Source organism: Amycolatopsis sp. NPDC005003 (assembly GCF_053600695.1).
Map to the genome: position 1 here is coordinate 55697 of NZ_JBSGAI010000038.1, position 52457 is coordinate 108153.

Below are 52457 nucleotides of genomic sequence, written 5' to 3' on the forward strand. Positions count from 1 at the left end.
GCACAGTGTCGCTCAAATCGTTGCAGCGTGTTCACAACTGTCGATCAAAGCCAAGAGCAATGGTATGTGAGATAGGTCACAAAACCGGTTCAATCTGTCAGGGTCCTTATAACCGGAACTAGCATGATTTCGCCACCGGGGGACGGCATTCACGGTGAAGGACTCTCGACGCCTGTATCTGTCCGCACCCCGGTCCGTCCCGGTGCGAAAATATTCGGAGGTGTTGGGTGGATTTCACATTGCTCGGCGGCATGGAGATTCGATCCGACGAACGCGGGGGAATCCCATCGGCGCCGAAACAACGGCAAGTACTGGCCATGCTCCTGCTCAACGCCAACAAGGTGACCTACGTCGACGAGCTGTCCGACGAACTGTGGGGCGACCGGCCGCCCGTCAGCAGGCACACGACGCTGCAGACCTACGTCTACCAGCTGCGCCGCCGGCTCGAGAGCCCGTCGCGGCGGACCACGATCGTGACCCGGCCGCTCGGGTACATGCTGCAGGTGCCCGACGGCTCCATCGACGTGCTGGAGTTCCAGGCGAAGATCGAACAGGCCGCCCGGGTCCTCGAACCGGAGCCGGACGTGGCGGCGGAGCTGCTCGAAGGGGCGCTGAGCCTGTGGCGCGGCCCGGCGCTCGCCGACGTCGTCTGCGGGTCCGTGCTCACCGGGTACGTCACCCAGCTCGACGAGCTCCGGATATGTGCGACCGAGCTGCTGATCGAGGCCCGGATGAACACCGGGCACTACCGAGAGCTGGTCGCCGAGCTGAAGCGGCTGGTGCACACCTACCCGTTCCACGAGAACTTCCACGCCCAGCTCGTCCGCGCACTGTCGATGAGCGGGCGGCGGCAGGAGGCGATCGCGGCCTACCGCGCGGTCCGCTCGATGCTGCGTGCCGAACTCGGGATCGATCCCTCGCCGTGCCTGGACGACGCCCTGCAGCTCGCGCTCAACGGGCCGCGGCCGGTCGGCACCCCGGCGCTGCGCCAGGAGCGCTGCGGGTGACCCGCCGATGCTTCCGGAGCCCGTTCGTGGGTATACGGCTCCTGACACCGACGACACGGAGGCCGCCCCTTGGCGCACACGACGGAGCACAAACCCGCTGAGCGGCAGCGGGCCACGTCGTCCTGGCGGACCATCGCCTGGACCCTGCTGCTGGACGTGGCGTTGCCGTTCGCCTCCTACCTCGTCCTCCTGCTGTGGTTCGGTGTGCCGGAAGCGGCCGCGCTGGCCGCCGCCGGGGGTGTGGCGTTCCTGCGGGCGGTGGTGATCTGGGTGCGCGAGCGGCAGATCGGCGCGCTGTCGATCCTGCTCGTGGTCCGGTTCTTCCTCGGCGTGCTGGCCGCGCTGCTCACCGGGGACGCCCGGTTCGTGCTGGCGAAGGACTCCCTGGTGACGGCGGTGGTCGGGCTGAGCGTGCTGGCCAGCCTGGCGCTCGCCCGCCCCGCCATCTTCTACATCCGGCGCGGCCTGTCGCCGCGCAAGAACGCCTTCGACCGGCAGTGGCGGCAGGCGGCCGAGTTCCGGCGGCTGAACCGGCGGATGACCTGGGTGTGGGGCCTCGGCCTGCTCGGGGAGTCCACCCTGCGGATCGCCGTCATCTACCTGCTGCCCATCGGCGTCGCGGCCTTCCTGTCGCAGGCGATGGCGGCGCTGGCCATCGTGGTCCTCGTCGCCTGGACGCAGTGGCGGGGCCGGCGCAGCCCGGCCGACCCCGAGCAGTGAGCCTCGAGCCTGGCTCGAGCCGGGTAACAGGAACCTGACACTTGCGCCCGATTTTGCCATAGTGGGGCCATGACTACGGCGATCGAGGTCGACGGTCTCGGCAAGCGGTTCGGCGACACCCGGGCACTCGACGGGACGACGTTCGCCGCGCGCCGGGGGACGGTGCTCGGCGTGCTCGGCCCCAACGGCGCGGGCAAGACGACGGTGGTCCGGATCCTGAGCACGCTCATCCGGCCCGACACGGGCCGGGCCCGGGTGGAGGGGTGCGACGTCGTCGCCGACGCCCACCGCGTCCGCCGGATGATCGGCGTGACGGGCCAGTACGCCGGGGTCGACGAGAAGCTGACCGGGCTCGAGAACCTGGTGCTGATCGGCAAGCTCCTGGGCCTGTCCCGCGCGGCCGCGCGGGAGCGGGGCGGGGTGCTGCTCGACCGGTTCGGGCTGAGCGCGGCCGGCGGCCGGGTCGCGGGCGGCTACTCCGGGGGCATGCGGCGGCGGCTGGACCTCGCGGCCAGCCTGGTCGGCCGGCCCCGGGTGCTGTTCCTCGACGAACCGACCACCGGGCTGGACCCCGCCGCCCGCGGCGATCTCTGGCAGGTGGTCCGCGACCTCGTCGCCGACGGCACCACCGTGCTCCTGACGACCCAGTACATCGAGGAAGCCGACCGGCTCGCCGACGACGTCGTGGTCATCGACCGCGGGGTGGTCGTCGCCGGCGGCACCCCCGCCGAGCTGAAGGGCAGGCTGGGAACGTCGACGCTGGTGGTGCGGCCCAGGGATCCCGGCCACACGGGACGATTGCGGGAGGTGCTCACCGCGTTCGGGCACCCGGTCACCGAGGAGGACGGTGCGCTGGCCACGACGGCGGGCGACGACGACCTGCTGCCCGCGGTGGTCCGGCGGCTCGACGAGCGGGGCATCCCGGTCAGCGAACTCGCGTTGCGGCGCTCGACGCTGGACGAGGTCTTCCTCGCCATCACCCGCGCCGGGCGCGAGGCCGCTGTGGACGTCGTCCGATGACCGCCCTCGCCGAGCCGGCCGAGGTGGCCGGGCCCCGGCGCGTCCCGCCGCTCGCGGCCCTGCGCCAGTCGGGCACCTTCGCCTGGCGCAGCATCCTGCAGATCAAGCACAAACCGGCCGAACTGCTCGATCTTTCGGTGCAGCCGATCATGTTCACGCTGTTGTTCACCTACGTCTTCGGTGGCGCGATCGGCGGAACGCCACGAAATTATCTGCAATTCGCCCTCGGTGGGCTGATCGTGCAGAACGCCCTTTTCTTGTCCATTTACGCCGCCATCGGGCTGTCCACGGATCTCCAAAAAGGACTTTTCGACCGGTTCCGCAGCCTGCCCATCGCCCGCGGCGCCCCGCTCGCCGGCCGCGTGCTGGCCGACGTCGTCCGCCAGCTGTGGTCCCTGGTCGTCCTGCTGCTCGTCGGGGTCGTCCTCGGGTTCCGCCTGACCACCGGGCTGCCGGCGCTGCTCGCCGCCTTCGCGGTGCTCACCATGTTCACCGTCGCCTTCGCCTGGCTGCCGGTGTGGCTCGGCGTCCTGGCGCGCGACCCGGAGAAGGTGCAGGTGTTCGGGTTCGTCGTCGTCCTGCCGCTCACGTTCACCAGCAACGCCCTGGTGCCGACGGCCACGATGCCGGCCTGGCTGCGGTCCTGGGTGGACGTCAACCCGGTCACCCAGGTCAACGACACGCTGCGGGCGCTGCTGTCCGGCGGCCCCGTGGGTGGCCCGCTGGGCGGGGCGGTGCTGTGGTCGGCGCTGCTGGCGGCGGTGTTCGGCACGCTCAGCGTCGTCGCGCTGCGGACCCGCGGCTGAGCAAGCGCTTCCCTCCAGCGAGCCGTCCGAGAAACCTTCAGCCGTCGTCGAGGCGCTCCCGGCAGGCTGGGCCGGGAAAGCGTTGCCTAGCAAAGGAGTTCGCATGACGGACGGGTCCGGGCCGGACGGCCGGGTGTCCACATGAGCGAGCTTGCGACTGAATCATTCAACACTGCGCTTCCTGCTCGGGGCGCACCGAGCGTCGGCGAGGGGTGCGCATGAGCGAGCTTGCGAGTGAATCATTCAACACTGCGCTTCCCGCTCAGGGCGCACCGAGCGTCGGCGAGGTGTGCGCATGAGCGAGCTTGCGAGTGAATCATTCAACACTGCGCTTCCCGCTCAGGGCGCACCGAGCGTCGGCGAGGGGTGCGCATGAGCGAGCTTGCGAGTGAATCATTCAACACTGCGCTTCCCGCTCAGGGCGCACCGAGCGTCAGCGAGGGGTGCGCATGAGCGGACCGTTCACGCTCGCCCGCCCGCCGGAAACCCTGGTCTCCGGCGACCGCGGCATGCCCGCCGCGGTGGCCGGTTCGGCACTGGCGGCCGCGCCCGGCGGGGCCGGGCCGGTGCGCCGCTGGCTCGCCGAACGCGACCGGCTCTCGGCGATGACGGTGACCCGGGCGGACCTCGCCGGCCTGCGCGGCTGGCACGACGATCGCGTGCTCCGGCACCACACCGGCCGGTTCTTCACCGTGGAGGGCCTCGACGTGCGGGTGGAGGGCGCCGCGGTCACCCACTGGCGGCAGCCGATCATCTGTCAGTTCGAGGTCGGGGTGCTCGGCATCCTCGTCGCCCGGATCGACGGCGTGCTGCGGTTCCTCATGCAGGCCAAGATCGAGCCGGGCAACGCGCGCGGCCACCAGCTCTCGCCCACCGTGCAGGCGACGCGCAGCAACTACACCCGCGCCCACGGCGGCCGGTCCGTGCCCTACCTGCGTCACTTCGCCGACGCCCCGCCCGCCCGGGTCGTCGTCGACGTGCTGCAGTCGGAACAGGGCTCGTGGTTCCTGCGCAAGCGCAACCGCAACATGGTCGTCGAGGTCGACCCGGACATCGAGGTGCTGGACGGCTTCCGCTGGTGCACCCTCGCCGAGATCCACGCCGCGCTGGCGGTCGAGGACCTGGTCAACATGGACGCCCGGACCGTGCTGTCCTGCCTGCCGCTGCACGGCCCGGGGTGCGCGGACCGGCTGGACGTCACGGCGGCCGGGTTCACCGGTGCCCTGGTCCGGTCGATGGCCGGGACGCACGGCGGCGTCCACCACCTGGAGGAGGTCCTCGGCGCGGTCACCGCCGCCCGCGCCGAAACCGCGGTGACCGCCCGGCGGGTGCCGCTGGCCGAGGTGTCCGGCTGGCACCGCCGCGACGGCGCGATCGTGCACGAGAGCGGCGCCTTCTTCGAGGTGCTGGGCGTCGACGTCAAGGCCGAGGGCCGGGAGGTCGCCGAGTGGTCGCAGCCGATGTTCGCCGCGCGCGGCACCGGGCTGGTGTGCTTCCTGGCGAAGGACTTCGACGGCGTGCTGCACGTCCTGGTGCAACTGCGCCGCGAACCGGGCTTCCTCGACTCCGTGGAGCTCGCCCCGACCGTGCAGTGCACGCCGCGGACGTACACCCGGAACCCGCCGTCGGCCCGGCCGCCGTTCCTCGACGTCGTGCTGGCCGCCGAGCCGGCCGCGTTCCGCTTCGACACGGTGATGTCCGAAGAGGGCGGCCGGTTCCACCACACCCGGACCCGCTACGCGGTGCTCGAGGCCCCGGACGCCACCGAACGCCCCGGCTTCCGCTGGATGACCGTCGACCAGCTCGCCGGCCTGCTGCGGCACAGCCACTACGTCGACGTCCAGGCCCGCAGCCTGGTGCCCTGCCTGCAGGCGCTGGCCTGCGGCCCCGCCGCGCGAGGAGCGTCATGACCGACGAGAGGGAGGAATCCGTGCACCGACGCGTCGCCATCACCGGACTGGGCGTGGTCGCACCCGGGGGGACCGGCGCCGCGGCGTTCTGGGACCTGATCACCGCGGGCCGCACCGCCACCCGGACCATCAGCTTCTTCGACCCCGCGCCGTTCCGGTCGCGGGTGGCCGCCGAATGCGACTTCGACCCGCTTGCGCACGGGTTCACCCCCGAGGAGGCGGACCGGCTCGACCGGAGCACCCAGCTCGCCCTGGTTGCGGCGCGCGAAGCCCTCGCCGACTCGGGCACCGCGCCGGGGGAGGACGCGCACCGCTGGGGCGTCACCGTCGGCAGCGCCGTCGGCTGCACCATGGGCCTCGACCGCGAGTACGCCGTCGTCAGCGACCGGGGCCGGCACTGGGAGGTCGACGGCGCCCGCGCGGTCGGCCACCTCTTCGACTACTTCGTCCCGAGTTCGATCTCGGCGGAGGTCGCGCGCCGGTTCGGCGTGGGCGGCCCGGTCGCGATGGTTTCGGCCGGGTGCACGTCCGGGCTGGACTCGGTCGGGTACGCGGCGGCGCTGGTCGCCGAAGGCTCGGCCGAGGTGATGCTCGCCGGCGCCACCGACGCCCCGATCTCGCCGATCACCGTGGCCTGCTTCGACGCGATCAAGGCCACCACCGCCCGCAACGACGACCCGGCGACCGCGTCCCGCCCGTTCGACCGCACCCGCGACGGGTTCGTGCTCGGCGAAGGCGCCGCGATGTTCGTGCTCGAGGAACTGGACGCGGCGCGGCGGCGGGGCGCCCGGATCTACGCCGAGATCGGCGGCTATGCCGCGCGCTGCAACGCCTTCCACATGACCGGCCTGCGCCCGGACGGCCGCGAGATGGCGGCGGCGATCGACGCCGCGCTCGGCGAGGCGAAGCTCGCGCCCGAAGACGTCGGCTACGTCAACGCGCACGGCTCGGGCACCCGGCAGAACGACGTGCACGAAACGGCGGCGGTCAAGAGGAGCCTCGGCGAGCACGCCCGCCGGACGCCGATGAGCTCGATCAAGTCGATGATCGGGCACTCGCTCGGCGCCATCGGCGCGATCGAGCTGGCCGCCTCCGCGCTCGCCATCGACCGCGGGGTCGTCCCGCCGACGGCGAACCTGCGTGAAGCCGATCCCGCGTGCGACCTCGACTACGTGCCGGTCACCGCGCGGGAGGCCCGGGTCGACGTCGTCCTCAGCGTCGGCAGCGGGTTCGGGGGCTTCCAGAGCGCGGTCGTGCTCGCCAGGCCGGAACGGCTGGGCCGGTGAGCGCGGCGATCGTCACCGGCCTGGGCGTGCTCGCCCCGAACGGCGCCGGCACCGAGGAGTACTGGAAGGCGACGCTGGCCGGCTGCACCGGGATCGGGCCGGTGACCCGGTTCGACGCCTCGGGCTACGCCGGCGGGCTGGCCGGCGAGATCGGGTTCGACCCCGGCGAACTGCTGCCGCGCCGGCTGCTGCCGCAGACCGACCGGATGACGCGCCTGGCGCTGGTCGCCGCGGACCGGGCGCTGGCCGACGCCGGGATCGCCCCGGCCGACCGGCCGGAGTACGCGATGAGCGTCGCCACGGCCAGCTCGTCCGGCGGCTTCGAGTTCGGCCAGCGGGAACTGCAGCGGCTGTGGGCCGACGGGCCCGAGCACGTCAGCGCCTACCAGTCGTTCGCGTGGTTCTACGCGGTCAACACCGGGCAGATCTCGATCCGCCACGGCATGCGCGGCGCGAGCGGCGTGGTGGTCACCGAGCAGGCGGGCGGCCTCGACGTGCTCGGCCAGTCGCGGCGGCTGCTGCGCCGGGGGAGCGAGCTCGTCGTGACGGGTGCGGTCGACGCGTCGCTCTGCCCGTGGGGCTGGGTCGCGCAGCTGGCCAGTGGCCGGATCAGCACCGAAACCCGGCCGGAGCACGCGTACCTGCCGTTTTCCGCGAACGCGAGCGGCTTCGTGCCCGGCGAGGGCGGGGCGCTGCTGGTCGTCGAGGACGAAGCCGTCGCCCGGGACCGCGGTGCGCCGGGTTACGGCCGGATCGCCGGCTACTGCGCCACCTTCGACCTCCCCGGGCGGCCCGGCCTGGACCGGGCGATCCGCGGCGCCCTCGCCGACGCCGGTGTCACCCCCGCGGAGATCGGGGTGGTCTACGCCGACGCGGCCGGCGTGCCCGAGCTCGACGCGCAGGAAGCCGCGGCCCTGGGCGCGGTGTTCGGGCGGCACGCCGTCCCGGTCACCGCGCCCAAGACGATGACCGGGCGGCTCTCCTCCGGCGGCGGGGCGCTCGACGTCGCGACCGCGCTGCTGGGGCTGCGCGACGACGTGATCCCGCCGACGGTGAACGTCTCCGCGCCCGATCCCGCCTACGGCCTCGACCTCGTCGTGGGCGAGCCGCGCCCGGCCGTCGTCCCCGCCGCGCTCGTCCTCGCCCGCGGGCAGGGCGGGTACAACTCGGCGGTCGTCGTCACCCCCGTCCGATCGTCCGAAGAGGAGCCACCATGCTGACCGGAAGCGAACTGCGGGACCTGATCGTCGAAGCGGGCGGCGACGCCGACGGCGCGGCGGACCCCGACGAGTTCCTGGAAACGGGGTTCGACGACCTCGGCTACGACTCGCTGGCGCTGCTGCAGGCCGAAGCCCTGCTGCGCGCGCGGTACGGCGTCGTGCTGCCCGAGGGGACGACCGCCGGGCTCGGCTGTCCCCGCGATCTGCTGGCGGAGGTCAACGCCCGGCTCGTGCTCGGCTGAACTTTTTCCCGCGTTCTCAGGATCCTGCCAGCCGGAGGTGGCTAGCTTGGCGTGGCCGGGAACGGAACCGCCGTTCTCCCCGAGCGGGGTGAGGTTCGCGCCATCGACGTCCAGGAACGGGAAGCCGTCCGCCGCGGATCGCGGGCCGCCGCCGCGGGGGAGGCGCTGACCGGGTGGCTGACCCGGCCGCTCGCGTCGTTCCACCTCGTGCTGGCGCTGACCGGGATCCTCGCGCTCGTCGGCGTGGTGATGGTGCTGAGCGCGTCGTCGGTCTCGTCCTACGACCCGCGCACCGGCGGCGGCCAGTACGACCTGTTCGCCAAGCACGTCACCTACCTGGGCCTCGGGGCCGGGGTGTTCTGGCTCGGCCTTCGCCTGCCGCTCGAGCGGATCCGGGCGATGGCGGGCAAGGCGATGGCCGCGGCGCTCGGCATGCTGGTCCTCGTGCTCACCCCGCTGGGCTCGGCCGGCGGCGGGGCCCAGCGCTGGTTCGTCGTGGCCGGCCAGTCGGTCCAGCCGATCGAGTTCGCGAAGCTCGCCCTGGTGCTCTGGGGCGCGCACGTCCTGGTGGCCAAGGAACGCCTCCTGCACCGCCGGCGGCACCTGCTGGTGCCGGTGGTCCCGGTGACGCTGCTGATGTTCGCGCTGGTGATGGCCCAGCCGAACCTCAGCGGCACGATCACCCTCGGCGTGGTCATGCTGGGCCTGCTGTGGTTCGCGGGCATCCCCGGGCGGCTGTTCGCGGCCCTGGTGTCCGGGGCGGCCGCCGGTTTCGCGGTGCTGGCGCTGAGCGCGGACTACCGGCTGACCCGGGTCCTGTCGTTCCTGTCGGACGCGGACGGCTCGTACCAGACGACCCAGGCGCTCTACGCCCTCGCCGACGGCGGGGTGTTCGGCCGGGGGCTCGGCCGGGGCAGCGCGAACTGGGGGTACCTGCCCGGCGTGGAGAACGACTTCATCTTCGCGCTCGTCGGGGAGGAGCTGGGCTTCGTGGGCTGCATCGCGGTGATCGCGCTGTACGCGGGCGTCGCGATCGTGGGGACGCGGATCGCGCGGCGGGTCCGTGATCCGTGGGCGCGGCTGGTGGCGGGCACGCTCACGCTGCTGGTGGTCGCGCAGGCCGCGATCAACATCGGGTACGTGGTCGGCCTGCTGCCGGTGACGGGGGTGACGCTGCCGCTGATCTCCTACGGCGGGTCGTCGCTGCTGGTCACCTTGGGCATGTTCGGGATACTCGCCAACTGTGCCCGCACCGAACCGGCGGCGGTGACGGCGCTCAGTCCTTGACCGCCCCCGCCGCCAGCCCGGTGCGCCAGAACCGCTGCAGCGCCAGGAAAGCCAGGATCAACGGGATGATCGACAGCAGCGACCCGGTGACCACGATCGCCTTCAGGTCCGGGTCCCGGGTGATCTGGGTGTTCAACGTGTACAGCCCGAGCGTCACCGGGTACAGCCGGTCGCTGGTCAGCATTACCAGGGGGAGCAGGAAGTTGTTCCAGATCGCGACGAACTGGAACAGGAAGATGGTGATCAGCGCCGGGGCCATCAGGCGCAGGCTGACGGTGTAGAACATGCGCACGTCGCCCGCGCCGTCGATGCGCCCGGCCTCCAGGAGCTCGTCCGGGACCGACGCCGCCGCGTAGACGCGGGCGAGGTAGACGCCGAACGGGCTGATCGTGCTCGGCAGCAGCACCGACCACACCGTGTTCGTCATCCCGGCTCCCGCCAGCATCAGGAACAGCGGCACCGCGAGCGCGGTCGGCGGGACCAGCACCCCGGCGAGGATCGTGGAGAACGTCAGCGAACGCCCGCGGAAGGTGAACTTGGCGAGCGCGTAGCCCGCCATCGCCGACAGCAGCGTGGCTGCCGCCGCGCCCACCACCGAGTACACCGCGCTGTTGGCCAGCCACCGCAGGTAGAGGCCGTCGCCGAAGGTCACCGTGTCGTGCAGGTTGGTGCCGAGGTGGTTGCCGGAGAACCAGAGGCCGAACGTCGTCGACAGGTCGGACGCGGACTTCGTGGCGGAGATCGCCAGCCAGGCCACCGGCAGCAGGAAGTACACCGCGGCGACGAACATCGCCGTGGTCACGACGGCGGAAGAACGGCTGGTCACAGGGCGGCCCTCGCACGGGTGATCCGGAAGAACAGCCACGACAGGACCGCGATGAGCAGCGTGACGAGCACGCTCATCGCGGCGCCGAGGCCGTAGTTCTGGGCGGAAATCTGGGCGTAGGCGGCCATCGACGGCGTGTAGGACGACGAGACCGCGCTCGACACGCCCGCCATCACCTGCGGTTCGGTGAACAGCTGGAACGTGCCGATGATGGAGAACACCCCGGTCAGCACCAGCGACGGCGCGATGACCGGCACCTTGATCCGCCACGCGATCGTCCAGCCGGACGCGCCGTCGAGCCGGGCCGCTTCGTAGAGCTGAGGCGGGATCGCCTGCAGCGACGAGTAGAGGATCAGCATGTTGTACCCGGTGAAGGTCCAGGTGACGATGTTCGCGATCGAGTACAGGATCACGTTGCCCGACAACAGGTCCGGGTGGATCCCCAGCGGGTCGAGCAGCTGGTTGACCGGTGAGAGGTTGGGGGCGTAGAAGAAGCCCCACATCACCGCCGCGATCACGCCGGGCACCGCGTACGGCAGGAAGAACGCGAGCCGGAAGAACCGCCGCAGCCGCACCACCGCCGAGTCCAGGGCCAGCGCCAGCAGCAGCGCGAGGCCGAGCATCACCGGGATCTGGATCACCCCGAACAGCAGCACCCGCCCGACCGAGCCGGTGAACCCGGCGTCGCCGAGGGCCGCGGTGTAGTTGCCCAGGCCGGCGAACACCTCGACGGGGCGGCCGTAGGTGGAGGCCCGGGTGACGGCGGTGAAGCTCTTCACCACGGCCACGACGATCGGGGCCACGTAGAACACCGCGAACCCGAGCAGGAACGGGGCGAGCAGCAGCCACGCGGCGCGGGCGTTGCCGTTCGCCCGCCGCCGGCGCGCCACCCGGGGGCGGGCGGGCGCGCCGGCGACGGTCTGGGACGCTGCGACAACCATCGTCGTCCTTACTTCGCCACGGGAATGGACTGGCGTTGCAGGTCGGTGATCGTCGCGGCGCCGGCCTCGGTGAGGGCCTTGCCGAGCGTGCCGTTGCCGGCGAGCGCGGCGCCGAACCCGTCGCGGACGTGGGCGTAGGTCTGCTCCATCGACGGCCCCCAGGTGAAGTCCTGGCTGACGCCCTTGCCCGCCTCGCGGAACACCGCGTCGACGTCCTGGCCGCCGAAGAACTGCGTGTTCTCCGGCGACGCCTTCGCTGACTCCTGGGCGGAGACGGTCGCCGGGTAGATGCCGCCCTGGGCGGTCAGGATGGCCAGCGCCTGCGGGTCGCTGTTGAGCCACAGGGCGAACTGCGCCGCTTCGGCGGGGTGCTTCGTCCCGGCGAACACCGCGGTGGTCGAGCCACCCCAGTTGCCGGAGCGCTGCTCGCCCTTGGTCCACTGCGGCAGCGGCGCCACGGCCCACTTCCCGGCGGTCGAGGGCGCGGCCTTCGCGATCGTGCCGACGCCCCAGACGGCCCCGGTCCAGGTGGCGATCTGCCCGGAGTCGAGCGCCTTGTTCCACGATTCGGAGAAGCCCTGGTAGTTCGAGACCAGGCCCTGCGAAAGCAGGTTCTGCCAGTAGTCGGCGACCTTGGTGGACGCGGGATCGGTCAGGTTCACCTTCCACTGCTGCCCGTCCTGGGTGAACCAGTGCCCGCCCGCCTGCCAGACCAGGCCGGCGAACCAGTTGACGTCCTTCTGCGGGAAGTGCGTGATCGTGAGGTTCGGGTCGGCGGCGTGCAGCGTCTTGGCAGCCTGGGCGTACTCGTCCCAGGTGGTCGGCACCGGCACCTGGTACTTCTCGAACAGGTCCTTGCGGTAGAACAGGCCCATCGGCCCGGTGTCCTGCGGGATGGCGAAGACGCCGTCGCCGCCGACGGAGGCCTGCGCCCACGTCCAGTCCACGAACTTCGGCTTGGCGTCCGCGACGCCGGGGCAGGCCGAGATGTCCCGCAGGCCCTGCTGGACGCGGAAACCGGGGAGGGAGTCGAACTCGACCTGCCCGAGGTCCGGCGCCTGGTTCGCCTTGAGCGCGGTGAACATCTTGTTGTAGGTGCCCTGGTTGCCCTGGGGCGTCTGCTCGACGGTGACGTGGATGTCGGGGTGCCCCTGGTTCCACAGGGCGACGGCCTGGTCGATGCCGGGCAGCCAGGACCAGAACGAAAGCTCGACCTTGCCCCCGGCGGGTGCGCAGCCGGCCGCGGCGGCGGGCGCGGCGGAGTCGGCGCTGCCGCAGCCCGCCAGCACGAGCGAGGCGGCGGCCAGTGCGGCACCCAGCCGGCGGAGCCGTTTCGTCGGGGCAGAGGTACGCGTCATTGCGTTCGGTCCTTTCGCGGGGCGGCGTCGGCTCGGGGCCGAGGAGTGCTCGGGAACGTTCCCGGGAATGTTCCCGGCCGCTGTTCCCGGGGAGTATGCGCACCTCGGTGCGACCCCGTCAAGGGCGGCTTTCGCCGGATTCGATTCAGGCCGTCGCGCGGGTGATCAGCGAAACCGGCAGCGAGATCCGGTCGGCGGTGTCCGCCAGCAGGGCGCGGACCAGGGTCCGGCCGTGGTCGTACTTGTCGATCCGGACGGTGCTGAGCGGCGGGTTCAGGTACGCCGACATCTCCAGGTCGTCGAAGCCGACGACCGCGCAGTCCCGCGGCACGACGCCGCCGCCCGCGAGCACCGCCTGGACCGCCCCGATGCCCATCAGGTCGTTGAACGCGAAGATCCCGTTCACCTCGGGCCACGCCGAAAGCAGCTGCCGGGCCGCTTCCGTGCCGCCCGGGATGGTCGGCGGGCCTTGGACGATCCGTGCCGAGACGTCGCCGAAGCCCAGCTCCGCGCACGCCGTGACGAAGGCCAGCCGCCGCTCGTCGACCGCGACGCCGACCGAGCTGTCCAGCATGCCGAGGCACGCGTCCGGCCGGTGGGCGAGCAGCTCCACGGCCGCCGCGGTGCCGGTGGCGAAGTCGTTGCTCACCGATGCCGCCACCTCCGTCGGCAGCTCCCGGTCGGCGACCACCAGCGGGACCGAGCGGGCGTAGTCGGCGAGGACGTCGTCGGGCATGCCGTAGAAGAAGCCGACGACTCCGCGCGCGGAGCGGGCCAGCGCGTCCTCCATCGCGTCGCGTTCCCGGCCCGGGTCGGCGTCGGTGTTGTACAGCACGACGCTGCACCCGGCCGCCTCCGCCGCGTCGTACACCCCGCGCGCCACCGCCGGGTAGAACGGGTTCGCGATGTCGGAGACGATCAGCGCGATGACGTCCGACCGCTGGGTGCGCATGCCCTTCGCCAGCGCGCTCGGCCGGTAGCCGAGGCGGGACGCGGCCGCCAGCACGCGCTCGCGGGTGTCCGGGGCGATCTCCGGCAGGTCGCGCAGGGCGCGCGACACCGTCTGCCGCCCGACGCCGGCCTCCCGGGCCACGTCCTCGATGGTCACGCGCTTGACGCGCGGCAGCCGCCCGTGTTCCGTCACGCCGTCACCTCCCTCCGCGTAAGACGCCGAGCCTAAGGGGTCAGGGCGCGGCGCCACTGGCCGGTGACGCTCCGGCGCAGCGCCCCGGTGTCGACGCTGTCCGGATCGAGCAGCCGCTGCAGCGCGATCCCGCGCAGCTGCCCGACCACGGCGGTCGCGACTTCGCCCGCGCCGGCGTCCGCCGCGATGCTGCCGTCCGCGATGCCGGCCTCGACGTCTTCCCGCAGGTCGGCGCGGAAGGCGGCGTCCCGCTCGCGGAAGATCGGGGCCAGCTCCGGCTGGGTGGCGGCTTCGGCCCACAGCAGCAGGAAGGCCTGGTTGAACACGCCGATCCGGCCGAGCTCGCCGAGGTAGCCGTCGACCAGCCGCAGCAGGCGGTCGAGGCCGGGCGGGAGGTCCTCGAGACCCGGGACGAAGCCGGCCTGGGTGGCCCGCGCCAGCCGTTCGACCAGCGCCTGCTTGCCGCCGAAGTGGTGGGTGACGATGCCGCGGCTGTACCCGGCGCGTTCGCCGACGCGGGCGAGCGTCAGCGAACGCACGCCCTGCTCGACGACGAGTTCGGCGGCGGCGGTCAGCAACGCGGCTTCGGCCTGGTCGCGGCGTTCCTGCTGGGTTCGGCGCATGCCCGGAGTCTAGCAAAGCAACTTGCGTGTCGACCAACAAGTATGTGTAGGGTGGCGGCGACGACCCCAGGAGGTCCTGATGATCGAAATCGAAGACCACGCCCTCGACGCCCTGCTCGCCGACGACCCGGGCGGCCCGGTGGTGATGCTCAACCTGTTGCGGTTCCGCCCGGACGGCGGCCGGGAGAGCTACCAGCGCTACGCCGAAGCTCTCCGTGCCGAACTCAACCCGCGCTACGGCCTGCAGGTGGTGTACCTCGGCGAGGGCGGCCCGGCGCTCGTCGCCGAGGACGGCCAGGCATGGGACATGGTCGCGCTGGTCCGCTATCCGGACCGGCAGGCGTTCGCGGCCATGGTCCGCGACCCCGAGTACCAGGCGATCACCCACCTGCGCACCGAGGCGCTGCTGGAATCGGTGCTGCAGCCGACCACGCCGGCGGTGGCCTGATGCCCGCGGTGTTCGTCCACGGCAACCCCGAGACGGCGGCGGTCTGGGACCTGCTGCTGGCGGAGCTCGAGCGCCCGGACGTGGTTCGCCTGTCCCCGCCCGGTTTCGGCGCGCCCCTGCCGGCCGGGTTCGAGGCCACCCCGGCCGGCTACCGGGACTGGCTGGCCGGCGAACTGGCGGCCTTCGGCGAGCCGGTGGACCTGGTGGGCCACGACTTCGGGGGCACTCACGTCGTCAACGTCGTGCTGAGCCACCCGCACCTGGTCCGCAGCTGGGTCAGTGACACCCTCGGGAGCTTCGACCCGGACTACGAGTGGCACGAACTCGCCCGTCGCTGGCAGACCCCGGGCGTCGGCGAGGCCGACGTCGCGGCGCGGTTCGGTGCCGCGCCCGAAGAACGCGCCGCGGTGCTGGTGGAACGCGGGATGGCCCGCGCGGTCGCGGCCCGGGTCGCGTTGGGGCAGAACGAGGCGATGGGCCGCGCGGTGCTCACTCTGTACCGGGCCGCCGCGGACGGTGCGCCCGGCCTCGGCTGGCCGCTGGAACGCGCGGCGGCCCGGCCGGGGCTCGCCATCCTGGCGACGGCCGACCACGTCGTCGGCACCGAGGAGCAGCGCCGCCGGGCCGCCGCCCGCGCCGGGGCCCGGGTCGCCGTCCTCGACGGCCTGGGTCACTGGTGGATGACCCACGAACCGGCCCGCGGCGCCGCGGCGCTGACCGGCTTCTGGGCGAGCGTCGGCTGAGGTTCAGCGGGCGGTGCAGGCCAGCCCGCCCAGCGGCTGGGACGTGCCGGTCACGACGGCGCCCCAGGTCGTCGACGCGCCGGCGGCCAGTGTCCCGTTGTAGTTCTGGTTGGCCGCCCGCACCTGCTGGCCGGACTGGGTGGCCGCGGCGTTCCACGAGTTGGTCAGCTGCTGGCCGCCCGAGAAGGAGAACGCCGTGGTCCAGCCGGTGAGGGCGGCCGTGCCGGTGTTCTTCACGGTGAACTCCAGCTGGTACCCGCCGTTCCACGACGACGTGACCGCCGAGGTCACCGCGCACGACGCCCCGGCCGGGGTGGTGGTCGTCGTGGTCGTGGTGGTGGGGCTGGTCGGAGTCGTCGTCGGGGTGCTGGTCCCGGTCGTGTAGCTGATGCCGGTGTAGGCCGCCGCGCACCCGGAAAGGCACTGGTCCGGCAGGGAGAAGCGATAGACGCGGCCGTCGTTGACGAGTGCGTCGCTCGCGTCGCGCACCCGGATCGCGTAGGAGGTGCCCGCCGTGGCGGTCGGGCCGATGAGGAAGGCCTGCCCGAGATCGCTGTCCGGTTGCGCCTGCTGCCAGCTGCCGTCCGCGCCCTGGAACTCCACGCCGTGGACGCCGTTGGGCAGGTGCGACACGGCGACGGCCGTCCAATACCGCTGCGAGCCCTGGAGGAAGCCGAGTTTCAGGTCGCCGGTGTAGTTGGGCGCGGGCACGTAGGACCAGGAGACCCGCCGGTTGTTCCAGTGCCCGGGGTTCATGTCGCCGACCGGGACGCCGTTCTTCACGAACCGGTTCAGCGAGGCGGTCGAGAGGTCGAGGTGGCCGGGATCGTCGCGGCACCAGGCGTTCGAGTCGCCGCAGCTGTCGGCCACGACCATGGTCAGCTGGGCACCGGCGTAGCCGTCGGTCACCCAGGACCCGTTGCGGCAGAACGGTTGTCCCGGCGCGCCGTCGTTGACGCCGGTGCAGTACTCGCCGATGGTGACCTGCACGAACCGCCCGCAGTTGCGGCCGTTGTCCCACAGGCCGATCTTCGCGGCCTGCGAAGGCGGGATCGGCCGCGGGTAGAAGCTGTAGTCACCGGGGGTGTTGTACACGTTGAGAGCGACGAAGTCCGGCGCGTCGAGCACGTCCTGCGGCAGGCCGCAGCCGCCGTAGGGCGCACCCAACGCGTCGAAGTGGGTCGCGTTGCCGGTGATGGGTGCGGCCGGTGCGGCTCCCGACTTCCAGGGCCACAGCACGGAAACACCCACGACGAGCACGGCGATCACGGCGAGCACACCCGGGCGCGCGGCCATCCGGCGGGAGGCGGATCCCATCGGCTCTCCTTCCGCGGTTGAAGTACCGCGGCAGGCGGGAAGCGGCCCCGGCGGCGTCGTCTGGAAGCGCTCCCAGAGTCCACCGTGCACCGGTCGTTTGTCAATCGCCTCCTCACGCCGGGTCGCGGGCCACGACGGTCAGCCGCTCGAGGGCCAGCTGTCCCGAGGTCAGCCGGAGGCCGATCGCGGGGGACCAGCCCGGGGCGATCGCCGCACCGCCCGGGATCGTCCGCAGCAGCTGCCACCGGCCCTGGTGGCCGAGCCAGCTGGTGAGCCCGCCGCGGTGGTCGGCCACGACCGCGAACCGGTCGCCCGGCGACCACTTGACGGCGGCGCAGCACCCGCCGGTCACGTCGTCGCCGTAGTCGCGCCCACCGGCCCGCACGTCCGCGCCGGACGTGCCGAAGTGGTGGTTGTACCAGGCCAGGGCCAGCTCGTCCGGCCCGGCGGCGCGGCCGAGGAGCACGCTGTCCTCCGGTGCGCTCCCGGCGAAGGCGCGGGGTTCGAGGACCACCGCGAAGTCGCCGGCCGGGGCGGCCACCGGTGCCACGAGCACGGCGGCCGACTGCCGGGTCGCGGACGCGACCAGGGCGCCGCCCGCCTGGCTCAGCGCGGGCACCGGCTCCCCGAACCGCGCGCCGACCCGGTAGTCGTTCAGCCGGTCGCCGGTGAAGTCGTCGTCCCACACCGGCGTGGCGAAATCGGCCGGGTCGAACACGACCTCCGCCCGCAGGAGGTCGGCGGTGCCGCGCACCGGGACGCCGTGGTCGAGCGTGGTGACCAGCAGCCGCACCGGCGCCCGGGTGCCGACCGGCGTGTCCGCGGGTGCCGTCACCCGCCACCGCAGCGGGACGGCCCGGCCGGGCGTGAGCCGGAGGTCGCCGGCCGGGCCGACCGGCTGCGCCGTCCAGCCGCGGGGCAGGGTGAGCGCGGGCCGGACGGTCAGCGCCTGTGCGCTGCGGACCGAGCCGGCGATTTCGGCGGTCTGCCCGGGGCGCAGCCGCACCGGATCGTCCTGGAGCCGGACACTCAGCCGGTCGTCTTCGGCGCGCCACGCCTGCACCGCGGTGATGCCGGTCGCGCCACCGTCCACTCTGGACGGCCGGACGCGGAGGCCGTCGGTGCGGACCGCCGGCTGGACGACGACCCGGTTCGGCCTGCCGCGCACCGGCGTGGCCGGATCCCGTTGCTGGCTCGGGAGATCGGCCCACGCCCCGTCGGCGGTGCGGTACTGGAGCGCGAAGGCGTCCGGCGTGCGGACGCCGCCACCGTCGTCGTAGAAGGAGATCCGGACGTCGGAGACGTCGGTGGCCGCGCCGAGGTCGACGGCCAGCCAGTCGTCGCGGTTCGGGCTGCCGTAGCTCGTCCAGCGCGTCGACGGGACGTCGAGGTCGAAGTCCTGGCCGTCGATCGCGTTGGCCGGGCTGTCCGCGGGCCAGGTGTAGGACGCCGACGCCGCCGGGTAGCCGGTGCGGTCGATGTTCGCCAGGTCGTCGACGACCTGTCCGGCCGCGGTCGCCCGGCCCGGGCGCACCGGCACGTCGACCGCCGTCAGCCCGGCCTGCCGGTGCACGAGCTTGCCGTCCAGCCAGACGCTCAGCCCGGCGCCCTGCCGGTAGACGTGGCCGTCGCGGTCCCAGGCCACGGTCAGGTTGCGCCCGTGGTAGGGCACGTTCTCCACGGCGAAGTGGTCCCAAGTGGACGGAACGAGCGGCGCGAGCCGCACGCGGTCACCCTGCTGGGGCCGGATGCCGAGCAGCCCGGACAGCACCAGGTCGTCGAACGTCGAGTGGTTGTAGTCCTCGCTGTGCCCGCGGGAGTCGTAGAGCCAGCGGTCTTCGTCGGGCTGGTGCGCTTCGGCGACGTACGGCACGCCGTTCTTGCGCTGGGTGAGGGCGTACCCGCGCAGCAGGGCGTAATAGTCCTGAGTGGACACATACGGCTGCGGGGGATAGTCGGTGAGCAGGTTCGCCAGCGCGGTGAGGGTCTGGCTGGTGGCGTAGGGCCAGCTCGGCCCGGACCAGCGGCAGCACCCGACGGTGGCGTCGTGCATGAACCACGGGCTCCGCCGCTCGACCGTGGTGGGCCCGAACGGGGCCGCGAACCCCGCCGGATCGGTCAGCTGCGCCCACGCGGCGGCGGCGCCGGCCGGGGCCATGTGAAAGTACCAGGGCACGAAGCCCATCTCCTCCCGATCGGCGATCTTGGCGCGCCCCGGGTTGCCGTCTCGCATGACGTGCTTGTAGAAGGCGTCGCCGCTGTCCCACAGGACGCGGTCCTGGTTCGCCTGCAGGGCACGGGCGTCGCGGTCGTAGCGGTCGGCGAGCTGCCGGTCGCCGGGTGCGCCGCGGCGGCGCAGCAGGTTCGCGATGGCCTGCGCGTCGCCGAACTGGTAGGCGTTGAGCGTCGGGCGGAACCCGGCGCCGCCGTGGTAGGGGTCCGGGCTCTGGTAGGAGCTCGCGGTGTACTCCATGGCGTCCCAGACCGGGACCTGCCAGTAGAGGCCGAGCTGCGGATCGAACTGCGGCGCCCAGGCGGCCCACTGCCGCTGCAGCTCGGGGAGCCGGTCGACGGCGAAGTCCCACCGGCCGTCGACGGAGGCCCGCGCGAGCACGGCGTCGGCGGCCCAGAAGGAGTATTCGTGGGCCCAGTCGGTGGTGTTCTCGTTGAGGCCGTCGGTCGCCGGCTTCGGCCCCGCGCCGCTGCCGCGCAGCCAGTAGTCGACGTAGTCGTCGAGGTAGCGGGGGTCGCGCAGCCACCGGCCTTCGTAGAGGTGGTGCCCGGCGGCGGCGTCGATCCCGCCGCCGGGGGCGGAGTAGCCGACCGGGCCGAGGAACTCGGAGACGATCCAGCCGTCCTCGGGCCCGGTGTACTTGAGGGCCTCCTTGAAGGTGCGCCACCGGTAGTAGTAGGTGTCCTCGATCGCCTTGTCGGGCAGGTCGACGAACGGGATGTTGGCCTCGTACCAGCCGGGGTCGCCCAGGCCGGCGAGCTTCGCCGGGTGGTCGAGCAGGTGCGTCCCGGAGCCGACGGCGGGGTACACCGGCGGCGGACCGGCCTGCGCGGCCACCGCGGGGACCACGGCGGCAGACAGGGTGACGAGCGTGGTGGTCAGGACCGTGCACAGACGACGAAGCGAGCGCATACCGACGCTCCTCGTGCTCCTCGGGGACCGGGCAGCAAGACGGTAGCCGGTGGGATACAACGTTGTAAATACGCATTTACAACGTTGTATCCCACCGGTCGCCCCGGTGGGCGGCCGACAGGCGGCCGCCCACTCGCTCACCCGCTCGGCGTGCTCAGGGCCGCCAGGCCGGGTCGCGGCCCAGGAATCCCATCAGCCGGTCCTGTGCCGAAGCGTCCTCGGCGACCGGCACCGCCGGGCCGAACTGGCCGCTGTCGCGCAGCACCCGTTCCATCGGCCGCATCGCCGTCAACGCCTCCGCGCAGCGCTCCTCGCCGAGGTCGGGTTCGCGGCCGAGGGCCTTGGCGAGATCCCAGGAGTGCAGCCAGATGTCGCCCGTGTAGAACTGGTCGATCGCCTCGTCCACCGGCCGGTCGCCGGTGTGCGGGTTGCTGAGCACCCGCCCGCCCGCGTCGTCGACGATGGCCTGGATGTCGGCGACGTGCTGCTTCCAGGCACCGGCCGGGTCGGCGTCGACGGCCAGCGCCGGGAGCTCGATCCCGGCGCCGCGGAGGAAGCCGCGCGGCCACTCGACCAGGTGCCGCACGACGTCGAGCGCCGTCCACCCCGCCACCGGCGCGGGCCGCGCCCAGTCGCCGGGGGCGGCCGACTCGACCAGTTCGGTGAAGCGGGCGGCTTCGGCCGCGTGCTGCCGCGCGGGGCCGGTGGGGTTCGAGGTCATCTCAGGCTTCCTTCGCGAGCAGTGCGTCGAGCTTGGCGTAGCCCTCGTTGACCCCGACGTCCATGCCGCTGGCCAGCATGCCGTCGCGGGTGGCGAAGTCGGGCACCACGCTCAGCACCCGCAGCCGGGTGCGGCCGCCCTCGATTTCCTCCAGGGTCAGCGTTTCCAGGGCGACGCTGTCGGGTTCGGCGTCGTAGGTGAACGTCCACACGATCCGCGCGTTCGGCCGGACCTCGTGGAAACTGCCGTGGAACGCCGCGATCTCCTCGCCTCCGCGGTCGTTGGCGAACGCCCACTCGCCGCCCGTGCGCGCGTCCCACCGCGTGATCCGGGTGGTGACCGAGTGCGGCCCGATCCACTGCGCGTACAGCTCGGGGTCGACGTGGGCGCGGAACACCTGCTCGGGCGCGGCGTCGAAGTCCCGGACGAGCCGGATCGTCGGGACCTTCTCGTCGGCCAGGATCTCGGTCTCGTGTTTCGCCGTCGTCATGACGCGTCCTTTCGGGGCCGGGTTTCCCCGCCCGCCATGCGGCCCAGCAGCGTGTCGAGGCGCCGGTAGCGCTCCTCGGCCTGCCGCCGGTACCGCTCGATCCACTTGGTCATCAGGTCGAACACCTCGGCGTCCAGGTGGACCGGACGGCGCTGGGCGTCCTTGCTGCGCGTCACCAGCCCGGCCTCCTCCAGCACCTTCACGTGCTTGGAGACCGCCTGGAGGCTCATGTCGTAGGGCTCGGCCAGCTCGCCGACGGTCGCGTCCGCGCCGGCCAGCCGCGCCACCAGGTCGCGCCGCGTCGGGTCGGCCAGTGCCGCGAACACCCGGTTGAGCCGCTCGCTGTCTTCGTCCACCGGTTCTTCCTCAACTCTTCGGTTGAATAAGACCGTAGGGCGTGCCCGGGGTGTTGTCAACCTGGCGGTTGAGATCGGCGCCGACACGCGGCCGGACGCCGGGCCGCAACCGTCCACTGTGGACGAAGTCAGCCTTCGGATTCCCCTTGGAGGGCCCGGTTGAGCCGGCGGGCTTCCCGCAGCTCGTCTTCCAGGAGCACGATCCGGCAGGCGGCGTCGATGGCCGTTCCCTGGTCCACCAGCTCGCGGGCGCGCGCGGCCAGGCGCAGCTGGTGCCGGGAGTACCGCCGGTGGCCGCCGGCCGAGCGCTGGGGGGTGATCAGCCCGGCTTCGCCGAGGCTGCGCAGGAAACCCTGGGTCGTGCCCAGCATGTCGGCCGCGCGGCCCATCGTGTAGCCGGGGTAGTGCTCGTCGTCGAACTTCCCCGGTGTTGCCGGTCTTTCCCCGTCGGGGACCATTCCACCTCCGCATCAGAAGGACCCCGGGTGCCATCCACGGCACCCGGGGTCCTCGAAAGGTTGGGTTTCACCATTGCCGGCCGGCGTGACCGCCGGCTTCCCGCGCCCGGCACGAAGCCGGCCGGCGCGGGGATCGCTCATCCGTGACCGAGCACCACCTCCGAACTCGATGGGCCTACGGCACCCGCGCGGCGCTACCGGGCCGCTGCGGGCGATCCCATGATGGTCCCGTTCCCTTCCTCTCTGGTCTCTCTCCGTACACGAAGAACTTTACCCGCGCCCGCAGGCGAATGTCTACTCCCGTCACCACAGATTTTCTCCGGTCCGGTGATCCTCCGGCGGAGCGGGCCGCATGGGGGAGGACCTTGCCGTGGCCGCAGCCGTGCCCGCCGTCCGCGCGTCGATCCCGCCCGCGCCGCCGGTGGTGGACCGGCCCGAGACGCGCTGCCACTGGGTCAGGCGGTCCCGGCTGGCGGTCGCCAACGCACCGGGAAGAGCCTGGTCGCCGTCGAGCGGTTCACCGGCCGGGGGCTGCACCCCGAAGACCTGGAGGACATCGACCGGCTAGGCGTGGCGGACCGGCTCAGCGACCGCGGTTGACCGCGCTGATGTCGTCCTGCAGCCGTTCCCGGACGTTCGAGCGGGCGTCGCGCGGCGCGGGGGACGTCGCTCGGCTCGGCTCGCCCGCCGGGCCCGGCACCGGGTACACCTCGTGCTCGCCGGGCAGTGGGACGCCGGGGCAGATGGTGGCCGGCGGCCGCGTGGTGCCGAGGTAGAAGCCGTTCACCAGATCGTCCACACAGGAGTTCCCGCTGACGGCGTACTGGCCGTGGAAGGGCGAATCCGCCACCGAGATCATCGGGATCCCGGCGGCCCGTGCCGCGGCCTCCGCCTGTTCGTAGCCGGTTTGCGGGTCGAACTCGCCTTGGACGACGAGGATGTTCTTCGCGGCGCGCGGCGAGAGCGTCGGCAGCTCGTGGCGGGGCGCGTCGGACCAGAAGCCGCACGCCTCGCTGAGGCCGTACGCCCAGCCGAACAGCGGGTACGCCGGGCCCTGCAGGTCGCTGAGCAGCTTGTACCAGCTCGCCGTTCGCGTCGGCTGGTCGCCGCACGCCACGGCCAGCCGCGTGCCCGGGACGTCGGCGTAGTCGGGCTCCGGCGGGTCCGCCGCCACGTCGGCCGCGGTCAGCCGGTCCGCCGGACGGCCGAAGACGGCCCGCGAGGCGCGGTCGAGGTCGCTCCGCAGTGCGGCAGGCGGCGGAGCGGCGGTTTCGCCGTCGAGCGCCGCCGCGCCCTTGGTGAGGACGAGGGCACCGGTCATCCACTGCCGGGTGCTGCCGTTGCCGACGAAGACCGAGTCGAAGACGTCGGGCGGCACGCCCTTGGTCTTGAAGTAGGCCCGCAGCCGCTCCCACTTCGCCCGGACCTCGCCGGCGGTCTTGCCGAGCTGCTCCGGGAACCGGCGGGCCAGCCACGGCGCGTAGACGCGGTCGAACTGGCGCTGGTCGATCTTCGGGAACGCTTCGAACGCGGCCTGGAGCCGCCCTTCGAAGTTGACGCTGGAGTCGAGGACCATCTTCCCGGCGCGGTTCGGGAACAGCGACGCGTACTTCGCGCCGAGCCAGGTGCCGTAGGAGAAGCCGAGGTAGTTCAGCTTCTCGTCGCCCAGCAGGGCGCGGATCAGGTCCATGTCGTGCGCGGTCTGCCAGGTGGTGATGAACGGCGCGAGGGCGTCGCTCTGGCACGCCTCGGCCAGCACCCGCGGCGTGCGCTGGTGCAGCGCGATGCTGGCCGCCGAGCGGTCGCGGGCGTCGAGGTCGTCGTCCTGGGGCAGCCGCCCGAGCGGCACCCGGCACACGTACCCGTCGTCGGTGCCGCCCTCCTGGCCGGTGCCGCGCGGATCCATGCCGACGATGTCGTAGTGCTCGTTCACCGAGGGTTCCAGCCCGGCGAGCGCGCCCGCCAGCGACGTCCCCCGGCCACCGGGGCCGCCCGGGTTCACCAGGATCGCGCCCTGCCTGCTGCCGGACGCCGTCACCCGGCTGACCGCCACCTGCAGGTCGACCCCGGCCGCCGGGGCCGCCCAGTCCCGCGGGACGGTGATCCGCGCGCACTGTGCCGTGGGCGGCTTGGTCCGCTGCTTGAACGGGCAGGCGCCCCAGGAGACCTCCTGCTCCCGGTAAGGCGCGAGCGGGTCGGCCGTGGTCGCCGCAGCGGGCGCCGTGGCCGCCACCAGGACCGAGACCGCCACCACCAGTCCTGCTCGGGACGTTCGCACCGCAGTTTCCTTCCTCACGCACCGGCCGTGAAGATCCAATCACGGCCGGTGGAGGGGAGGCAGCGCAAAGTCGCGGCTCGCCGGGCGGATTCCTTCGATCCGGTGAACGTCGCGGTGCAGGTCAGGTGCGGTACGGGCCGTGGTTGCCGAGATCGGGCGCCACCTGCGGGCGGGGGCCGTCCTGGCCGGGCACCGGGGTGGTGGTGGAGCGCCACGCCGGGTCCGTCGCGGCCGGTTCGACGACCACTTCGGTGGCGGGCCGGACGTAGGTCTCGGTGACGCCCTCCCGCTCCTGGAAGTGCTCCTCGACGATCCGGTCCTGACGGCGGCGGGCGAGCACGGCCAGCGTCAGCACGTGGGCCACCGCCATCAGCAGCAGGAACACGCCGAGGCGGCCGACCAGGGCGGCCGTCGAACCCGACCACCGCGGGCCGACCACCGAGAGCAGGGCGAGCACGCCGAACGAGACGAGGTGGAAGACGGTCACCACCATCCAGGCCAGCGAACCGCTGCCCTCCTCGCCGTCCGGGCCGCTGAGGTAGCGGCGGCCACCGCGGTAGAGGACCTGGCCGTCGGCCACCACGAAGACCAGGCCGATCAGCAGGAAGCCGGTGAGGTCGTTGTCGGGCATGCGTCTCCTCCTCGTTTCCGGCGGAGTACCCGCACCGTGCGGGGACCGGGCGGCGATTCACCGGAACGAGCGAACGACGGCGGTCACACCCGGGAATCATTCGCGGCTCCCGGACGTCTGAGGGGGCGTGAAGAAGATTGGCTTCCTGTCGTTCGGCCACTGGTCGCCGGGCGCGCACTCCGAGACCAGGTCGGCCGCCGACTTCCTGCACCAGTCGATCGACCTGGCGGTGGCCGCCGAGGAGCTCGGCGTGGACGGCGCCTACTTCCGCGTGCACCACTTCGCGCGGCAGGCGGCCAGCCCGTTCCCGCTGCTCGCGGCGATCGGCGCGCGGACGTCGAAGATCGAGATCGGCACCGGCGTGATCGACATGCGCTACGAGAACCCGCTGTACATGATCGAGGACGCGGGTTCCGCCGACCTGATCTCGGGCGGCAGGCTCCAGCTCGGCATCAGCCGGGGATCCCCCGAGCAGGTGATCGACGGCTGGCGGTACTTCGGTTACGCCCCCGGCGAGGGCGAGACGGACGCCGACATGGCGCGGCAGCACACCGAGGTGTTCCTCAAGCTGCTGGAAGGCGAAGGTTTCGCGCAGCCGAGCCCGCGGCCGATGTTCGCGAACCCGCCGGGCCTGCTGCGGCTCGAGCCGCACTCCGAGGGCCTGCGCGAGCGCATCTGGTGGGGTTCCGGCTCGAACGCGACGAGCGTGTGGGCGGCGAAGCTGGGCATGAACCTGCAGAGCTCCACGCTCAAGGACGACGAGACGGGCGAGCCGCTGCACGTCCAGCAGCGCAAGCAGATCGAGGCGTACCGCGAGGCGTGGACCGAAGCCGGCCACGAGCGGGAGCCGCGGGTGTCGGTCAGCCGCAGCATCTTCGCGCTGACCAACGACCAGGACCGCGCGTACTTCGGCCGCGACCGCCACTCGCGCGACCAGGTCGGCATGATCGACGAGAACACCCGCGCGATCTTCGGCCGCTCCTACGCCGGGGAGCCCGACGAGCTCGTGCGGCAGCTCAAGGAGGACGAGGCCATCCAGGCCGCGGACACGCTGCTGCTGACGATCCCGAACCAGCTCGGCGTCGACTACAACGCGCACGTGCTGGAGAACATCCTGAAGCACGTGGCCCCGGAGCTGGGCTGGCGCTGACGAGCGGCGGCCCGGTGGCGGCCGGGCCGCTCCTCGGTCAGCCGTGGGAGACGTTGAGGCCGTAGAAGGCGACCCGGGCGCCCTTCGTCGTGCTGTCCGAAGAGGACTGGTTGTACGAACCCGCCTTGAAGTACTGCTTGTACGCCTTGAACGACGACGGGATGCCGTAGTGCGTGGTGCTGCCGTTGACCGTCAGGTCGATGGTGTTGCCGCCGGAGATGCCGATCGTGTAGGTCCAGGTCTTGCCGAGCGAAACGTGGCCGACGGTGTGCGGCGTCTGCCCGCCGTCGGGGGAGTTCTCGGTGCCCAGCACGATGTCGCCGCTCGCCCGGTAGTACAGCTCCAGCAGCGGTTTCGTCGACGAGCCACCGGTGCCGAGGTGGACCTGGCCGACGCACACGTTCGACGTCACCGAGACCACGCGCAGGGTCGCGCTCAGCTTGTGCGACCCGCTCAGCGACCAGTTCGCGGCGGAGCCGTCGCGGTTCATCTCGCGCAGCTCCGACCGCGCGTAGTTCGAGTTCGGCGTGGTGACGCCCTTTTCCGGCGCCCAGAAGGTCATCGCGCCGTCGCGGGTGTCGGTGTAGAAGTAGCTGTCCTGGAAGCCGTTCGGCCCCTGCAGCCGGGACGACGAGATGGTCGTCGGCTTGCCCGGCGAGCCGACCGGTTCCTGCAGCTGCCAGATCGAGAGGTCGAAGTTGCCGCCCGGGGCGACGGACGGGTCCGCCGCGAGCGCGGGGGAGGCTGTCGCCGCGGCCAGGGCCGGGACCGCCAGGAGGGCGAGCAAGGCGCGCACACGCATCGTTGGGTGTCCTTTCACGGTAAATGGTCTGGACAACCCGGCGGCGTGGGACTCACGGTAGGTCGGCGGTCACCCGATGTCAAGATCGCCGCGCACGCGAACGGGCCCGGCCGGAAGAACCGGCCGGGCCCGTCGCGGTGAACATCAGGCGAGGTCGAAGCGGTCCAGCTCCATGACCTTCGTCCACGCCGCGACGAAGTCCGCCACGAACTTCTCGCGGGCGTCGTCGCTGGCGTAGACCTCGGCCAGCGCCCGCAGCTGCGAGTTCGACCCGAAGATCAGGTCGACCGCGGTGGCGGTCCACTTGACCTCGTCGGTCGTCACGTCGCGGATTTCGTACACGTTCTCCGCGGACTCCGACGCCTTCCACTTGGTGCCCGGGGCGAGCAGGTTGGCGAAGAAGTCGTTGGTGAGCACGCCCGGCTGGTCGGTGAGGACGCCGTGCGCGGCACCGCCGTGGTTCGTGCCGAGGGCGCGCAGGCCGCCGACCAGGACCGTCATCTCCGGCGCGGTCAGGTCGAGCATGTACGCGCGGTCGACCAGCAGCACCTCCGGCTGGCGCTTCTCGCCGGCCCGCAGGTAGTTGCGGAAGCCGTCGGCGCGCGGCTCGAGGACCTTGAAGGAGTCGACGTCGGTCTGCTCCTGCGAGGCGTCGGTGCGGCCCGGGTGGAACGGCACGGTCGTCTCGACGCCGGCGTCGCGCGCCGCCTTCTCGACGGCCGCCGAGCCGGCCAGCACGATCAGGTCGGCCAGCGAGATCTGCGCGCCGCCCGCCTCGTTGAACTCGCGCTGGACGCCCTCGAGGATCTCCAGGACCTTGCCGAGCTGCTCGGGCTGGTTGACCTCCCAGTTGCGCTGCGGCTCCAGGCGGATGCGGGCGCCGTTCGCGCCACCGCGCTTGTCGGTGGAGCGGAAGCTCGCGGCCGACGCCCACGCCGTGGAAACCAGCTCGGAGACCGAAAGGCCGGACTCCAGCACCTTCGCCTTGAGGGCGGCGATGTCGGCCTCGCCCACGAGCTCGCCCTCGACGGCCGGCACCGGGTCCTGCCACAGCTGCGGCTCGGCGACCCACGGGCCGAGGAAGCGGCTGACCGGGCCCATGTCACGGTGCAGCAGCTTGTACCAGGCCTTGGCGAAGGCCAGCGCGAACTCGTCCGGGTTGTCCTTGAACCGCTGCGAGATCGGGCCGTAGATCGGGTCGAAGCGCAGCGACAGGTCCGTCGTGAGCATCGTCGGCTTGTGCTTCTTGTTCGGGTCGAACGGGTCCGGGATGATCTCCGGCGCGTCCTTGGCGACGTACTGCTTGCCGCCGCCGGGGCTCGTGGTGAGCTCCCACTCGTAGCCGAAGAGGATCTCGAAGAAGCGGTTGCTCCACTCGGTCGGCTTGTCGGTCCAGGTCACCTCGAGACCACTGGTGATCTGGTCCGGGCCCTTGCCGCTGCCGAGCGTGTTCAGCCAGCCGAGGCCCTGCGCCTCGATCGGGGCGCCTTCCGGCTCCGGGCCCACGTGGTCGTCGGCGACGCCGGCACCGTGGGTCTTGCCGAAGGTGTGGCCGCCGGCGATGAGGGCGACGGTCTCCTCGTCGTTCATCGCCATCCGGGCGAAGGTCTCGCGGATGAAGTGCGCCGCGGCCTCGAAGTCCGCGCTGCCGCGGGGACCCTCGGGGTTGACGTAGATGAGGCCCATCTCGGTCGCGCCGAGCTCCGGCACCATCTCGGTGTCGCTGGCGTAGCGCTCGTCGCCCAGCCAGTCGTCCTCCGGGCCCCAGAAGATCTCCTCCGGCTCCCAGGTGTCGACGCGGCCGAAGCCGAAGCCGAAGGTCTTGAAGCCCATCGACTCCAGGGCCACGTTGCCGGCCAGGACGAGCAGGTCGGCCCACGAGATCTTCTGGCCGTACTTCTGCTTGACCGGCCACAGCAGGCGGCGGGCCTTGTCGAGGTTGGCGTTGTCCGGCCAGCTGTTCAGCGGGGCGAACCGCTGGCCGCCGTCACCGGCGCCGCCGCGGCCGTCATAGATGCGGTAGGTGCCCGCCGCGTGCCAGCTCATCCGGATCATCAGGCCGCCGTAGTGGCCGAAGTCCGCCGGCCACCAGTCCTGCGAGGTGGTGAGGACGTCGGTGATGTCCCGCTTGAGCGCTTCGACGTCGAGCTTCGCGAACTCCTTGGCGTACTCGAACTTCTCGCCGAGCGGGTTGCTCTTCGACGAGTGCGCCCGCAGCGGGCTGAGGTCGAGCTGGTTCGGCCACCAGTCCTGGAGGGTGCGCGGCCGGCCGCCCGTCTTGGGGGACGGCGAGTCGATCGCCGGGTTCTCGCTCTCGCTGCCCTGCGAAGTCACCGAGTCGTGCGCGACCGGGCAACCGGCCGCCGCCTTCTTGTCCACGCCCTGCGCGGAGGACGGGTTGTCCTGGGTGGAGCTCATTTACTTCCTTCCGGGAGCGGCGAATCATTTCGGGGACGGGCGGCCGCGCAGCCGGGGCAGGTGCCCCAGTAGACGACCTCCGCCTGGTCGATCACGAAACCGTGGTCGTCCGAAGCGGTGAGACAGGGGGTGTGGCCGACGGCGCAGTCGACGTCGGCTATCGCCCCGCACGAACGGCACACGACGTGGTGGTGGTTGTCACCCACCCGGGCCTCGTAGCGGGCGTTCGCCCCGGCCGGCTGGATGCGCCGGATCAGCCCGGTTTCGGTGAGCGCCCGCAGCACGTCGTAGATCGTCTGGTGCGACACCGTCGGTTGCTCGGCGCGCACCAGTTCGATCACCGTTTCGGTGTCGACGTGGGGATGGTCGCGCAGCGCGGCCAGCACGGCCAGCCGGGGTCGCGTGACCCGCAGCGAGACCGCCCGCAGCTGTGCTTCGAAGTCCGACATCGCCGCCGACCCTAGGGCCTTTTCTGGAATGGGTCAAGTTTCGGCCCCCATCCGTGTGGCCCAGCCGGGGTTCACGCTGAGTCAGCGGCACGGGTTAGGCTCCGGGCATGCCGGACACGCAGTACGAAGACCTCCTCCGCCACGTCCTCGACACGGGCGCCCGCAAAGGCGACCGTACCGGCACCGGCACGAGGTCGATCTTCGGGCACCAGCTGCGCTACCGCCTGTCCGAGGGCTTTCCCCTGATCACCACCAAGAAGGTCCACTTCCGCTCGATCGCCTACGAGCTGCTGTGGTTCCTGCGCGGCGACGCGAACGTCTCGTGGCTGCAGGAACACGGCGTCACGATCTGGGACGAGTGGGCGGCGGCCGACGGCGACCTCGGCCCGGTGTACGGCGTGCAGTGGCGGTCGTGGCCGACCCCGGACGGCGGACACGTCGACCAGGTCGCCGAGGTCCTGCGCACGCTGCGTGAGAACCCGGACTCGCGGCGGATCATCGTGTCCGCGTGGAACGTCGCCGACATCCCGCGGATGGCGCTGCCGCCGTGTCATGCGTTCTTCCAGTTCTACGTCGCCGACGGCGAGCTGTCCTGCCAGCTGTACCAGCGCAGTGCGGACCTGTTCCTCGGCGTGCCGTTCAACATCGCGAGCTACGCGCTGCTGACGCACATGATCGCCGAGCAGGTCGGGCTGCGCGTCGGCGACTTCGTCTGGACGGGCGGGGACTGCCACATCTACGACAACCACGTCGACCAGGTCCGCACGCAGCTGGCCCGCGACGCGCGGCCGTTCCCGGCGTTGAGCCTGAAGCCGGCCGACAGCCTGTTCGACTACACCTACGAGCACTTCTCGATCGACGGCTACGACCCGCACCCGGGCATCAAGGCGCCGGTGGCGGTGTGATCGGGCTGATCTGGGCCCAGTCGGCGAACGGCGTCATCGGACGGGACGGCGCGCTGCCGTGGCACCTGCCGGAGGACCTCAAGCACTTCCGCGCGGTGACTTCGGGAGCGGCGGTGCTGATGGGCCGCCGCACCTGGGAATCGCTGCCGCCGCGGTTCCGGCCGCTGCCGGGCCGGCGGAACCTCGTGCTGTCGGCGACCCCGCAGGAGGACGTCGAGACGTTCGCGGACCTGGCTTCGGCGCTGGCCGCGGTGGACGGCGACCTGTGGGTGATCGGCGGCGCGGCGGTGTACCGGGCGGCGCTGCCGGTCGCGGACCGGATCGTCGTCACCGAGCTGCGGGAGTCCTTCGAAGGGGACACCCACGCGCCCGAGGTGGGCCGTCCGGCGGACTCGGTCTCGGAGTGGCACGAGTCCTCGACCGGCCTCCACTACCGCTTCCTGACCTGGGGCTGACGGCCCGGGCCGTTGCGCTCCCCGGGGTCCGCGCTATACGGTTGGCTCGAACTAGAACACGTTACAGTTCTAGTGGCCGGTCGTAGCGAGGAGCGGACATGGCGAAAAGGGCGGCGCGCGGCGACGAGGCCGACTACGTCGTCGTCGGGTCGGGGAGCTCGGGCGCGGCGATCGCCGGACGGCTCGCCGAGGCCGGGGCCAGCGTGATCGTCCTGGAAGCCGGGAAGAGCGACGAACAGCTGCTCGTCAAGAAACCCGGGCTCGTCGGGCCGATGCACGCCGTGCCGCAGCTCAAGAAACCACTCGACTGGGGCTTCTACGGCGTCCCGCAGAAACACGTTCTCGATCGGCGGATGCCGGTGCCGCGCGGGCGGGTCGTCGGCGGCTCCAGCTCCATCAACGGCATGGTCTACGTCCGGGGCAACCGGGCCAACTTCGACTCCTGGGCCGCCGAGGGCAACGAAGGCTGGGACGCCGACAGCGTCAACGCCGCCTACAAGCGCATGGAGGACTTCGAAGACGGCGAGAACGCCTTCCGCGGCGCCGGCGGCCCGATCCGCGTCACCCGCGCGAAGAACCCCCAAGAGGGCTCGCTGCAGTTCGTCGACGCCACCGCCGACGCCCTCGGCTGCAAGATCCTCGACGACTACAACGCCGAGTCCCAAGAGGGCGTCAGCCGGATGCAGCAGAACGCCGCCGACGGCCTGCGCTACAGCGCCTCGCGCGGCTACCTCCACCACCTCGCGCCCCCGACGCTGGAACTCCAGGACCGGGTGCTGGTCGAGAAGGTGCTCATCGAGAACGGCCGCGCCGTCGGCGTCGAAGTCGTCGACCGCGGCCGCCGCCGCACCATCCGCGCCGGCAAGGAGGTCATCCTCTCCGCCGGCGTCATCGGGTCCGCGCAGCTGCTGATGCTCTCCGGCATCGGCCACGCCGAGCACCTCAAGGAGTTCGGCATCGACGTCGTCGCCGACCTGCCCGTCGGCGACAACATGCACGACCACATGTTCCACGCCCTGACGTTCCACGTGACGACCAGCAAGAACAAGGGCACGGCGCCGTACTTCGCCCGCGGGCTGGCCAGGGAGCTGCTGCGGCCCGGTACCACGTTCCTGGCGAACTCGGTCTTCGAGGCCGTCGCGTTCCTGCGGACGTCGCAGGCCGGGGCCATCCCCGACCTGCAACTGCACCTCCTGCCGTGGGCGTACGTCTCGCCCAACCAGGACGCGCCGATCCGGCACGACGTCGACAAGCGCCCCGCGCTCACCGTGCTGACCACGCTCATCTACCCGAAGAGCCGCGGCACACTGCGGCTCGCCTCGGGCGATCCCGCCGCGGCGCCGGTCATCGACTTCCAGTACCTGTCCGACCCGGCCGACCTCGAACTGCTCGGCGAAGGCTCGGAAATGGTCCGCGAGATCTTCGCGTCCAAGGCGTTCAAAGGAGCGGTCAAGGAAGAGATCCACCCGGGCAAGGACCTCAAGGGCCAAGCCCTGCGCGACGCCATCCTCAACCGCGCCACCTCGGTGTACCACGGCGTCGGCACCTGCCGGATGGGCGTCGACGAGCTCGCCGTGGTCGGCCCCGACCTGCGCGTGCGCGGGGTCGAGGGCCTGCGGGTCTGCGACGCCTCCATCATGCCGTCGATCACCGGCGGCAACACCAACGCGCCCTGCATCATGATCGGGGAAATGGGCGCCCAGCTCGTCCTCGGGAGCCGGTCATGACGCTCACCCCGCTCGAACTCACCCGTCCCGCTTCGGTCACCGACGCCTTCCTGGAGCAGCTCGTGGCGCGGGTGCCGGGCTCGTCCGGAGCGACCTGGAAGCTCACCGAGGTCTACACCGGCGACGTGCTCGTCGAGCTGCCGCAGTCGACGCCCGAGGACATCGAGCGGGCGTTCGCCGTCGCGCGCGAGGCCCAGCGCAAGTGGGCGGCCACGCCGGTCAAGCAGCGGCTGGCGGTGTTCCGCCGGGCGCACGCGCTGTTCGTCGAGCACGCGCGCACCGTCGCCGACCTCATCCAGGTCGAAAGCGGCAAGAACCGGCGGATGGCGATCGAGGAGACCTGCGACCCGCCGATGGTGATGAGCCACTACCTGAAGCGGGCCGCGCGGTTGCTGGCACCGACGAAACGCGGCGGCCCGGTGCCGCTGCTGACGAACTCGACCGAGGTCCGGCTGCCCAAGGGGGTCGTCGGCATCATCGCGCCGTGGAACTTCCCGTTCGCCACCGGGGTTTCCGACGCCGTGCCGGCGCTGATGGCGGGCAACGCGGTGGTGCTGAAGCCGGACAACAAGACCGCGCTTTCGCCGTTGTACGGCGTCCGGCTGCTGGAGGAGGCGGGGCTGCCCGAGGGGTTGTTCCAAGTGGTGTGCGGCGAGGGTCCCGACGTCGGCCCCACGCTGATCGACCACGCCGACTACGTGATGTTCACCGGCTCGACGGCCACCGGCCGGGTGATCGGCGAGCGGGCGGGCCGCAACCTCATCGGCTGCTGCCTCGAACTCGGCGGCAAGAACCCGATGATCGTGCTCGAGGACGCCGACATCGCGGAGGCCGTCCAGGGTGCCGTCTTCGGCGCGTTCGGCAACACCGGCCAGATCTGCATGCACATCGAGCGGATCTACCTGCCGGAATCCCGGTACGAGGAGTTCAAGACGGCCTTCGTGGCGGCGGCTTCGGCGCTCGACGTCCGCGCGGCCTACGACTTCGGCCCCGACATGGGCTCGCTGGTTTCGGTCGACCACATGCGCCGCGTCAAGTCCCATGTGGACGATGCGGTCGCCAAGGGCGCCACGGTGCTCTGCGGCGGCAAACCCCGCCCCGACCTCGGTCCGGCCTTCTTCGAGCCGACGATCCTCGAGGGCGTCACGAAGGACATGGACTGCGGCGTCACGGAAACCTTCGGACCGGTGGTGGCGCTGCACAAGTACCGCACGGTCGACGAAGCCGTGGCGCTGGCCAACGACACCGACTACGGCCTGAACGCCTCCGTCTGGAGCACCGACGTCGCGGCGGCGCGGGCGCTGGCGGCCCGGATCGAATCCGGCAACGTGAACGTCAACGACGTCCTCGCGACCGCGTACGCGGCCAAAGGCACGCCGTCGGGCGGGGTGAAGAACTCCGGTGTCGGCGCCCGGCACGGGGACCAGGGGCTGCTCAAGTACACCGACGTGCAGAACCTGGCCGTGCTGAAGAAGCAGGTGATGGGGCCCCGGCCGGGGCAGGGGTACGAGAAGTACGTCGAGAGCATGCTGTCCGGGCTGAAGCTGATGCGGAAGCTGCGGATCAGGTAGCGCTCAAGGCCTGGCCGAACCAGCTGAACACCGGTTCCAGGTCCGGGAACGGGGGCCAGCCGTTGATGGTGGCCACCCGCTGCCAGTACCGCGTGACACGCGGATCGCCCGCGATCTCGAGCCGTTCGAGGATCCACTGCTTCAGCTGATCGTCGTCGGCCTTGCCGAACGTCTCGGCGTAGCGGGAGGTGAGCGTGGCGACGATGCCGCCGGCCTGCTCGGAATCCGGGGCGATACCCGCGGAAAGGGCGCGCCCGACCTCGTCGCGCACGGTCTCGGTCAGGTCGTGGTGCAGGCCGGTGGTGTCTCCGTCGGCGCGTTGGGCCGCCTGGTACTCGGCCATCCGCCGCACCGCGGCCCGGAATCCCGTGTCCTGGACCAGTTCGACGAGCTCCAGCCACGCCTCGACCTGTTCGGGCGTGGCGTCCTCGGGGAGCTCCGGCATGCTCGAACGCAGCAGTTCCACCATGGCCGGGTTGGCGTCGACGCCGCCGAAGGTGTCGTCGATGAAATCGTGGACGAAGCGGCGCCGTTCGGCGTCGGACAGGTGCACCAGTCTGTGCATCAGATCCATTTCCTGGGGACTTGATTCCCGGTTCGCGACCGCGGTCAGTACCGCACGCCGCAGGCGCAGTGACCGGATCTGCACGTCGAGCGCTGCTGCGTGCGCCGCGGCGACCTCGGCCAGCGAGGTCTCACCGGCCAGCACGCGCCGGACCGTGGTCAGATCGATGTCCAGCGCACGGAGTGTGCGGACCAGTTCCAACCGAGCGAGGGCGGCCACGTCGTACAGGCGGTAGCCGGCCGGGCTGTGGCAGGTCGCCGGAACGATCCCCCGGTCGGCGTAGAACCGGATCTTCTTCACCGACAGTCCGGTCCGTGCGGCCAGTGCCCCGATCGTGAGGAGGGTTTCGTCGTCCATGTCCCCAGCCTGCCGTCTCCCACCGGGGGAGACTCAACCGTCGACGAGCAATCCGCGCAGCGGCCCCTGCAGCCGGGCCACCCGGCGGGAGACGCCCGGCAGCAGCACCAGCCGGTGGGTCCGCTGCTCGCCGCGGCGTTCCCGCCCGGCCTGTTCCTCGGCCAGCGGCCGCCACAGGTTGTCGACGATGTCCGCCGGGCTTCGCTTTTCCAGCTCGGCCACCGGACGCCCGAGATGTTCGGCCCACAGCCGCAGCCGGGCCGCCCGGACCACGCCGGGATCATCGGTGGCGATGTTGACCTCGGTGTCGTTGAACAGCGAGTGCTCGTTGAGGTTCGCCGAGCCCACGGTCAGCCACGAGTCGTCCACGATGCCGAGCTTGGCGTGGACGTACACCGGCGCCGACGCGTCCCCGTCGTGGGCGCTGATCGTCGTGGCCAGCAGGCGCCGGTGGCCGTCGTCGGCGTCGAGCAGCCGGCCCAGCTGGCCGCGGGTGGTGTCGGAGCCGTTGCTCGGCCGGCGCGGCAGCAGCAGGACCACGCGGAACTCGTCGTCCGGCGGGTTCCGCAGCTTGTCGAGCAGCACCTCGGCGATCTCCGGCGACCACAGGAACTGGTTCTCCAGGTAGACCAGCCGCCGCGCCGAGCGCAGCGCGCGCAGGTAGCCGTCGAGCACGGTGAACTCGCCCTTCGGCAGGAAGCCGTAGGTGTCGTTCGGCACGGTCCGCAGCAGCTGGACCCGGCTGCCGCCCACCGGTTCCGGCACCGCGGGCGCCGGCAGGTCTTCACCGGCGACTTCGCTCCACCGCCGCCGGAAGTGGTCGGCGACGTCGGCGACGACCGGCCCGCCCAGCCGCGCCATCAGGTCGTGCCACCCGATCGGCCGCGGCGGGTGGTCCGGGCTGTCGTGCCGGTCGCCCTCCAGCGCGGTGAGGTCGACCCCGCCGACGAACGCGACCGCGTCGTCGACGATCACCAGTTTCTCGTGGTGGCAGTGCAGGGTCCGTTCGCGGGAGTCCAGCACACAGCGCACGTCTGTGCCCTTGCCGAACTTCCGCTGTTCGGCCCGCGCGAGCTTCCGCGACGGCTGGAAGGCGGGGAAGGGCGGCCCCGCCCACAGCAGCACGCGGACCTCGACCCCGCGCCCGGCGGCCTCGGCCAGCAGCTCCCGCAGGGTGGGCGAGCCGGGCTCCCGGGTGAGCCGGAAGTCCGCGCTGGCGTGCCAGTTGGCGATGTGCACGTGGGATTTCGCGTTCCGGATGGCCTCGGCGACCGCGGGCAGCGACTCCTCACCGTCGATGAGCACCTCGACGCGGTTGCCCTCCCGGACGGGAGCCCGGCCGCCGAGCGGGTCGTCGGCCCCGCCCGGTTCGAGCACGTCGCCCCAGCCGAGCCCGCGCAGCCGCCGCTTGTGGTGGGCGCACAGGACCCTCTCGAGCCCGTCGCCGAGCCGTTCGTCCACCTTGTCCACGAAAGAGTGAGGGCGCTTCACCCGTCCCATATCACTACAGATCGGCGCGGCTCGCCGTGCAGTGACGCTCCGTCAGAGGTCGAGCACCAGCCGCGGGGAGCAGGCGCGGGACACGCAGAGCATCATCACCTCGTTCTCCGCCCGCTCGTCCGCGGTCAGCACCGAATCCCGGTGGTCCGGCTCACCGCCCAGCACACCGGTCTCGCAGGTCCCGCACGTCCCTTCCCGGCACGACGACAGCACCTGGACCCCGGCTTCCTCGACCACCTCGAGGATCGACCGGTCCGCGGGCACCGGCAGCACCCGGCCCGAGCCCGCCAGCTCCACCTCGAACGCCGTGCGCGGACCCTCGTCAGGCTGCGCGGTGAAGCGCTCGACGTGCAGGTCTTCCGGGCCGAGCGCCTCCACCGCGGCCAGCAGCGGTTCCGGGCCGCAGCAGTACACCGCCGTGCCCGGGCGGACGCCGGCCAGCAGGGACGGGAGGTCGAGCAGGCCGTGTTCGTCCTGCGGCCGGAACGTCACGCGGTCGCCGTGGCGGGCCAGCTCGTCGGTGAACGCCATCGAGCCGCGCGTGCGGCCGCCGTAGACCAGCTGCCAGTCGCTGCCCGCGCGGTCGAGCATCGGCAGGATGGGCGTGATGCCGATGCCGCCGGCGATGAACAGGTACCGGTCGGCGGCCACGAGCGCGAAGTGGTTGCGGGGGCCGTCGACCTGGAGAAGATCCCCGGCGGACAGCTTGTCGTGCACGTACTCCGAGCCGCCGCGGCCGTCGGGCTCCCGCAGCACCGCCACCCGGTACGCCGACTTCTCCGCAGGGTCGCCGCACAGCGAGTACTGCCGCACGAAGCCGGGCAGGAGGAGATCGATGTGCGCTCCCGGCTCCCACGGCGGCAGCGGTTCGCCGCCGGGCGCTCGGAGGGTCAGCGCCACGACGCCGTCGGCGGCCTTTTCCTTGCTGTCCACCAGCAGTTCGAGGGTCATCGGTGTCCTTCGGGGTGGGCGAGCAGCCAGTCCCACAGCTGCACGGGGTCGTCGAACTCGCGCTCGGCGCCGCAGTGGCAGACCGCGCGCAGCCGGTCGGTGCCGAGCACCCAGTGGATGCGGTTGACGCGGTCGCCGGCGAGCATCGGCCGGTTCACGGCGCCACCAGTCGCTGGAGCATCCGACGCGCAGCCAGGCCACCGGTGTCGATGTTGATCGACAGTTCCTGGTAGCCCTCGGGTTCGGTGGCGATCACCCGCTCGAGGACGTCGAGGGCTTCGACGTCCTGCAGCACCACCGTGCGGTTGTTCTCCGCGAGGAACGCCGAAACGCCTTCGTCGTCGAGCGCGAAGTCCCGGGCCACCGCCCAGAAGTCGTGCGTCGAGTTTTCCGTCTCGGGCGTGATGGCGTAGACGACCTCGACGTGGAAGGCGTCCGGGTCGCTGCCGTCCGGATTCGGCACGGACCCGACCGGCGCGATGCGGCTGTGCAGCTTGTACAGGCACGGCGGCGTGTACTCGATGTCCTGCCAGCGCGTGATGCGGCCTTCGAGGCCGGTCGACTTCGAGTAGAACGGCGGGCACGCCGCGTCGGCCATGTGCCGTGAGACGTAGACGATGCCGGCGTCCTCGTCGACCTCGGTGGTGATCGGCGTTTCGGCGACCTCCGGGGTGCCGATGTAGCCGCCGTGCAGGTAGGTCTCGTGGGACAGGTCCAGCAGGTTGTCCACCAGCAGCGAGTACCGCGCCTTGAGCGGCTCCATCCCGCGGACAGTCGTGTAGTCCGGCGAGTCGAGCCAGGGTGCCCGCGGAATGGCCGCCGCGTCGGCCTTCGCCGGATCGCCGATGAACACCCAGACGAAGGAGTCCTGCTCCACCAGCGGGTAGTGCGTCAGCCGCGCGGTCCGCGGCACCCGGGTCTGCCCCGGCACGGCCACGCACTTGCCGTCCACGCCGTAGGTGAACCCGTGGTAGCCGCAGATGACCTGGTCGTCCACCAGCCGCGAAGGCGCCTGCGACAGCGGGAACCGCCGGTGCACGCACCGGTCGGCCATCGCGGTGACGCTCCCGTCGCGGGTCCGCCAGAACAGGATCGGTTCCCCGCAGACGGTGCGGCTGAACAGTTCGGTGCCGATCTCGGATCCGTAGGCGGCGACATACCACTGGTCGCGGGGGATGGCGCTCATCGGGGTCGTCCTTTCGTGGTGGGCCGGGTCACAGCGTGGGGGAGCGACCCGGCTGCCACGAAGGGCTATTTCATAAGACGGAAAGCGCTCGGGAAATCGCCCGGGCACTGGTCATCACCAGCGGGGCGAGCGCGTGCGGCGCCGCGCTCCCGTAGCGCACGACGAGCGACACGGCCGCGACGACCTGGCCGCGGGCGTCGTGGATCGGCGCCCCGACCGACAGCGCGTCGAGGGTGACCTGCCGGTCGCTGATGGAGAACCCGTGCGTCCGCACGTCGGCCAGCAGGTGCCGCACCCGGTCGGGGTCGGTCACCGTCTCGCTGGTGTAGCGGTCGATCGGGCTGCCGAGCACTTCCTCCTGCACCTCGGCGGGGGCGTGGGCGAGCAGGACGAGCCCGACGCCCGTCGCGGTCAGCGCGAACCGGCCGCCGACGCGGGTCAGCACCGGGACGGCCCCGGTCCCGGCGATCCGCTCGATGTAGACCACCTCGGTGCCTTCGCGGACGGCGAGCTGGACGTTCTCCCGGGTGATCTGCGAGAGGTCCTCCAGGAACGGCAGGGCGAGTTCCCGCAGGCCGAGCCCCCGCGGCGCGAGCGAGCCCAGCTCCCACAGCCGCAGCCCGACGCGGTAGACGCCGTCCTCGTCGCGCTCCAGCGCGCCCCACTCGCAGAACTCGCGCAGCAGCCGGTGGGCCGTCGCGGCCGGCAGCCCGGCCCGGCGGGCGACCTCGCTGAGCCGCAGCGCCGGCCGGTCCGGCGAGAACGCTTCCAGGACCCGCAGCGCGCGGCCCAGTACCGGCCCGGTGGCGCCGGGCACGCGACCTCGGTGGGGCAACGGCGACCTCCGGCGGTGTGGCTCAGAGGTCCACTATGCCCCGCGCGGCCCGGCGCGCGGCGGCGGCGTCCCGCCGTTCCTCGAACCGCGATGCCTGCGTGTCGAGCCCCTTGAGGAACGTCGCCAGCTCCTCCCGCGCGGCTTCGCCGACCGCGCCGAGGCCGGTCAGGTCGAAGACCTTCCAGTACCGCAGCAGCGGCTGGACGACGTCGTCGTGGTGGATGCGCAGGTCGTAGATGCCCGCCTTGGCCATCAGCGCCGCCTTGCGCTGGAAGCTCGGGATCACCGCGCCCGGCATCGCGAAGCCCAGCACCTCGTCGGTGATCGCGCGCATCATGGCGTCCGGCGAGATCTCCAGCGCCGCCTTGACCAGGTTGCGGTAGAAGACCATGTGGAGGTTCTCGTCCGTGGACACCCGGGCCAGCAGCTTCTCCGCCAGCGGGTCCTGGGTGTAGCGGCCGGTGTTGCGGTGCGAAAGCCGGGTGGCCAGCTCCTGGAACGAGACGTACGCGCAGACGTTGAGCAGCGGCTTGTCACCGGTTTCGTAACCCGCCTGCATGGTCTCCATCCGCATGCGCTCCAGCTCGACCGGGTCGACGGCGCGGGTGACCAGCAGGTAGTCGCGGATGCAGATGCCGTGGCGGCCCTCTTCGGCGGTCCACCGGTGCACCCACGTGCCCCACGCCCCGTCGCGGCCGAACGCGCGCTCGATCTCGCGGTGGTAGCTGGGCAGGTTGTCCTCGGTGAGCAGATTGACCTCGAGGGCGGTCCGCGCGATCGGGCTCATCGTGGACTGCTCGGGGTCCCAGGCCTCCCCGCCCAGGTCGGCGAAGTCGCGCCCCTGGCTCCAGGGGACGTACTCGTGCGGCATCCACTCCTGAGCGGCCGCGAGGTGCCGGTTGAGGTTCTCTTCGACCGTGCCTTCCAGCTCGTGCAGCAGGCGGGTGGTTTCGGGGACCGGCATGGGGGAACGTCCTTCCGTACCTACGCAACCGTAACCTACGGTGCCGTAGGCTACGACAACGGACGCGGACGGCGGGAGGTTCCCCGGAGTCTTTCAGTGGGTGAAGTCGAACACGTAGTCCTTGAGGATCGGCCCGAAGAAGCTCGTGCCGGTGACCCGCACGACGGCTCGCCCGGGCACGCCGTCAGCCTGGGAAAGCACTTCGCACCGCACGGTGGGATCGGCCGGGATCACCTTGGTGATCTTCGGTGAGGTCCCGGCCGCCACGGCGACGGGGCACGACGGCGCACCGGCGTCGAAGCCGCCGACGGTCCGGCCGCCGACCACGATGCCGATCGAGAGCGGCCCGTCGGTCGGGATCGCCCGGCCGTTGAACTCCTGCCAGTAGCGCACGCAGGTGTCGCGCCAGACGCCCGCGTCGGCCTCGTGCGCGGCGAGCTTGGCCTTGACCTCGGCGAAGCGCCGCGCGTCGAGGTGGGGCTCGAGCGAGTCCCAGGTCCGGCGCATCCACGACACGTAGTGGACGCCCGTCTGGTAGCGGTACACCAGTTCGTCCCAGAAGATCCGGCCGCTGCGCAGCCGCCGGTCCCAGGGCACGTGGTGGAACCACATCAGCAGGTTCTCCGGGACGGTCTCGATGTCGCCGTACCGGGCCGCGAGCACCGGGAAGTACTGCGCGGTGAAGCCGCTGCCGGTGGGGGAGCGGTCGTAGCCCAGCCCGGTGCGGTCCGCCTTGTTGTAGTACACCGGGCTCCAGTCGTCCCGCGCCAGCCGCTCGGCGGGGTTGGGGCCGTAGTGGTCGCTGGACCGGAACTGGTGCGCGACGCCGAGCGGGGTCTGGTAGCTCACCAGCGCTTCCCGGGAGCCCATCATCATCGCCACGATCGTCCGGACGGCGAAGTCGCGGTTGCTCCAGGTCAGCCGGACCCAGTCTTCGGCGATGCCGCGCGCGTCCAGGGTCCAGTCCCACGCCAGCCTGCCGAAGGCGTACAGGTTCGCCTGGGCGAAGTGGTGCCCGGTCAGGTTGTCGGCGTTGCCGAAGTTGGCCACGCCGACGATGGCGCTGTCCGGGTGGCCCTGGGCGGTGCCGTCCACGACGTTGCCGACCAGGCGCTTCTCCAGCGGCCTGCCACGCGCGTCGGTGGCGTGGGTGTCGGATTTCAGGACCTCTTCCCACAGCGGGCCGAGGTAGCACAGCATCGTGTTCTGCCCGGTGTACTCCTGGGTGACCTGCAGTTCGATGGCCTGGTTGGTGTGCTCCATCCGGCCGAAGAGCGGGTTGGCCGGCTCCCGGGCCTGGTAGTCGAGCGGGCCGTTCTTGGTCTGCAGGAACACGTTCCCGGCGAACCGGCCGGTCGTGCCGTCGGGCTGCGGCTCGTCGTCGATGGGCCCGAATTCCAGGTAGGCGCGCTTGAGCCGGTCCGGGTCGACGTCGGCGTTGTAGACGAAGGTCCGCCAGAAGATCCGCATCCCCAGCGGCGCCACCGCCGCCGCCATGCCGTTGGCGCCGTCACCGTGGTCGTAGCCCAGGTCCTGGGGGCCGGGCTGGCCCTCGGAGTTCGCCTTGACAGTGAACCCCATGAAGTCGGGGATCGCGGCCTGTAGCTGCCGCGCCCGGCGCGTCCACCAGTCCCGGAACTTGGCGCTGTAGGGATCCAGCTCTTCGCGGGTGAGGGTGTCGGGCGCGAACCGGGCGTCCGTCGGGGCGGCGTAGTTGATGGACACGGCCAGCCGGATCCCGTACGGGCGCAGCGCGTCCGCCAGCGCGGCTTCCTGCTCGATGGCGGCCGGGGTGAGGTAGAAGCTGTTGGCGTTGACGTTGTTGATCGTGATGCCGTTGATGCCCACGGAAGCCATCGCCCGCGCGGCCACGAGGTACCGGTCGAGGATCACCGGCAGGTTCAGCGCGGCGGACGCGCCGGTGGCGGTGAAGTCGAACATCGCCCCGTTTTCGCCGTTCAGCCCGCCGGTGCCGGCCGGGTTGTTGCCGGCGTAGAGGCGCTCGGTCTCCCAGTGGTTCAGGTACCGGTGGTTGATCTTCGGGACGGACCGGACGTCGAGGTTCGTCACCGGCTGCCGGGCCTGAAGCCGCCGGAGGAAGGCGAAAGTCCCGTACAGGGCGGCGAGGTCGGTGTGGCCGGCGATGACGATCGACCGGTGCCCGCCGTGGGACAGGGAGCGGATGAGGTAGCCGTCTTCGCCGAGCGAGGTCAGGTCGCGCGCGGGAACGAGCCGGCGCACGAGGGGCGAGCTCTCCGGCGTGCCCACGACCACCGCGCGGTCGGGGAACCCGCCCCGCACCGGCACGGGACGGCCCAGCAGCCCGCCGAGACTGCGGACGAGTTCGTCCCGCGCCGCTTCCAGGGTGCTCTGCACCAGGTGCTCGGTGGAGCCGGGGGCCATGGCCAGGTTCGCGGTGTGGCGGTGCACCTTCGTCCGCCCGGCGTTCTCCACGACGATCGCGGCGAGCGCGGCCCGGTACCGGGCGAGGAGGCCGGGATCGTCGACCGGCTCGTAGCGCAGCCACAGGTCCGAGCCGTCGTTGTCGTCCGGGAAGGCGCCCAGCGGACTCGCGTGCGCCGGCCGGGCTCCGAACATCGAGGTGGCCACGGCAGCGCCGCTGCCGATGAGGAAGGAACGCCGGCGCAGCCGGCTCTGCTCGTTCTCGTCGCTGAGAGACACCGTGCCCCCATCGTGTGCACGAGTATTAAGTTCGGTTCTCGCACTATTGCGGCGCCGGGCGTGCGATGTCAAGAATTGCCGATATACCGGGGAATCCCGAAAGTTTCGGCGTGTCGGGACGGCCTGCCCCGGCCCGGATGATCGCCCGTGCCAGACTTCGCGGCGATGCTCACCCCAGCCGATCTCGCCGACCTGCTCGACTGCGAGCACCGCAGCCTCCTCGTCCAGGCGCTGGCCGCGGGTCTGCCGGGAGCGCCGCGGCCTGAGCCCGGCAGTCACGAGACCGCCGGCGTCGAAGACCTCGCGCTCGCCGCGAAGGCGACCGAGGAGGCGTTGCGCTCCGGCGTGCCGGTGATCCACCGGGCCGTCTTCCTCGACGGCGAGTTCGCCGCGCAGGCAGACCTCTTGGTCCAGGACGGCGAAGGCCGCTACGAGGTCCACGACACGACGCCGGTCCGGCAGGCGACGCCCGCCGCGGTGGTCAAGCTGACCGCGTGCGCCGACGCCGTGCGCCGCGCCGGGTGGCCGGCCGGGCCGCACCTGCACCTCCGGCTGACCGACGGCGGCACCCGGACGCTGCGCGTCGAGGACTTCCGGCCGCTGGTCGACCGGCTGCGCACCCGGCTGGCGGACCGGCCGCCACGGCTGCCGGTCCCGCTGTGGGCCGACGACCGCCCCGCCTGCGCCGGCTGCGGGTTCGCCCAGCACTGCGCGTCGGCGCGGGAAGCCGACCGCGACCTCTCGTTGGTCGCGGGGATGCGCGGTGACCAGCGCCGCAAGCTCGTCGCCGCCGGGCTCGGCTCGATCGACGCGCTGGCCGCCGCCGGCCCGGCCGACCGGCCGCGGGACCTGTCCGCGACGGCGTTCGCGACCCTGCGCGCCCAGGCCGCGCTGCAGGTCCGGCAGGACACCACCGGCGAGGTCGCCTACGAGATCGTCGACCCCGGGGAACTGGCCGCCCTGCCCGCCGCGGCGCCGGGCGACGTCTTCGTCGACCTGGCCGGCGACCCGCACGCCCTCGCCGGCGAAGGGCTGGAATACCTCTTCGGCGCTTTCGGCGACCGGCAGTTCACGCCGTTCTGGGCGCACAGCCGCGCCGAGGAGCGGCGGGCGTTCGAGGAGTTCGTCGACTTCGCCGCCGCGCGCGTCGCCGAGCACCCGGGCTCGCACGTCTACCACTACGCGCCGTACGAGGTCACCGCGATCAAGCGGCTCGCGGCGGTGCACGGCACCCGCGAGGAAACCGTCGACCACCTGCTGCGCAGCGGCGCGGTCGTGGACCTGCACGCGGTCGTGCGCAAGGCGCTGCGGGTGTCGCAGCGGTCGTACTCGATCCGGCACCTCGAGCCGCTCTACCAGCCCGGTGCCCGCGCGAAGACCGCGGTGTCCGACGTCGAGGCGTACGAGGAGTACCTGGCGCTCGCGCAGTCCGGGGAGCCGGAACGCGCCGAGGAGGTCCTGCGGCGGATCGGCGAGAACACCGAGGACGACTGCGTCTCCGCGCAGCGGCTGTTCGAGTTCCTGCACCGGGTCCGCGCCGACGCGGGCATCGAGGTGCCGGAGCCGGCCGAGGAGTCCGCCGAGGACGCGCTGCTGCGCGCGGCCGAGGAGGACGTCGCCGCCGAGCGGCGCGCCGAACGGGCCGCGCAGCTGGCCGCGCTCGTCGACCCCCTGCTCGACGGGCTGCCGGACGACCCGGGCCGGTTCACCCCCGACGAGCGGGCCCGCGCGCTGCTGGCGGCGTCGGTCGGCTACCACCGCCGCGAGACGAACCCGGCGTGGTGGGAGTACTTCCGCCAGCTCGCCGCCCCGGTCGGCGACCTCGAGGTGGACACCGCCTGCGCCGTGCCGGTCTCGCTGGAGGCGGGGGAGTGGGTGCCCCCGGCCGGGCGGGCGCGCACCGCGAAGAGGACGCTGCAGCTGGCCTGCGACCCGGACCGGCCGCACCCGTTCGCCCCCGGCGACGACGTGCGGCTGCGCTACGGCGACACCGCCCGAGACGCGAAGGTCGTCGCCGCGTCGGCCGTGGAGCTGACCCTGGAGGAGAGCTGCCCGCCGGACGCGACCACGAACGACCGGCCGAGCGCGGTGCTGCCCGGCAGCCCGGTGCGGCCGTCGCCCAAGGACGAGGCGGTCGCCGACCTCGCGCGGCTGGTCGTCGACGCGCTCCCGGAGCTGCCGCGGCACCCCGGCGTCGACCTGCTTCGCCGGACCCCGCCGCGGCTGCGGGGCGGGGCGGCGCTGCCGGCGCCGGGCGAGGACCTGGTGGCCACCGTGATCGAGGCGGTCGAAGCGCTCGACGGGTCGGCGCTGGCGGTCCAGGGGCCGCCGGGAGCGGGCAAGACCTACCTCGCGGGCCGGTTGATCGCGCGTCTCGTGCGGGCGGGCCGCACGGTCGCGGTCACGTCGACCAGCCACAAGGCCGTCGAGAACGTGCTGAGCGCGGCCAAGAAGAGCGCACCGGAGCTGCCGTGCGCCAAGCGCGCGAAGAAGACGCCGGACCCGGCCGCGCCGTGGGACCAGCCGAAGAGCAACCCGGCGCTGGTGAAGTGGCGCGAAGAACACGACACCGGGCACCTGGTCGGCGGCACGGCGTGGACGTTCGCCAACGCGGCGGTCCGCGAGGAGCCCTTCGACCTGCTGATCATCGACGAGGCCGGCCAGTTCGCCCTGGCCGACGCGCTCGCGGTGTCGATGTGCGCCCGCAACGTCCTGCTGCTGGGCGACCCGCAGCAGCTGCCGCAGGTGGTGCAGGGCACGCACCCGGCGGGCGCCGAAGCCTCGGCGCTGGGCCACCTGATCGGCGACGCCGACATCATGCCCGCGGCACTGGGGTACTTCCTCGACGAGACGCGGCGCATGCACCCGGCGGTGTGCGAACCGGTGTCGAACCTGTCCTACGCCGGACGGCTGCACGCCCACCCGTCGGCCGCGGACCGCGCACTGGACGGCGTCGACGCGGGCCTGTACCTGTCCGAAGTGGACCACCAGGGCAACACCACCCGATCGGTGGAAGAAGCCGCCGAGGTGGTGCGGCTCGTGTCCGAAGTGCACGGTCGCATGTGGACCGACCACGGCCCGGCGCGGCCGCTGGGCGACCACGACATCCTCGTCGTCGCGCCCTACAACCTGCAGGCCCGCACGGTGACCCGGGCGCTGGAAGAGGCCGGGTACCCGGGAGTCCGGGTGGGCACGGTCGACCGGTTCCAGGGCCAGGAGGCCCCGGTGGTGATCGCGACGATGACGTCTTCGTCGGCGGTCGACCTGCCGCGCGGGCTGGACTTCCTGTTGTCCCGCAACCGGCTGAACGTGGCGTTGTCGCGGGCGCAGGCACTGGCGGTCCTGGTGTGCTCGCCCCGGCTGGTCGAGGCGGACATCCGGACGGTGGACCAGCTGCGCCTGGTCGCGGGCATGATCGGCCTCATGACGGCGGCGCGGCCGTGGCCGCCCGGTCAGCTCGGCGGCTCGATTTCGCCGGCGTCCTCGTCGACGTCCTGAGAACCGGGCTCCTTCCGAGGCCGGTCGGCCTCGGGAATGTCGACGTCGAGGTCGAGCTCCGGGGTGCCGGGCGGGGCCGGAGCGTCGGGGGTCAGGGGGCGGTCTTCGGATTCGCTCATGGGGACCGGGTACCCGAGAGCCGGTGATCAAAGCCTCGGCCGGTCAGCCGGGGTTTCCGGTGGCGGGGGTTCCGGGGCGGGGCGGGCGGGCCCCGATTCCGTGGTCGAGGTCAGGCGGGGTGCCGGGGGCGGGGCGGGGCGGGCCCCGAGTCCGTGGTCGAAGTCGGGCGGGCTTCCAGGGGCGGAGCGGGGCGAGCCTGGACTCCGTGGTCAAGGTCAGGCGGGTTTTCGGGGGCGGGGCCCCGAGTCCCTGGTCGAGGTCGGGCGGGTTTTCGGGGGCGGAGCGGGCTGGGCCTGGAGTCCGGTGGTCGAGGCCAGCCGGGTTTCCGCGGGCGGAGCGGGGCGGGCTTGGAGTCCGGCGGTCGAGGTCAGGCGGGGTTCCGGGGCGCGGCGGGGTCCGGACCGGCGAGTTCGGCCGGAGCCAGGTCGTCCAGGGACTGCCAGCGGAACACCCCGGCGCCCTGCGCGTAGGCCAGGTGCCCGCCGAGCGCGCCGCCCGCGCCCGTCGCCGCCAGGCCCAGCAGCCCGAGGAGCCGTCCGGTGCGGCCGCGGCGGCGGGCCAGGTAGGACGCGCCGAACAGCACCGTCGCCGTGGCGTTGGCGGCCGCGTGCACCAGGCCGACCCGGCGTTGCCGCGCGTCCAGCCCGGCGTAGTCCGCCAGGCCGAACACCATCGCCGCCGGGGCGGCCAGCAGGCCGGTCGCGATCAGGCGGCGCGCCGCGGCCCGGCCGTCCGGGGGCAGGTCGAACACCGCCGAGCACAGCCAGGCGCCGATGGGTGCCGTCACCGCGAGCGGGTGCAGCGGGTGTCCCAGCGCCCGGCCGCGCAGCTGCCTCGTCACGCTGCTCTCCCCTTCGAGCAGCCGCCCGAGCCCCGCGGCCGGGCCGTCGAGCACCTCGGCGTCCTCGGCTTTCCGCAGGACTCGGTGCGCCCAGGCGGGCTTCGAACGCCGGTGACCGTCGCGCTTCGGATCCATACCGCCCGGGCTACCCCGCCGCGCGCCGGTCAACCGGTGTTTCGGCGGCGCGTCAGCGGGAAGCCCGGGGAACATGACCGAACCGGACCAGAGCTACGACCCGCCGCAGGACACCGGCGAGCCGGACGCCGTCGAGACGGACCCGGCGGCCTTGAACAGCGCCGAGGACCTCGACGAAGACCGCCTCCGCACCGACCCGCTCGAAGAGGGGATGGACCCGCCGGAGCACTGGTCGGGCGTGACGAAGTACGGGATGACGCCGTGGGAGCAGGCCCACCCGCGGGGCCTGGGCGACCGGATCGGGGAGGAGCGCCCGGACCCGGCAGCCGAAGTGCCGACGGGCATCGACAGCCGGGCGGGCGGGGGAACGGACGAGGACACGGGCGAGTCCCCCGAGCAGCCTGTCCAGCTGGCCCCCGTGGACGGGGACGGGCCACCGGTGGACACCGAGCCGGACGAGGTGGGCGTGGACGCGGGCTCGGCCCCGGCCGCAGGACCGGAACAGGCGGCACTGCACGTCGAGGGCGAACGGCGGTGACCGAGCGCGCCGGGGTGCGGCGTAGCCGCCGAACGGGGGTGTCCGGCACCGCCCGTTGCTGATAAGTCTCTGCGCGTGACCATGGACACGATCGACCTGCACAGCATCAACTCCTGGGAAGTGTCCTTCCTGTGCGAGGAGGTCGGCGCCTATTTCGCCCACGGCGTCGAGCTCGCCCCCGGCGCGACCGTGCTCGACGTCGGCGCCAACGTCGGCGTCTTCTCCGCGGCCGTGTACGAACGGCTGGACGGCGACGTGCGGATCTTCGCCTTCGAGCCCCTCCCGCCCCTCCACGCGACGCTGGAGCGCAACGGCCGCGACTTCTTCGGCGGCCGGCTGACCGCGTTGCCCTACGGGCTCGCGGCCGCCGAAGACGAGCTCGACTTCAGCTACTTCCCGGCGGCGACCATCTTCTCCTCGTCGCTGCGGGACGCGGAGAACATCGAGTCCGAGCGGCGGCGCGTCACCGCCAGCGTCGTCGAGATGATCCGGCGGGGCGGGCTCGGCCCCGGGCCGCGTCGCGTGCCCGCGCCGATCCTGCGGGGGATCGTCGGACGGCAGCTGCGGGCGATGCGGGAACTCGAAACCCACCGCGTCCGCGTCCGGCCGCTGTCGGCGGTGCTCGACGAGCAGGCCATCGAGCGCGTCGACCTGCTCAAGGTCGACGTCGAAGGCGCCGAACTCGACGTCCTGCGAGGGCTCGAAGACCGGCACTGGCCCCTGGTCCGGCAGGCCGTCGTCGAGGTCGAAGGGTGGCGGCGCCACCGCGACACCGTCCGCGAAGTCTTCACCACGCGCGGGTTCACGGTCGAGGCCGTGCAGGACCCCGTCCAGGAGGCCGCCGACATCGGGATGGTGTTCGCGATCCGCTAGATTGGCGGACCCGCACCTCTCCGGGGGTGCTTCGTCGCGGCAACACGCGAACCGGCGGCCGGGAGCGCAGCAGACGCCTCAGCCGCGGCAGAAGCAGGTCTGCCGCGGCTGAGAAGAAAAAGAATGTCCTCGCCGGACGGCAGGCTCTGGGATGGCCACGGCTCCCGCTGTCTCCTCGGCTTCTGGAGGTGGGCCGCGGGGTGGTCATCCCGTCGCCTGATTGAGGCCTATCACTTTGAGCCGGGCCCGCAAGCCTGCGTCGTCTGGTCCCGTTGCGCTGTGGGTTGCGGGCCCGGCTCAAAGTGATTTGACGGCCTCAGGCGACGGGATGACCACCCAGCTCCGTCATTTGAAGACATCGCCCGGCCACCAACCGAGTCACGTACTACTCGTCTGGCGCTGGTACTCGAGCCAGTCGAGGTTGATCGCGCCGGTGTCGCCCGGGGCGTAGGACAGGGTCACCACCGGGGCGCGGCCGGTGAGGGGGACGTCGGCGAAGGTCGTGGTGCCCCAGGCGTCCCAGCTGTCGGCGACCTTCGGGAAGCCGACCTGCCGCACCGGCTGCCCGTCCACCGACAGCGTCATTGTCCGGGTGTCGTTGTTGGCGTTGGCGTACCGCACGGTGATCGTGGCGCGTTCCGGCGCCGTCGTGGTGCGGTGCAGGGTGAAGGACGTCGACGCGCCCTGTGCCCAGAGACCGTCCAGGAACGCGCGGCCCGAATACCCGGTGTGGTTCACGTTCGCCTTCACGCCGCCGGTGTTGCGGGCGTCCTCGGCTTCGAGGTGCGCCGGGTCGGGGCAGCCGCTCAGCGCGGGCGTGCCTGCGGTGTCGGCGCAGCCGTCCTGGGCGTCGGCCACGCCGTCGCCGTCCCGGTCGGCGGCGGGCGCTCCGGTCAAGGTGACGTCGATCGTGTGGCCGCCGGTGAGCGTGTCCGGGATGGCGGCCGGGGCCGGCTGACCGTCCACCAGGAACGATCGGATCGCGCTGCCCGCGCCGTGCAGGGCGACGGTGAGGGTCGCGCCGCGGTAGTGCAGGTTCCGCAGGGTGACGTCGCCCCACCCCGCCGGGAGGCGGGGTGCGAACGACAGCCCCCGGTCCGTGGCCGTCAGCCCGAACAGGCCGGTGTGGACCATGTCGAGGAACGCCGTGGCCGACCAGGTCTGGTCGGGTTCGGAACCCCAGTGGAACTTCACCGTGTCGCCCAGCCGCTGCCAGCCGCCGTCGACGACCCCCGTTGTCCCGTGGTGGATCTCCCAGAAGCCGCTGTTGCCGTCGGCGAGCTTGGCCAGGCGCGCGGTTTCCGACGCGAACGCGTTCAGCGCGCCCTGCCCGGCCAGCGCTTTCGCCCACAGGCCCTGGACGAGCGGCCAGACGATGGCGTTGTGCCGTCCGGGTTGCGCGTCGCTGTAGCGCGCCCAGTTCGGGAACGTGTCGGGCATGCCCCAGGGCAGCTCCCGGGCGTTGCCGAGGATCGAACGCGCCTGCGCCGGGTTCGCGATGCCGAAGATCAGGGCGAACGCCAGCCCGGTGCCTTCCTGGAAGGCGCCGCGGGAGCCGTCGGCGAGCAGCTGGTAGTCGTACAGGCCGGTGGCGGGGTTCCAGAAGCGCTGGTTGATCGCGGTCCGCAGCGCCGCGGCCTTGCTCCGGTACCCGGCGGCCTCCGGCGCCGGCCGGCCCAGCTTCGCGGCCATGTCCGCGGCGTTGACGTAGGCGGCGTAGTAGAGCTCGTTCGTGCTGAGGTACATCCCGCTCGCCACCCCGGGCCACGGCATGCTGCCGGTGCTGACCGACTCGGTCGCGTCGGCGGGCGGCGCGGGGTAGCCGGCGATGCCGTCGTTGAAGAAGGAGGCGCCGGTGAAGAGGCCGTAGGTCGGGTTGAAACCGGCGGTCGTGGCGTGTTCGCGGATCGTCAGCGTGGTGGTCGCGGTCCGGTAGGCGTTCCGGAGGAACTCCCGGTCGCCGGTGACGAGGTAGTGGTGCCAGGCGGCCGTGACCCAGACCACCTGGTCCCACTGCTGGTCGTCCTGCTGCACGCGCAGGGTGCCGGCGGTGTCCTTGTCGACCACCGCCCACAGCGTGTTCTTCGCCAGGGCCGGGTCGAGCAGGCTGGTGGCGTTCCAGCTGTTGATCGAGGCGTCGCGCGTCCACGGCTGGGCGTAGCCGCCGCCCGCGCGGACGATGCCGGTCGCCGGGTCCAGCAGGCCGCTCCGGTCGTAGCGCGCGTCGTAACCGATCGTGTTGGTGTGCAAGAGGTTCTGCAGTGCGGCGGTGTACGCGGTGCCGAACAGGGCTTGGCTGTCCGGGTTCGCGAACGCCAGCGAAGGAGGTGCCGGGCTCGCGGTGGCCGGGGCCGCGCCGGCGAGCGCGCCGCACGCCGTCACCAGGGCCAGGAGCGTGGATCCGATCCGCTGCGGGAAGCCGTTCCTCATGCGCGTACCCCTTTCGGCGCCGGCCATTGCACCACGGAACGGCGGTGTCTCTCCGGATACGCCCGGATCCTGTCTGTTTCTGTCCGCCACCGCCGATGGCCGGGTATCCGGTCCGGAACGCCGCCCCGGTGGCAGAGCCCCGGGCCGCCGTTGCATACTGCTGGAATGGCGCGTAGGAACCCGGAGACCGCACGGTGAGTCCCCGCGAAGGGCCCTCACGCCCGAAATTCGGCCGGATCGACCCGTTCTGCCTGATGGCGGTGCTGCCGGTGCTGCTCGTCGCCGGGATCCTCGGCGCGTTGATCCACGTGGCACTGGGGCTCGGCTTCGCCGCGTTCGCGGGCTTGATCCTCCTGTTCGACTCCTGGGTCAACCGGCCCCGCCCGGTCCCGGAGGCCGACCGGCCGGCCCGGGCGCCCCGCCCGGCGGGCCCCGGCGCGGGGGGCGGGCGGCGGGCGGCGGGGCGGGGCGGGCGCCCGCGGGAGCCAACCACGGAGAGCCCCCGACCGCGCGCGCGCAGCGCGCCCC

Annotated in this window: 46 protein-coding genes and 1 pseudogene; 20 read left to right on the forward strand and 27 right to left on the reverse strand. The window is 72.2% G+C overall.

All coding sequences use genetic code 11. The features are described from left to right. Nucleotides 1-227: 227 nt before the first annotated feature. The 9 genes and pseudogenes from ACWED2_RS35030 to ACWED2_RS35070 form a co-directional block, all read left to right on the forward strand. A complete protein-coding gene (locus tag ACWED2_RS35030) occupies nucleotides 228-1007 on the forward strand; it encodes an AfsR/SARP family transcriptional regulator (protein WP_449694799.1) in 780 nt (259 codons plus the stop codon). A 69-nt stretch (nucleotides 1008-1076) separates the two neighbouring features. Further along, nucleotides 1077-1727: a VC0807 family protein gene (locus ACWED2_RS35035; RefSeq protein WP_449694800.1), complete on the forward strand. Its 651-nt coding sequence runs from the start codon at nucleotides 1077-1079 to the stop codon at nucleotides 1725-1727. 69 nt (nucleotides 1728-1796) lie between these two features. Next, nucleotides 1797-2747: an ATP-binding cassette domain-containing protein gene (locus ACWED2_RS35040; protein ID WP_449694801.1), complete on the forward strand. Its 951-nt coding sequence runs from the start codon at nucleotides 1797-1799 to the stop codon at nucleotides 2745-2747. After that, nucleotides 2744-3553, forward strand: a complete 810-nt coding sequence (locus tag ACWED2_RS35045) for an ABC transporter permease (RefSeq protein WP_449694802.1) — start codon at nucleotides 2744-2746, stop codon at nucleotides 3551-3553. Before ACWED2_RS35040 ends, ACWED2_RS35045 begins: the two co-directional genes overlap by 4 nt. Nucleotides 3554-4002: 449 nt before the next feature. Continuing rightward, complete coding sequence (locus tag ACWED2_RS35050; RefSeq protein ID WP_449694803.1) at nucleotides 4003-5463, forward strand: NDP-hexose 2,3-dehydratase family protein; 1461 nt, start codon at nucleotides 4003-4005, stop codon at nucleotides 5461-5463. Continuing rightward, on the forward strand, nucleotides 5460-6749 hold the full coding sequence (locus ACWED2_RS35055; protein ID WP_449694804.1) for a beta-ketoacyl-[acyl-carrier-protein] synthase family protein: 1290 nt from the start codon (nucleotides 5460-5462) through the stop codon (nucleotides 6747-6749). The genes ACWED2_RS35050 and ACWED2_RS35055 overlap by 4 nt, the downstream gene beginning before the upstream one ends. Next, nucleotides 6746-7969, forward strand: coding sequence for a ketosynthase chain-length factor (locus ACWED2_RS35060; RefSeq protein ID WP_449694805.1), 1224 nt, complete (start codon nucleotides 6746-6748; stop codon nucleotides 7967-7969). The genes ACWED2_RS35055 and ACWED2_RS35060 overlap by 4 nt, the downstream gene beginning before the upstream one ends. Continuing rightward, nucleotides 7963-8211: a phosphopantetheine-binding protein gene (locus tag ACWED2_RS35065; protein WP_449694806.1), complete on the forward strand. Its 249-nt coding sequence runs from the start codon at nucleotides 7963-7965 to the stop codon at nucleotides 8209-8211. Before ACWED2_RS35060 ends, ACWED2_RS35065 begins: the two co-directional genes overlap by 7 nt. 102 nt (nucleotides 8212-8313) lie before the next feature. Continuing rightward, nucleotides 8314-9489, forward strand: a pseudogene (locus tag ACWED2_RS35070) (FtsW/RodA/SpoVE family cell cycle protein); the annotation flags it as partial. Here the strand turns inward: ACWED2_RS35070 and ACWED2_RS35075 are convergent. The 5 genes from ACWED2_RS35075 to ACWED2_RS35095 all read right to left on the reverse strand — a co-directional run bounded on the left by ACWED2_RS35075 (nucleotide 9488) and on the right by ACWED2_RS35095 (nucleotide 14390). Beyond that, a complete protein-coding gene (locus ACWED2_RS35075; protein WP_449694845.1) occupies nucleotides 9488-10288 on the reverse strand; it encodes a carbohydrate ABC transporter permease in 801 nt (266 codons plus the stop codon). The pseudogene ACWED2_RS35070 and the gene ACWED2_RS35075 sit on opposite strands and share 2 nt — an antisense overlap. A 32-nt stretch (nucleotides 10289-10320) precedes the next feature. Then, entirely contained in the window at nucleotides 10321-11265 is a 945-nt protein-coding gene (locus ACWED2_RS35080) for a carbohydrate ABC transporter permease (protein ID WP_449694807.1), read from the reverse strand. 8 nt (nucleotides 11266-11273) lie between these two features. After that, nucleotides 11274-12623 carry an ABC transporter substrate-binding protein gene (locus ACWED2_RS35085; RefSeq protein WP_449694808.1) on the reverse strand — a complete coding sequence of 450 codons (1350 nt, stop codon included), beginning with the start codon at nucleotides 12621-12623 and terminating at the stop codon, nucleotides 11274-11276. Nucleotides 12624-12768: 145 nt separating this feature from the next. Continuing rightward, entirely contained in the window at nucleotides 12769-13767 is a 999-nt protein-coding gene (locus tag ACWED2_RS35090; RefSeq protein ID WP_449694809.1) for a LacI family DNA-binding transcriptional regulator, read from the reverse strand. 32 nt (nucleotides 13768-13799) lie between these two features. Next, the gene (locus tag ACWED2_RS35095) at nucleotides 13800-14390 is read right to left on the reverse strand and encodes a TetR/AcrR family transcriptional regulator (protein ID WP_449694810.1); all 591 of its coding nucleotides are present in this window, start codon (nucleotides 14388-14390) and stop codon (nucleotides 13800-13802) included. Between the two features lie 79 nt (nucleotides 14391-14469). Here ACWED2_RS35095 and ACWED2_RS35100 point away from each other — a divergent pair, with 79 nt between their 5' ends. Both ACWED2_RS35100 and ACWED2_RS35105 read left to right on the forward strand, forming a co-directional pair. After that, nucleotides 14470-14838: a DUF1330 domain-containing protein gene (locus ACWED2_RS35100; protein ID WP_449694811.1), complete on the forward strand. Its 369-nt coding sequence runs from the start codon at nucleotides 14470-14472 to the stop codon at nucleotides 14836-14838. Further along, nucleotides 14838-15581: an alpha/beta fold hydrolase gene (locus tag ACWED2_RS35105; protein WP_449694812.1), complete on the forward strand. Its 744-nt coding sequence runs from the start codon at nucleotides 14838-14840 to the stop codon at nucleotides 15579-15581. Before ACWED2_RS35100 ends, ACWED2_RS35105 begins: the two co-directional genes overlap by 1 nt. 3 nt (nucleotides 15582-15584) lie before the next feature. On the opposite strand, the gene ACWED2_RS35110 is transcribed toward ACWED2_RS35105, so the two are convergent. The 8 genes from ACWED2_RS35110 to ACWED2_RS35145 all read right to left on the reverse strand — a co-directional run bounded on the left by ACWED2_RS35110 (nucleotide 15585) and on the right by ACWED2_RS35145 (nucleotide 24977). After that, the gene (locus tag ACWED2_RS35110) at nucleotides 15585-16898 is read right to left on the reverse strand and encodes a cellulose binding domain-containing protein (RefSeq protein ID WP_449694813.1); all 1314 of its coding nucleotides are present in this window, start codon (nucleotides 16896-16898) and stop codon (nucleotides 15585-15587) included. 112 nt (nucleotides 16899-17010) lie between these two features. Further along, nucleotides 17011-20043, reverse strand: a complete 3033-nt coding sequence (locus ACWED2_RS35115; RefSeq protein ID WP_449694814.1) for an MGH1-like glycoside hydrolase domain-containing protein — start codon at nucleotides 20041-20043, stop codon at nucleotides 17011-17013. A 154-nt stretch (nucleotides 20044-20197) separates the two neighbouring features. Further along, the gene (locus tag ACWED2_RS35120) at nucleotides 20198-20764 is read right to left on the reverse strand and encodes a maleylpyruvate isomerase family mycothiol-dependent enzyme (RefSeq protein ID WP_449694815.1); all 567 of its coding nucleotides are present in this window, start codon (nucleotides 20762-20764) and stop codon (nucleotides 20198-20200) included. Nucleotide 20765: 1 nt separating this feature from the next. Beyond that, nucleotides 20766-21254, reverse strand: coding sequence for an SRPBCC family protein (locus tag ACWED2_RS35125; RefSeq protein WP_449694816.1), 489 nt, complete (start codon nucleotides 21252-21254; stop codon nucleotides 20766-20768). Beyond that, the gene (locus ACWED2_RS35130) at nucleotides 21251-21610 is read right to left on the reverse strand and encodes an ArsR/SmtB family transcription factor (RefSeq protein ID WP_449694817.1); all 360 of its coding nucleotides are present in this window, start codon (nucleotides 21608-21610) and stop codon (nucleotides 21251-21253) included. The genes ACWED2_RS35125 and ACWED2_RS35130 overlap by 4 nt, the downstream gene beginning before the upstream one ends. 128 nt (nucleotides 21611-21738) lie before the next feature. Next, complete coding sequence (locus ACWED2_RS35135; RefSeq protein WP_449694818.1) at nucleotides 21739-22068, reverse strand: MerR family transcriptional regulator; 330 nt, start codon at nucleotides 22066-22068, stop codon at nucleotides 21739-21741. A gap of 583 nt (nucleotides 22069-22651) precedes the next feature. Continuing rightward, nucleotides 22652-24319 (reverse strand): alpha/beta fold hydrolase, encoded by a 1668-nt coding sequence (locus ACWED2_RS35140; protein WP_449694846.1) that lies wholly within the window; start codon nucleotides 24317-24319, stop codon nucleotides 22652-22654. A gap of 148 nt (nucleotides 24320-24467) precedes the next feature. Beyond that, nucleotides 24468-24977 carry a hypothetical protein gene (locus ACWED2_RS35145; protein ID WP_449694819.1) on the reverse strand — a complete coding sequence of 170 codons (510 nt, stop codon included), beginning with the start codon at nucleotides 24975-24977 and terminating at the stop codon, nucleotides 24468-24470. 127 nt (nucleotides 24978-25104) lie between these two features. Between ACWED2_RS35145 and ACWED2_RS35150 the strand changes: the two genes are divergently transcribed. Next, on the forward strand, nucleotides 25105-26127 hold the full coding sequence (locus ACWED2_RS35150) for an LLM class flavin-dependent oxidoreductase (RefSeq protein WP_449694820.1): 1023 nt from the start codon (nucleotides 25105-25107) through the stop codon (nucleotides 26125-26127). A 37-nt stretch (nucleotides 26128-26164) separates the two neighbouring features. On the opposite strand, the gene ACWED2_RS35155 is transcribed toward ACWED2_RS35150, so the two are convergent. From ACWED2_RS35155 to ACWED2_RS35165, 3 genes are all read right to left on the reverse strand, one after another. After that, complete coding sequence (locus ACWED2_RS35155; RefSeq protein ID WP_449694821.1) at nucleotides 26165-26929, reverse strand: polysaccharide lyase family 7 protein; 765 nt, start codon at nucleotides 26927-26929, stop codon at nucleotides 26165-26167. A 144-nt stretch (nucleotides 26930-27073) separates the two neighbouring features. Continuing rightward, nucleotides 27074-29347, reverse strand: coding sequence for a catalase/peroxidase HPI (gene katG, locus ACWED2_RS35160; protein WP_449694822.1), 2274 nt, complete (start codon nucleotides 29345-29347; stop codon nucleotides 27074-27076). Continuing rightward, entirely contained in the window at nucleotides 29344-29796 is a 453-nt protein-coding gene (locus ACWED2_RS35165; RefSeq protein ID WP_449694823.1) for a Fur family transcriptional regulator, read from the reverse strand. Before ACWED2_RS35165 ends, katG begins: the two co-directional genes overlap by 4 nt. 107 nt (nucleotides 29797-29903) lie before the next feature. On the opposite strand from ACWED2_RS35165, the gene ACWED2_RS35170 reads away from it, so the two are divergent. The 4 genes from ACWED2_RS35170 (at nucleotide 29904) to ACWED2_RS35185 (ending at nucleotide 34454) form a co-directional block, all read left to right on the forward strand. Next, a complete protein-coding gene (locus ACWED2_RS35170; RefSeq protein ID WP_449694824.1) occupies nucleotides 29904-30701 on the forward strand; it encodes a thymidylate synthase in 798 nt (265 codons plus the stop codon). Next, entirely contained in the window at nucleotides 30698-31156 is a 459-nt protein-coding gene (locus ACWED2_RS35175) for a dihydrofolate reductase (protein WP_449694825.1), read from the forward strand. The genes ACWED2_RS35170 and ACWED2_RS35175 overlap by 4 nt, the downstream gene beginning before the upstream one ends. Nucleotides 31157-31254: 98 nt before the next feature. Then, nucleotides 31255-32883, forward strand: coding sequence for a GMC family oxidoreductase (locus ACWED2_RS35180; RefSeq protein ID WP_449694826.1), 1629 nt, complete (start codon nucleotides 31255-31257; stop codon nucleotides 32881-32883). Continuing rightward, nucleotides 32880-34454: a succinic semialdehyde dehydrogenase gene (locus tag ACWED2_RS35185; protein ID WP_449694827.1), complete on the forward strand. Its 1575-nt coding sequence runs from the start codon at nucleotides 32880-32882 to the stop codon at nucleotides 34452-34454. Before ACWED2_RS35180 ends, ACWED2_RS35185 begins: the two co-directional genes overlap by 4 nt. On the opposite strand, the gene ACWED2_RS35190 is transcribed toward ACWED2_RS35185, so the two are convergent. From ACWED2_RS35190 to ACWED2_RS35225, 8 genes are all read right to left on the reverse strand, one after another. Continuing rightward, a complete protein-coding gene (locus ACWED2_RS35190; RefSeq protein ID WP_449694828.1) occupies nucleotides 34447-35376 on the reverse strand; it encodes a MerR family transcriptional regulator in 930 nt (309 codons plus the stop codon). The two genes, ACWED2_RS35185 and ACWED2_RS35190, sit on opposite strands and share 8 nt — an antisense overlap. Nucleotides 35377-35409: 33 nt before the next feature. After that, a complete protein-coding gene (locus ACWED2_RS35195) occupies nucleotides 35410-36876 on the reverse strand; it encodes a phospholipase D-like domain-containing protein (RefSeq protein WP_449694829.1) in 1467 nt (488 codons plus the stop codon). A 42-nt stretch (nucleotides 36877-36918) separates the two neighbouring features. Further along, a complete protein-coding gene (locus ACWED2_RS35200) occupies nucleotides 36919-37827 on the reverse strand; it encodes a PDR/VanB family oxidoreductase (protein ID WP_449694830.1) in 909 nt (302 codons plus the stop codon). Next, on the reverse strand, nucleotides 37824-37985 hold the full coding sequence (locus ACWED2_RS35205; protein WP_449694831.1) for a hypothetical protein: 162 nt from the start codon (nucleotides 37983-37985) through the stop codon (nucleotides 37824-37826). Before ACWED2_RS35205 ends, ACWED2_RS35200 begins: the two co-directional genes overlap by 4 nt. Next, nucleotides 37982-39013, reverse strand: a complete 1032-nt coding sequence (locus ACWED2_RS35210) for a Rieske 2Fe-2S domain-containing protein (protein WP_449694832.1) — start codon at nucleotides 39011-39013, stop codon at nucleotides 37982-37984. Before ACWED2_RS35210 ends, ACWED2_RS35205 begins: the two co-directional genes overlap by 4 nt. 70 nt (nucleotides 39014-39083) lie before the next feature. After that, nucleotides 39084-39830: an IclR family transcriptional regulator gene (locus ACWED2_RS35215; protein ID WP_449694833.1), complete on the reverse strand. Its 747-nt coding sequence runs from the start codon at nucleotides 39828-39830 to the stop codon at nucleotides 39084-39086. A 40-nt stretch (nucleotides 39831-39870) separates the two neighbouring features. Continuing rightward, a complete protein-coding gene (locus tag ACWED2_RS35220; protein WP_449694834.1) occupies nucleotides 39871-40812 on the reverse strand; it encodes an acyl-ACP desaturase in 942 nt (313 codons plus the stop codon). Between the two features lie 93 nt (nucleotides 40813-40905). After that, nucleotides 40906-43494 carry an alpha-glucuronidase family glycosyl hydrolase gene (locus ACWED2_RS35225; protein ID WP_449694835.1) on the reverse strand — a complete coding sequence of 863 codons (2589 nt, stop codon included), beginning with the start codon at nucleotides 43492-43494 and terminating at the stop codon, nucleotides 40906-40908. Between the two features lie 165 nt (nucleotides 43495-43659). On the opposite strand from ACWED2_RS35225, the gene ACWED2_RS35230 reads away from it, so the two are divergent. After that, a complete protein-coding gene (locus tag ACWED2_RS35230; protein WP_449694836.1) occupies nucleotides 43660-46992 on the forward strand; it encodes a TM0106 family RecB-like putative nuclease in 3333 nt (1110 codons plus the stop codon). Here the strand turns inward: ACWED2_RS35230 and ACWED2_RS35235 are convergent. Together ACWED2_RS35235 and ACWED2_RS35240 are read right to left on the reverse strand one after the other, a co-directional pair. Next, complete coding sequence (locus tag ACWED2_RS35235) at nucleotides 46947-47111, reverse strand: hypothetical protein (RefSeq protein ID WP_449694837.1); 165 nt, start codon at nucleotides 47109-47111, stop codon at nucleotides 46947-46949. The two genes, ACWED2_RS35230 and ACWED2_RS35235, sit on opposite strands and share 46 nt — an antisense overlap. 368 nt (nucleotides 47112-47479) lie before the next feature. Continuing rightward, the gene (locus ACWED2_RS35240; protein ID WP_449694838.1) at nucleotides 47480-48088 is read right to left on the reverse strand and encodes a DUF2231 domain-containing protein; all 609 of its coding nucleotides are present in this window, start codon (nucleotides 48086-48088) and stop codon (nucleotides 47480-47482) included. Nucleotides 48089-48161: 73 nt separating this feature from the next. On the opposite strand from ACWED2_RS35240, the gene ACWED2_RS35245 reads away from it, so the two are divergent. Together ACWED2_RS35245 and ACWED2_RS35250 are read left to right on the forward strand one after the other, a co-directional pair. Continuing rightward, a complete protein-coding gene (locus ACWED2_RS35245; RefSeq protein ID WP_449694839.1) occupies nucleotides 48162-48626 on the forward strand; it encodes a hypothetical protein in 465 nt (154 codons plus the stop codon). A gap of 81 nt (nucleotides 48627-48707) precedes the next feature. Further along, entirely contained in the window at nucleotides 48708-49499 is a 792-nt protein-coding gene (locus tag ACWED2_RS35250; protein ID WP_449694847.1) for an FkbM family methyltransferase, read from the forward strand. Nucleotides 49500-49877: 378 nt separating this feature from the next. On the opposite strand, the gene ACWED2_RS35255 is transcribed toward ACWED2_RS35250, so the two are convergent. Beyond that, nucleotides 49878-51929, reverse strand: a complete 2052-nt coding sequence (locus tag ACWED2_RS35255; RefSeq protein WP_449694840.1) for an MGH1-like glycoside hydrolase domain-containing protein — start codon at nucleotides 51927-51929, stop codon at nucleotides 49878-49880. A 194-nt stretch (nucleotides 51930-52123) separates the two neighbouring features. Here ACWED2_RS35255 and ACWED2_RS35260 point away from each other — a divergent pair. Beyond that, the coding region (locus ACWED2_RS35260; RefSeq protein WP_449694841.1) for a hypothetical protein at nucleotides 52124-52457 on the forward strand (334 nt) is incomplete at its 3' end.

Excerpts from the sequence above, each read along its gene's own strand:
- ACWED2_RS35190 (WP_449694828.1), bottom strand. The coding sequence starts at position 35,376 with ATGGACGACGAAACCCTCCTCACGATCGGGGCACTGGCCGCACGGACC.
- ACWED2_RS35080 (WP_449694807.1), bottom strand. The coding sequence starts at position 11,265 with ATGGTTGTCGCAGCGTCCCAGACCGTCGCCGGCGCGCCCGCCCGCCCC.
- ACWED2_RS35245 (WP_449694839.1), top strand. The coding sequence starts at position 48,162 with ATGACCGAACCGGACCAGAGCTACGACCCGCCGCAGGACACCGGCGAG.
- ACWED2_RS35065 (WP_449694806.1), top strand. The coding sequence starts at position 7,963 with ATGCTGACCGGAAGCGAACTGCGGGACCTGATCGTCGAAGCGGGCGGC.
- ACWED2_RS35240 (WP_449694838.1), bottom strand. The coding sequence starts at position 48,088 with ATGGATCCGAAGCGCGACGGTCACCGGCGTTCGAAGCCCGCCTGGGCG.
- ACWED2_RS35125 (WP_449694816.1), bottom strand. The coding sequence starts at position 21,254 with ATGACGACGGCGAAACACGAGACCGAGATCCTGGCCGACGAGAAGGTC.
- ACWED2_RS35075 (WP_449694845.1), bottom strand. The coding sequence starts at position 10,288 with ATGTTCGTCGCCGCGGTGTACTTCCTGCTGCCGGTGGCCTGGCTGGCG.
- ACWED2_RS35045 (WP_449694802.1), top strand. The coding sequence starts at position 2,744 with ATGACCGCCCTCGCCGAGCCGGCCGAGGTGGCCGGGCCCCGGCGCGTC.
- ACWED2_RS35235 (WP_449694837.1), bottom strand. The coding sequence starts at position 47,111 with ATGAGCGAATCCGAAGACCGCCCCCTGACCCCCGACGCTCCGGCCCCG.
- katG (WP_449694822.1), bottom strand. The coding sequence starts at position 29,347 with ATGAGCTCCACCCAGGACAACCCGTCCTCCGCGCAGGGCGTGGACAAG.
- ACWED2_RS35115 (WP_449694814.1), bottom strand. The coding sequence starts at position 20,043 with ATGCGCTCGCTTCGTCGTCTGTGCACGGTCCTGACCACCACGCTCGTC.
- ACWED2_RS35095 (WP_449694810.1), bottom strand. The coding sequence starts at position 14,390 with ATGCGCCGAACCCAGCAGGAACGCCGCGACCAGGCCGAAGCCGCGTTG.
- ACWED2_RS35120 (WP_449694815.1), bottom strand. The coding sequence starts at position 20,764 with ATGACCTCGAACCCCACCGGCCCCGCGCGGCAGCACGCGGCCGAAGCC.
- ACWED2_RS35040 (WP_449694801.1), top strand. The coding sequence starts at position 1,797 with ATGACTACGGCGATCGAGGTCGACGGTCTCGGCAAGCGGTTCGGCGAC.
- ACWED2_RS35145 (WP_449694819.1), bottom strand. The coding sequence starts at position 24,977 with ATGCCCGACAACGACCTCACCGGCTTCCTGCTGATCGGCCTGGTCTTC.
- ACWED2_RS35255 (WP_449694840.1), bottom strand. The coding sequence starts at position 51,929 with ATGAGGAACGGCTTCCCGCAGCGGATCGGATCCACGCTCCTGGCCCTG.
- ACWED2_RS35210 (WP_449694832.1), bottom strand. The coding sequence starts at position 39,013 with ATGAGCGCCATCCCCCGCGACCAGTGGTATGTCGCCGCCTACGGATCC.
- ACWED2_RS35185 (WP_449694827.1), top strand. The coding sequence starts at position 32,880 with ATGACGCTCACCCCGCTCGAACTCACCCGTCCCGCTTCGGTCACCGAC.
- ACWED2_RS35220 (WP_449694834.1), bottom strand. The coding sequence starts at position 40,812 with ATGCCGGTCCCCGAAACCACCCGCCTGCTGCACGAGCTGGAAGGCACG.
- ACWED2_RS35050 (WP_449694803.1), top strand. The coding sequence starts at position 4,003 with ATGAGCGGACCGTTCACGCTCGCCCGCCCGCCGGAAACCCTGGTCTCC.
- ACWED2_RS35165 (WP_449694823.1), bottom strand. The coding sequence starts at position 29,796 with ATGTCGGACTTCGAAGCACAGCTGCGGGCGGTCTCGCTGCGGGTCACG.
- ACWED2_RS35195 (WP_449694829.1), bottom strand. The coding sequence starts at position 36,876 with ATGGGACGGGTGAAGCGCCCTCACTCTTTCGTGGACAAGGTGGACGAA.
- ACWED2_RS35230 (WP_449694836.1), top strand. The coding sequence starts at position 43,660 with ATGCTCACCCCAGCCGATCTCGCCGACCTGCTCGACTGCGAGCACCGC.
- ACWED2_RS35250 (WP_449694847.1), top strand. The coding sequence starts at position 48,708 with ATGGACACGATCGACCTGCACAGCATCAACTCCTGGGAAGTGTCCTTC.
- ACWED2_RS35100 (WP_449694811.1), top strand. The coding sequence starts at position 14,470 with ATGATCGAAATCGAAGACCACGCCCTCGACGCCCTGCTCGCCGACGAC.
- ACWED2_RS35110 (WP_449694813.1), bottom strand. The coding sequence starts at position 16,898 with ATGGGATCCGCCTCCCGCCGGATGGCCGCGCGCCCGGGTGTGCTCGCC.
- ACWED2_RS35200 (WP_449694830.1), bottom strand. The coding sequence starts at position 37,827 with ATGACCCTCGAACTGCTGGTGGACAGCAAGGAAAAGGCCGCCGACGGC.
- ACWED2_RS35170 (WP_449694824.1), top strand. The coding sequence starts at position 29,904 with ATGCCGGACACGCAGTACGAAGACCTCCTCCGCCACGTCCTCGACACG.
- ACWED2_RS35155 (WP_449694821.1), bottom strand. The coding sequence starts at position 26,929 with ATGCGTGTGCGCGCCTTGCTCGCCCTCCTGGCGGTCCCGGCCCTGGCC.
- ACWED2_RS35135 (WP_449694818.1), bottom strand. The coding sequence starts at position 22,068 with ATGGTCCCCGACGGGGAAAGACCGGCAACACCGGGGAAGTTCGACGAC.
- ACWED2_RS35085 (WP_449694808.1), bottom strand. The coding sequence starts at position 12,623 with ATGACGCGTACCTCTGCCCCGACGAAACGGCTCCGCCGGCTGGGTGCC.
- ACWED2_RS35055 (WP_449694804.1), top strand. The coding sequence starts at position 5,460 with ATGACCGACGAGAGGGAGGAATCCGTGCACCGACGCGTCGCCATCACC.
- ACWED2_RS35105 (WP_449694812.1), top strand. The coding sequence starts at position 14,838 with ATGCCCGCGGTGTTCGTCCACGGCAACCCCGAGACGGCGGCGGTCTGG.
- ACWED2_RS35180 (WP_449694826.1), top strand. The coding sequence starts at position 31,255 with ATGGCGAAAAGGGCGGCGCGCGGCGACGAGGCCGACTACGTCGTCGTC.